This window comes from Enterobacter cloacae complex sp. SHL012 (assembly GCF_049237505.1).
Taxonomy (GTDB): Bacteria; Pseudomonadota; Gammaproteobacteria; order Enterobacterales; family Enterobacteriaceae; genus Enterobacter; species Enterobacter kobei.
In genome coordinates this window covers 113,189-159,041 of record NZ_JBMKIZ010000007.1, presented here as the reverse complement: position 1 = coordinate 159,041, position 45,853 = coordinate 113,189, and the positions used below count along the sequence as shown (strand labels likewise).

Here is a 45,853-nt window from a genome sequence, read left to right as displayed (position 1 = left end):
GGTGGTCCCACCTGACCCCATGCCGAACTCAGAAGTGAAACGCCGTAGCGCCGATGGTAGTGTGGGGTCTCCCCATGTGAGAGTAGGGAACTGCCAGGCATCAAATAAGTGAAAAGGCCATCCGTAAGGATGGCCTTTTTGCGTTTCTGCGCTATACAAACTAATCCCCCAACGCCCTGCTTATACGGTAAACTACCTGCGTTTTTGCATCAGGATAGCGTCTATGAACCACTCCCTTAAGCCCTGGAATACCTTTGGTATTCAACGCAATGCTAATCACATTGTCCGTGCCGATACTGCACAGCAGTTGCTGAATGCATGGCAAAGCGCAACCGAAAAAAACGAACCCGTACTGATTCTGGGCGAAGGAAGTAATGTCCTGTTTCTCGACGATTTTGCGGGAACAGTGATCGTTAACCGCATCATGGGAATTGATGTGGAAGAGCGCGCCGATAGCTGGCACTTGCACGTGGGGGCCGGAGAAAACTGGCATCACCTGGTGCAATTTACCCTTGAAAAAGGGATGCCAGGCCTGGAAAACCTTGCGCTTATTCCGGGCTGCGCGGGATCATCACCGATTCAAAACATCGGTGCCTATGGCATCGAGCTGAAACATGTCTGTGAATACGTCGACTGCATCGAACTGGCGACTGGAACGGCTAAGCGTTTAACCGCAGAACAGTGCCGTTTTGGCTACCGTGACAGTATCTTCAAACATGAATATCAGGATCGCTACGTGATTGTCGCCGTGGGCCTGCGCCTGTCGAAGAACTGGCAGCCCGTACTGACCTACGGTGATTTAACGCGTCTCGATCCGGCTACCGCCACCCCCCGCGATGTGTTTGACTCGGTTTGTCATATGCGAATGACTAAACTTCCCGACCCGAAAGTAAATGGAAATGCCGGAAGTTTCTTCAAAAACCCGGTGATCGACAGCGAAAAGGCAAAGGTCTTCCTGGAAGGATGGCCCGCAGCACCACATTACCCTCAGGCAGATGGCAGCGTGAAGCTGGCTGCGGGATGGCTTATCGATCAATGCCAGCTAAAAGGCACTTCGGTCGGAGGCGCTGCCGTTCATCAGCAGCAGGCTCTGGTACTGATCAATCAACACGATGCGAGCAGTGATGACGTGGTCAAACTGGCTCATTATGTTCGTGAACGTGTGGGTGAAAAGTTTAACGTCTGGCTGGAGCCAGAAGTCCGCTTCATTGGCCGCACAGGTGAAGTGAATGCCGTGGAGACCATCGCGTGAAAGACAATACCATCCCGTTAACCCTGATTAGCATCCTCGCGGATGGGGAGTTTCACTCTGGCGAGCAGCTGGGTGAGCAGCTGGGCATGAGCCGAGCAGGCATTAATAAACATATCCAGACCCTCCGCGACTGGGGTGTCGATGTCTTTACCGTTCCTGGAAAAGGGTACAGCCTGCCGGAACCCATTCAATTGCTGAATGAAGACGTGATTCGTAGCCAGATTGGGCACGGCAATGTTGCGGTGCTGTCGGTGATTGACTCAACGAACCAGTATCTTCTGGAGCGTCTGCCTGAACTGAAATCCGGCGATGCCTGCGTTGCAGAGTATCAGCAGGCCGGGCGTGGTCGCCGAGGGCGAAAATGGTTCTCGCCCTTTGGTGCCAACCTTTACCTGTCCATGTACTGGCGACTCGATCAAGGCCCTGCCGCAGCGATTGGCCTGAGTCTGGTCATCGGGATTGTCATGGCAGAGGTGCTACACGATCTGGGCGCCGATCGGGTGCGTGTTAAATGGCCTAACGATCTTTACCTGAACGATCGTAAACTTGCCGGTATTCTGGTCGAACTGACGGGAAAAACGGGCGATGCGGCGCAAATCGTGATTGGCGCGGGCCTCAATATGGTGATGCGTAACGTACAAAACGATGTGGTCAACCAGGCCTGGACGAATCTCCAGGAGGCGGGGATCGTCATCGATCGTAACATCCTTGCCGTGCGTATGATTAAAGAGTTGCGCAGTTCACTGACGCTTTTTGAACAGGAAGGACTCGCAACGTTCCTGTCTCGTTGGGAAAAACTGGACAACTTTATCAATCGCCCGGTGAAATTACTGATTGGTGATAAAGAGATCTACGGCATTTCCCGCGGGATTGACGCCCAGGGCGCGTTGCTCCTGGAACAGGATGGCGTGATCAAGCCCTGGATGGGCGGTGAGATTTCACTGCGAAGTGCCGAATAACCGAATGGGGTGAATGATGCGAAAACCCGTTTGCGCGACCCTGGCTGTGATGATGAGTTTGCTGTTCTCTCCTCTCTCGCAGGCGGGTCAGGCCTGGGAGAGTTACAAGGCGCGCTTTTTCAAACCGGAAGGCCGCATTGTTGATACCGGCAACGGCGACGTTTCGCATACGGAAGGTCAGGGTTTCGCCATGTTAATGGCGGTGGCTAACGACGATAAAGCCACGTTCGATAAGCTCTGGCAATGGACCAACAGGACGCTAAAGAACAACGAAAATGGTCTGTTTTACTGGCGTTATAACCCCGCGGAGTCCAATCCGGTCGCTGATAAAAACAACGCCACAGATGGCGATGTCCTGATTGCATGGGCGTTGTTAAAAGCCGATGCGCACTGGCATGACAAACGCTACAGCGCCGCATCGGATGCGATTACGAAAGCATTGATTGAACACAACGTAATCCGCTATGCGGGTTACCGCGTGATGCTGCCCGGCGTACAGGGATTTAAGCTTGAGGATGAAGTGGTCCTTAATCCTTCCTATTTTGTGTTTCCGGCCTGGCAGGCCTTTGCCGGACGCAGTCATTTGCCGGTCTGGCGTGAATTGATAAAGGACGGGAAACGTCTGCTGGGAAAAATGGGATCGGGTAAAGCGAATCTACCGACAGACTGGGTTTCGCTGGCATCCGCGGGCAAGCTGACGCCGGCCAAAGACTGGCCACCGCGAATGAGCTACGATGCGATTCGTATTCCGCTGTACATAGCCTGGTCTGATAAACAAAGCCCGCTGCTGACGCCCTGGAAAGCCTGGTTTGGTCAGTTCCCACGGGAACATACACCCGCCTGGGTTAACGTCACGACCAACGAATACGCGCCCTATATGATGGAAGGCGGTCTGCTGGCGGTCAGGGATTTAACGATGGGTCAGCCATCCGGCGAACCGGAAATCACCTCTAAAGACGACTACTATTCGGCAAGTCTGAAAATGCTGGTATGGATTTCAGCGCAATAATAACGCACTGACACTCCCCTCTCCCTACAGGGGAGAGGGGTAAATCCTTTATTGCGGATACGGTACCCAATCTCCGCCGTTCAGACGAACGTACGGTTTGTTCTGGTACTGAATCACCACAGCATTCGCGTTTTCGGAGACCTCTGCCGTTTGCGGCAGGTTGCTGGTGAGCTGATTCCAGTTCACGCTATCTTCCACAAACAGCTTCCCGTCCACGGCACGGGCAACCAGTTCTGAAATTGCCAGATAGCTGGTTGGCTGTGTAATCTCAATCGGCGCGCCCTGGTGCGGAGCCTTCATACCAAAGAATTTAATGCCCGCAGGCACGTTGGTAATAGACGGGCTTGGAATATCACGCAGACCTGACACCTGCATTCTGTCGCCTTTCAGCGCGCCACCGTGTTCAGGCACGACAACCACCATCACTTTACGGCCTGATTTTTCCAGCTCAGTGAAGAACGCATCCAGCTCGTCGAAGAATTTCTGCGCACGCACTTTATAATCTGCCGTTTTGCTCACGCCCGGGAAGTGGTTACCGTCGTGAAGCGGCAGGGTGTTAAAGAACGTCGCACTGCGCGGGTTGCTGTCTTTTTCGATGGTTTGCAGCCAGCGCTGCAGTACGGCTGTATCGTCGTAAACAGGTGAACCGTCGAAGCCGAGCAGAGTAACGGGAAGCCCGGTTTGATCCATCAGCGGCGCCTGCATGCCACCCTGTTCACGCACCTCTTTCAGGAAGTTACCGAACTGGCCGTTATGTCCCAGCATCAGATGCTGCGTAAAGCCCAGCTTCGCGAGGTTATCGAACAGATAACACTGATTCCCTGCCGGCTGGTACAGGTTTTTATGCGATGTCTGACCGCAGCTTGCACGCAGAAGGCGAATCGCTGCCGGGCCGCTGTATGAGGTGGCAGAGTTGAAATCTTTAAACTGGATATCGAAATGAGACCACAGTGGGTGAGACATTAATCCGGCTGCATCCACATCGGCCCAGGAGAGGGAACAGATGTTAATCACCAGCAGCTCAAACGGTTGAGCATCTGCCGGCAGTGCATCCGGGAATTTCGTCTGTCGCTTATCTTCTGCGGTATAGAAGCTGGAAAGCCACGCATTGAGGTTGGTGGAGGTCGGCGGTGCGGTCTGGGTTGGAATATCACCTACCACAGGCGTATCGCCTGCCGTGGTAACAGTAGCCGCTGCGCTTCCACCTGTGGTGGTCACCGTGGTGGTTGGTTGACCGGCAGGCCACAGGGAGAAGTCCGGTCCTGCCAGCGTCAGCACGTTAAGCCAGATCATAATGGCGACAACAAACACCGTGACGCGGATCCACTGCGACAGGAACAGCCAGGCCACCAGCAGGACAAAGATAGCGCCAATCATCTGCCAGTTAATAAAGCGCTCAACCAGATCAAGCATGTAGTCTGCACTGAAGCCCGCGACCTGTGACCCCTGGCTCATTATGCTGTCCGGACCCGGTAGCCAGGTATCGTGCCAGAACAGCGCAAAGCCGACGGGGATGGCTACCCAGTGACGTAAACGATGCAGCCTGATATTCGGCAACGGCATCAGCAGGAAGGCCATAAAGACCAGGTTAAGCAGGGGATGGAAATTCAGATAGCCTGCCCAGAGCAAACCAAACTTCACCAGAAAGTAAAAGTTCCAGCCGGAAAGGCCGCGCCAGTATTGCCAGAGCGGCGAGGGTGACGAAGCGGTATAGGTAGAATTAGTCATGTTTTCGGTCTGCCTTGACGTGTGATGCCCGTGTCAGTGTTCCGGCTGGTTTTACATAGCGAGGTTTTATAAACATCACTCTGGCCGTATCACGGATACGACGTATGGAATGGCGCGCATAGTAGCCAAGCGGGAAAAAGATCAGCGCACAGAATACGACCAGTTGAATAATATCGCTGATATTCATGATGGTACGTTCTCCCCATTCTCGGTTAATAAGCGATGGGGTTCCGGAACCCGACGCCAGACATGACCGTCATGTCTGGCATTGAGAATCGGTTTTGCATCGCTGGTGATCGCCAGCGGTTTAACCCATTGTTCAGGCTGAAGTGCGCGCATCTGCACCAGCTCCGCGCTGATAGCATTATCTTCGAACCAGATCATACGGTTTGAGAAAATATCCCCGGTAGGCAGGGGAAAGATGTGGTTAAGCGCGGTATCAAGATCGTTCACCCGGCAGAAGGACAAAAATAGCACCAGGCGATTGTCGCCAATGGTCATGATGTCCCCTGTACGATTCGGACGACATAAGGTGAGAGCCTGTTCAACGCGGATACCCGGAACAGGGCGCAGGGCAACCATCACCCCTTTCCCGTCCGCAGGAAGTAGCGTGTTGCTCATCATATTGCCGACGGCGTCGCAGAAGTTATCCCATTTCTGGTATCCGCGCAGCTTCATCGGCTGCGTCATGGAGAGCAAGGTGGAAATGTCTTCCGGCACATGGCGGCTGAACTGCTGGCCCTGAACGCTTTCGATTAGCGTCAGGCAGCGTGACAGCGGCGCATTCCATGGAACAACCATATTTGCTCCGCAGCCAAGCAGCAGACGCTCATCGGTGGCGCGCAGGCTGGTATTGTTTTCCCGCACCACAATTTTTAATGCGCTGCCGCGCTGGCGACGTAAGGTATGAATCTGTCTCGCCAGCGTCTCAATCTGGTTATTTTGCATCAACGAGAAAACAAGGGTTGCCGCCTGGGTTGTACGAGCTTCATGAAAAAGCGCTTCGTTAGACTCAAACAGCGACCAGTTTTCCGACAGCGCGGGCGCGCCCTCTAAAACCGCAATATGGCTCAGGATGCGTTTTTCATCACTGCGCGGCTGCACAACCGTTTCTTCCTGCTGTGCCAGGTGCCATTTCCCCTCACTCTGTTTCAGGGTCAGCTGTTGCCTGGCGCTCACGCCTTTTTCATTACACCAGAAAGCAATATCGTAGAGATAGCTGCCCACCTGGTCACGCAGACTGGCCAGACCGAACAGGGAGCGATATTCACCCATTAAAAGTGAAAATAACTTGTCATTATTACTGCCGGGATTGACGACCAATAGCGTGCAATTTTGAAATTTTGCCCATTTATTGATTTTTTCCAGCCACGGCAGCAGTTTTTCAGCAGGGATATTTTGCAGGACGTTATTTGCGCATTTAAGAATCACTAAATAGTGATCCGGATCAATGGAGCACTGAACGTCGCGGGACAAAAAGTATAGACTATCCACTTCTGCTGACATGGAAAATAAGCGCACGGTTTGCGGTCCGCCGTCACTTTCCAGCGTGATAATTTTCTTCGGCTCTTCGCCCATGCTAATGACAGCCACGCGGGAATCCTTATCCTGGGCGGCAATTGTCTGGTTTACCAGACTGATGGCATCTTCATTACGGTCGGTATTAATCCACCAGACTCCACCGACTGGCATGTGGCTCAATTCGTCCCATAATGACTGGATGCCAATAGAAAATATGGAGTCCACGGTGTCCCTCTTTTCGTCTAATTTATCTGTATCTCAGTTTACTAGCGAAAGCGTAGAAATAAACCTAACATTGAAATTAAAGAACATCAGATTTAGCATGTAAATGAAATTTGTCAGGGCAGGACGCCCCGCAACTTCTGAGCGTGCGATTTTCCTCAAAGGGATGGCAGAAAAATGGATAATAACGAACCCGGAACCCCAGTCGACTCGACCCTGGGCTATACATTCCAAAACGATTTTCTGGCGCTGACGCAGGCCTTTTCTTTACCTGAAATAGATTACACCGATATTTCCCAGCGGGAACAGTTGGCCGCGGCTATTAAACGCTGGCCATTATTAGCTGAATTCGCCCATCAACAATAAGGGAGCCATTGATGGCCATACTCGGATTACAGGGTGTCCGTGGCGGTGTGGGTACCACATCCGTTACCGCGGCGCTGGCGTGGTCATTACAGCTTTTAGGTGAATCGGTGTTGGTGATTGACGCCTGCGCCGATAATTTGCTGCGTATGTCGTTCAACGTCGACTTCACTCGTGAAGCGGGTTGGGCACGCGCGTTGCTTGATGATAAAGACTGGCGGGATGCAGGGCTGCGCTATACCTCTCAGCTTGATTTACTGCCTTTTGGTCAGCTCACCACCACCGAACGTGAGAATGAAGCCGCTTATCAGCGGTTGTTTTCGCAGTTCACGCTTGCATTGCAAAGTCTGAAAGAAAAAGGCCACTACCAGTGGATCCTGGTGGATCTGCCGCACGGCGCCGGGACGTTAACCCGGCAGCTTATCGCGCAGTGCGATCATGTTCTCTCCATCGTCAACGTGGATGCAAATTGCCATATTCGTCTGCATCAACAAGGGCTGCCGCAAAATGCGCACCTCCTGATTAATGACTTACGCATCGGGAGCCAGATCCAGGACGATCTCTACCAGGTCTGGCTACAGAGTCAGCGTCGCCTGCTACCCATTGTGATTCACCGGGATGAAGGAATGGCAGAATCCCTGGCCTCCAAGCAGCCGCTCGGCGAGTACCGCAGCGATTCCCTGGCGGCAGAAGAGATCCTCACGCTGGCTAACTGGTGTCTGCTGAACTTCGCCAACGCGGCGGAGCCGGCAGGGAGTTCGATATGAGTCGACTCGCCAGTTGGTTCCTTATCCCGCCGGTTAATGCGCGTCTGAGCGAACGCTACCGACATTTTCGTCGGCATGGTGCGTCGGCATTCAGTGCCGCGCTTGGCTGTTTCTGGATGATTATGGCCTGGATGTTCATTCCGCTTGAACATCCGCGCTGGCAGCGCATACGTGCGCACCATAATGAATTATATCCACACATTAACCCTGACCGGCCGCGGCCTTTGGATCCGGCGCGTTATCTCATTCAGGCCGTCTGGCTGGTCGTCACCTCGTCACAGCGAGAACGCCAGACGCCGCACTGGCGCAGTTTCTCCCGCGTTCAACAGCTGCGCGAGCGCTATCACCAGTGGCTGGATAAATTGCCTGACAGCGTGACCGACAAAACCAGCCATCTGGATAACCAAAAAGAGCTCGGGCACCTCCACCCGGGCCTGCGGCGTTTTATCCTCGGCGTGATTGTCGTGTTCTCACTGATTCTGGCGCTGGTCTGTATTACGCAACCCTTCAATCCCCTGGCGCAGTTCACCTTCCTGATCCTGCTGTGGGGCGTGGCGTTGCTGGTGCGTCGTATTCCGGGCCGCTTCTCGGCGCTGATGCTGATTGTGCTGTCGCTGACCGTTTCCTGCCGCTATATCTGGTGGCGTTATACCTCAACGCTGAACTGGGACGACCCGGTGAGTCTGGTCTGCGGTCTGATTCTGCTGTTTGCCGAAACCTATGCCTGGATTGTGCTGGTGTTGGGGTATTTCCAGGTCATCTGGCCGCTCAATCGCCAGCCCGTGCCGCTGCCGAAGGACACCACGACGTGGCCGACTGTCGATCTCTTCGTCCCAACCTACAATGAAGACCTGAGCGTGGTGAAAAACACCATTTATGCTGCGCTCGGCATCGACTGGCCGAAAGATAAACTCAAGGTCTGGATCCTGGATGACGGCAACCGCCCAGCGTTCCGCCAGTTCGCGGAAGAGGTCGGCGTCGAATACATCGCCCGTCCGACGCACGAACATGCTAAAGCCGGTAACATCAATAACGCGCTGAAGTATGCCACCGGGGAGTTTGTCTCGATCTTTGACTGCGACCACGTACCTACGCGATCGTTCCTGCAGATGACCATGGGCTGGTTCCTGAAAGAGAAAGAGCTGGCAATGATGCAGACGCCGCACCACTTCTTCTCGCCGGACCCGTTTGAACGCAACCTTGGCCGTTTCCGTAAGACCCCGAACGAAGGCACGCTGTTCTATGGTCTGGTGCAGGATGGTAACGACATGTGGGACGCCACGTTCTTCTGCGGCTCCTGTGCGGTTATCCGCCGTAAACCGCTGGATGAAATTGGCGGTATTGCCGTCGAAACGGTGACTGAAGATGCGCACACCTCGTTGCGTCTGCACCGTCGGGGTTATACCTCGGCCTATATGCGTATTCCTCAGGCCGCCGGTCTGGCGACGGAATCGCTCTCGGCGCACATTGGTCAGCGTATTCGCTGGGCGCGCGGCATGGTGCAGATTTTCCGTCTCGATAATCCACTGATAGGGAAAGGGCTCAAGCTGGCGCAGCGTCTCTGCTACGTCAACGCGATGTTCCACTTCTTATCCGGCATCCCGCGGCTGATCTTCCTGACCGCACCGCTGGCGTTTCTGCTCCTTCACGCCTATATCATCTACGCCCCGGCGCTGATGATTGCGCTGTTTGTTCTGCCGCACATGATCCACGCGAGCCTGACGAACTCGAAGATTCAGGGTAAATATCGCCATTCCTTCTGGAGTGAAATCTACGAAACGGTGCTGGCCTGGTACATTGCGCCGCCAACGATGGTGGCGCTGATCAACCCGCATAAAGGGAAATTCAACGTCACCGCGAAGGGGGGGCTGGTGGAAGAGGAGTACGTCGACTGGGTGATCTCCCGTCCGTATATCTTCCTGGTGTTGCTGAACATCGTTGGCGTCATCGCCGGTATCTGGCGTTACTTCTACGGCCCTGAAAATGAAATCCTGACCGTCTTTGTGAGTATGGCCTGGGTCTTCTACAACCTGATTATTCTTGGCGGCGCGGTGGCGGTGTCGGTGGAGAGTAAACAGGTTCGTCGCGCGCATCGCGTTGAAATCTGCATGCCCGCGGCGATTGCCCGTGAAGATGGTCACCTCTTCTCCTGTACCGTGCACGACTTCTCTGACGGTGGTCTGGGGATCAAAATCAACGGCCAGGCGAAAGTGCTGGAAGGGCAAAAAGTTAACTTGCTGCTTAAGCGCGGCCAGCAGGAGTATGTCTTCCCGACGCAGGTAGCGCGTGTGGCGGGCAATGAAGTCGGTCTGCAACTGATGCCGTTGACCAAAAAGCAACACATTGATTTTGTGCAGTGTACGTTTGCCCGTGCGGATACATGGGCTCTCTGGCAGGACAGCTTCCCGGAAGATAAACCTCTGGAAAGCCTGCTGGATATTCTGAAGCTGGGGTTCCGTGGCTATCGTCACCTTGCAGAATTTGCCCCGTCGTCGGTGAAATTAATTTTCCGGTCACTTACTTCGCTGGTTTCCTGGGTCGTGTCGTTCATTCCTCGTCGTCCTGAGCGGGATGAGGCGAAGCAGGCGGACCCGGTTATGGCTCAACAATGATGATAACGCGATGAAAACAAAACTTTCCTGGTTATGTGCAGTGGCAATGGGGATGAGTGCGCTCCCCGCAACAATGGCTAACGCAGAGCCTGATAACGCAGCGGCAACGCCTGCGCCAACAGTGCCTGTGGTCGCGCAGGCAACCGATCCGGTTATTACTGCCGCGCCCGGTCAAACAGAAAATGTCATTCCGAACCAGCCAACGGAGGGGAACACTCTACCCGCCGAGAACCCGGTTATCGGACAGGTGATGCCGGGTGTTCGGGGGGCGAATGCGCCCGTTGTCGCGGAAAATGCTCCGTCGCGCGACGTCAAGCTGACCTTCGCGCAAATCGCGCCGCCGCCGGGCAGCATGGTGTTGCGCGGCATCAATCCTAATGGCGGCATTGAATTTGGCATGCGCAGCGATGAAGTCGTCTCGAATGCCGTACTGAACCTTGAATATACCCCGTCGCCGTCCCTGCTGCCGACCCAGTCTCAGTTGAAGGTTTACCTGAACGATGAGCTGATGGACGTACTGCCGGTTACCAAAGAACAACTGGGTAAGAAAACGCAGGCGCAGGTGCCGATTAACCCGCTGTTCATTACCGACTTTAACCGCATTCGTCTGGAGTTTGTGGGTCACTACCGCGATGTCTGTGAAAACCCGGCCAGCAACACGCTGTGGATGGACATCGGGCGTAACTCCTCGCTGCAGATGACCTATCAGTCCCTGGCGCTGAAGAACGATCTCTCCGCCTTCCCGGTGCCGTTCTTCGATCCTCGTGATAACCGTCCGCTCACGCTGCCGATGGTGTTTGCGTCGTCCCCGGACGTAACCGAGCAGCTGGCGGCCACCATTGTGGCTTCCTGGTTTGGTTCGCGTTCCGGCTGGCGTGGTCAGAACTTCCCGGTGATGTATGACAAAATGCCGGACAGAAACGCGATTGTATTTGCCACTAACGCGAAACGTCCTGCCTTCCTGCGCGATCATCCTGAAGTCAAAGCGCCAACCATTGAGATGGTCAGCCACCCGGATAACCCGTACGTGAAGCTGCTGGTGGTCTTTGGTCGTGACGATAAAGATCTGGTCCAGGCGGCAAAAGCGATTGCCCAGGGCAACGTTCTTTTCCGCGGCAACAGCGTCGTGGTGGACGAGGTCAAGCCGCTGCTGGCGCGTAAACCTTATGATGCGCCAAACTGGGTGCGTACCGACCGTGTCGTGACGTTTGGTGAGCTGAAAACCTATGAAGAGCAGCTGCAGGCGTCCGGGCTTGAACCCTCGCCAATTAGCCTGTCACTGAACCTGCCGCCGGATCTGTACCTGCTGCGTACCAACGGCATTGATATCAATCTTAACTACCGCTATACCGCCCCAGCGACGAAAGACAGCTCGCGCATGGATATCAGCCTGAACAACCAGTTCCTGCAATCGTTCAGCCTGCAAAGTACCCAGGACACTAACCGACTGATGCTTCGCCTGCCGGTGCTGCAGGGGCTGCTGGACGGTAAAACGGATGTCTCCATTCCGGCACTGAAGCTTGGGGCAATCAACCAGCTGCGTTTTGACTTCCAGTACATGAACCCGATGCCTGGCGGTTCGGTGGATAACTGCATCACCTTCCAGCAGGCTCAGAACCACGTTGTCATCGGCGATGAGTCGACCATCGACTTCTCGAAGTACTATCACTTCCTGGCGATGCCGGATCTGCGCGCCTTTGCTAATGCAGGCTTCCCGTTCAGCCGCATGGCCGATCTCTCTGAGTCCATCGTTGTGATGCCAAAAGCGCCAAACGAAGGTCAGGTGACAACCCTGCTTGATACCATAGCAACCGTTGGGGCCCAGACGGGATTGCCGGCAATTAACGTCACGTTGACGGACGATGGCAGCCAGATCCAGAACAAAGACGCTGACATCATGGTCATCGGTACGATTCCGGATAAGCTGAAGGATGATAAGCGTATCGATCTGCTGGTGAAAGCCACGGAGTCCTGGGTTAACACCCCGCTGCGCCAGACCGATTTCCCGAGCATCATGCCGGATGCGAACGATCGCCAGGCCAGCACGCAGACGGCCGTCACCTCTCAGGGGGCGATGGCTGCGGTAGTGGGCTTCCAGTCACCTTATAACGATCAGCGTAGCGTGGTAGCGCTTCTGGCGGACAGCCCGCGTGGCTATGAACTGCTGAATACGGCGATGAACGATAGTGGTAAACGTGCCGCGATGTTTGGCTCTGTGTCGGTGATCCGTGAGTCTGGCGTCAACAGCCTGCGCGTGGGTAATGTGTACTACGTCGGTCATCTGCCGTGGTTCGAACGCCTGTGGTATGCGCTGTCTAACCATCCGGTTCTGCTCGCCATCCTGGCCGCGGTCAGCGTGGTCTTGCTGGCATGGGTGCTGTGGCGTCTGCTGCGTATCATCAGCCGTCGTCGCCTCAACCCGGATGAGTAAGATGTGATGAAAGCCTTTCGCTGGTGTGCAGTAGCAGCGTTGATGCTGGCGGCGCTTCCTCTTCGCGCCGCCTGTACCTGGCCTGCCTGGGAGCAGTTCAAAAAGGATTACATCAGCGAGGGCGGGCGCGTCATTGATCCCAGTGACACGCGCAAAATTACGACGTCGGAAGGGCAAAGCTATGCGTTGTTCTTTGCTCTGGCCGCCAACGATCGCCGCGCGTTTGAGCAAATACTGACATGGACGCGCGATAACCTTGCCGGCGGCAATCTCAACGACCATCTGCCTGCCTGGCTCTGGGGGCAGAAAGACAAAGAAAACTGGGCGGTGATTGACACCAACTCCGCCTCAGATGCCGATGTCTGGATCGCCTGGTCACTGCTTGAAGCGGGCCGGTTATGGAAACATCCGGACTACACCCGCACGGGTAAGGCGCTGTTGAAACGCATTGCCGGTGAGGAAGTGGTGAAAGTACCAGGGCTCGGCGCCATGCTGCTTCCGGGTAAAGTCGGTTTTGCTGATGAAAACGCCTGGCGCTTTAACCCCAGCTATCTTCCTCCGCAGTTAGCAAGCTATTTCACCCGCTTTGGTGCCCCGTGGACCACGCTTCGTGAAACGAATCTGCGACTGCTGCTGGAAAGCGCGCCAAAGGGGTTCTCGCCGGACTGGGTGCAGTATCAGAAAAACAGAGGCTGGCAGTTAAAGCAGGATAAAGCGCTGGTAGGGGGCTACGACGCTATTCGTGTCTATCTTTGGGTGGGCATGATGAGTGATAAAGACCCTCAGAAAGCCCGGTTGCTGACGCGCTTCCAGCCGATGGCGGCAAAAACAATGAAACAGGGCGTGCCGCCGGAAAAAGTGGACGTGGCGACGGGTAAACGCACCGGCAATGGTCCGGTCGGGTTCTCTGCCGCCATGCTGCCGTTTTTACAACAGCGCGATGCTCAGGCGGTTCAGCGCCAGCGCGTTGCAGACCATTTTCCCGATAACAACGCCTATTACAGCTATGTACTGACTCTCTTTGGTCAGGGATGGGATCAGCATCGTTTTCGCTTCACCGCTAAAGGTGACTTAATACCGGATTGGGGCCAGGAATGCGCAAGTTCACAGTAAATTTACTCACTTTATCGCTTGGGCTGGCACTGATGCCGCTGGCGCAGGCCGTTAACTCTCCGCAGCAGAAACAGCTGCTGGAGCAGGTTCGGCTGGGCGAGTCGACACAGCGTGAGGATTTGGTTCGTCAGTCGCTCTATCGTCTTGAACTGATTGATCCGAACAACCCTGATGTTATTGCCGCCCGTTTTCGTTACCTGCTGCGCCAGGGCGATACCGCCGGTGCGCAAAAAGAGCTGGATCGCCTGAAAGGGATCGCTCCGGGCTCCAGCGCGTATCAGTCCTCACGCAATACGATGCTGCTTTCCACCCCGGATGGCCGACAGCAGTTACAGCAGGCGCGCTTGCTCGCCACGACAGGGCACACTCAGGAGGCGATTGCCGCCTATGACAAGCTCTTTGACGGCAACCCGCCGGGTGGCGACGTGGCGACGGAATACTGGAATGTGGTGGCGAAAGATCCTGCCCGCCGCAATGCGGCCATTAACCAGCTGAAAAAAATTAACAGCAGCAGCCCCGGTAATACGCAGCTGCAGACGACGCTTTCCCAGCTCCTGTTCCAGAGCGGGCGCCGCGATGAGGGCTTTGCGGTCCTGCGGGAGATGGCTAAATCGACCGGCGGCCGCAGCCAGGCGTCTGACATGTGGTATGAGCAGATCAAAGACCAGCCTGCCAGCAGCGCCAGCGTCAGCGCGTTGCAAAAATACCTGAGCGTTTTCAGCGACGGCGATAGCGTCGCGGCGGCGCGTGCCCAGCTTGAAGCGCAGCAAAAACAGCTCGCAGACCCGGCCTTCCGGGCGAAAGCGGAAGGTCTGGCGGCAGTGGATGCCGGGCAGGGGAGTAAGGCGGTTGCGGAGCTGCAAAAAGCCGTCAGCGCCAACCATGCTGACAGTGAAGCGGTGGGTGCCCTGGGACAGGCTTATTCCCAGAAAGGCGATCGTGCCCGCGCGGTGGCGCAGTTCGAAAAGGCCATAGCCCTCGACCCGCAGAGCGATAACCGGGGTAAATGGGACAGTTTGCTGAAGGTCAACCGCTACTGGCTGCTGATCCAGCAGGGCGATGCGGCGCTCAAGGCGAATAACCCGTCACAGGCGGAACGTTACTATCAGCAGGCACGTAACATAGACAATACCGACAGTTACGCGGTGCTGGGCCTGGGTGATGCCGCGGCGGCACGTAAAGATAACGATGCGGCGGAGCGTTATTATCGTCAGGCGTTGCGTATGGACAGCGGTAACAGCAATGCGGTTCGCGGTCTGGCCAATATTTACCGCGCACAGTCACCGGAGAAAGCCTCGCAGTTTATCCAGTCGCTTTCTGCCAGCCAGCGCCGGAGCATTGATGATATTGAACGTAGCCTGACTAACGAGCAACTGTCTGCCCAGGCCGAACAGCTGGAGAATCAGGGGAAATACGCCCAGGCAGCAGAAATACAGCGCCGCCGTCTGGCGCTCTCGCCAGGCGACGTCTGGATAACGTATCGTCTCTCGCGCGATCTCTACAGCGCGGGCCAGCGCAGCCAGGCGGACACCCTGATGCGCCAGCTTGCCAGCCAGAAACCGTCTGACCCGGATCAGGTGTATGCCAACGGGCTCTATCTCTCCGGGAACAATCAGGACCGGGCCGCGCTGGCGCATCTGGATACGCTGCCGCGTAGCCAGTGGAATGGCAACATTCAGGAACTGGCCGACCGTCTGCAAAGTAACCAGGTGCTGGAAACCGCCAACCGCCTGCGCGACAGCGGTAAAGAGCAGGAGGCGGAAAACCTTCTGCGTCAGCAGCCGACCTCTACCCGTATCGACTTAACGCTGGCCGACTGGGCGCAGCAGCGTGGCGATCTGGAATCGGCGAAAACGACGTACAACGCCGTCCTGCAGCGTGAGCCGCAGAACGAGGACGCGATCCTCGGTCTGACCGAGATTTATAGCGCGCAAGGTAACAAGGACGCTGCGCGTGCCGAGCTGGCGAAACTGCCTGCCGCGCAGAATGGCGAACCGTTATCCCTCAATATGCAGCGTCGGATCGCGATGGCGCAGGCGGGGCTGGGCGATTCCGCCGCCGCAGAGCAAACCTTCAACAACATCATTCCGCAGGCCAAATCGCAGCCTGCCTCAATGGAAAATGCGCTGGTGTTACGTGATGCCGCGCGCTTCCAGGCGCAGAACGGTCAGCCTCAGCAAGCGCTGGAGACGTATAAAGACGCGATGGTGTCATCAGGCATCACGACGACCCGTCCGGTGGACAACGACAGTTTCACCCGTCTGACGCGTAACGATGAAAAAGATGACTGGCTGAAGCGCGGCGTACGGAGTGACGCCGGTGATTTGTACCGTCAGCAGGATGTTAACGTCACGCTGCAGCACGATTACTGGGGCTCCAGCGGCACGGGGGGCTATTCCGATCTGAAAGCCCATACCACCATGCTCCAGGTCGATGCCCCGCTCTCTGATGGCCGCATGTTCTTCAGAAGCGATTTGGTCAATATGGACGCCGGTTCATTTGATAACAATAACGGTACGTACGGCCCTAAATGGGGGACCTGCTACGAAACACCGTGTAGCGGCAGCACCCATCAGAGTGACAGTGGCGCCAGCGTCGCCGTCGGCTGGCAGAATAAAACCTGGTCGATGGATATTGGTACCACCCCGATGGGCTTTGACGTCGTCGACGTGGTGGGCGGCCTGAGCTACAGCAGCGATCTGGGTCCCATCGGTTATACCGTCAATGCCCATCGTCGGCCAATCTCCAGTTCACTGCTGGCCTTCGCCGGGCAGAAAGATACCAATACCGGCACCACCTGGGGCGGCGTACGTGCGACCGGGGGGGGCGTAAGCATCAGCTATGACAAAGGTGAGGCGAACGGCGTCTGGTCAAGCCTGAACGCAGAAACGCTGACGGGTAAAAATGTGGAAGATAACTGGCGCGTCCGCTGGATGACGGGTTACTACTACAAGCTCATTAATAAAAACAACGAGCGCCTGACGGTCGGCGTCTCCAATATGCTCTGGCATTACGACAAAGACCTGAGCGGATATACCCTGGGTCAGGGCGGCTATTACAGCCCGCAGGAGTATGTCTCCTTCGCACTGCCGGTGACCTGGCGTAAACGCACGGAAAACTGGTCCTGGGAGCTGGGCGGCTCTGTCTCCTGGTCACACTCCAAAACCAAAGATGAACTGCGCTACCCAATTCAGAGTCTGATCCCGACCGATGAACCCGGCCGCTATACTGACCGGGGCGCGATGGAAACCGGCAGCAGCAGCTCCGGCACGGGTTATACCGCACGGGCGATTATCGAACGCCGGGTTACGTCCAACTGGTTTGTGGGCATGGGCGTGGATATTCAGGAAGCGAAAGACTATACCCCAAGCCATGCGCTGATTTATGTGCGTTACTCTGCCGCAGGCTGGCAGGGCGATATGGACTTACCGCCGCAGCCGCTCATTCCTTACGCGGACTGGTAATCGGATTTTCCTTAATCCATTTGTAAGTCTCTCTTAATAGCACAGCAATCGGGTATACTCAGGCGCGCCAGGTTTACACCCTGGCGCGCCCTGCGCTTCGAGTTTTGTGGAGAGTCATTTTGCGTGTCAGCCGTTCCTTAACGATCAAACAGATGGCGATGGTGTCTGCCGTCACGATGCTGTTTGTCCTGCTTTTCTGCGTCATTTTGCTGTTTCATTCCGTGCAGCAGAATCGCTATAACACGGCTTCGCAGTTAGAAAGTATCGCCCGCTCGGTGCGCGGCCCACTCTCCGCCTCGATCCTGAAAGGGGATATTCCCGAAGCGGAAACCATTTTAAAACGCATTCAGCCTGCTGGCATCGTGAGCCGCGCGGATGTCGTCTTGCCCAACCAGTTCCAGGCGCTGCGGATGAGCTTTATCCCGGAACGCCCCGTCCCGATGATGGTCATGCGCCTGTTTGAACTGCCGGTGCAAATTTCTCTGCCTCTCTATTCGCTGGAACGTCCTGCCAATCCTCAGCCGCTGGCCTACCTGGTCCTGCAGGCAGACTCGTATCGCATGTATAAGTTCGTCATGAGTTGGGTGGTTACGTTAGTGACCACTTGCTTACTTATGACCCTGATTCTCAGCGTGGCGTTAACCTGGTGTATTAACCGGTTGATTGTGCATCCGTTGCGCCGTATCGCCCGCGAGCTGAATGCGCTTGCGCCGCAGGATCAGATGGGCCACCAGCTTGAACTGCCGCGCCTTCATCATGACGATGAGATCGGGATGCTGGTACGCAGCTATAACCTCAACCAGCAGCGCATCCAGCGTCAGCAGGATGAGTTAAATAACAGCGCCACGCGATTCCCGGTGTCAGAACTTCCTAATAAGGCGTTTCTGATGGCGATGCTGGAGCAGACGGTTGCGCGCCAGCAAACCACGGCGCTGATGGTGATCGCCTGTGAAACCCTGCAGGATACGGCGGGCGTGCTCAAGGAGAGCCAGCGTGAAATGCTGCTGCTGACGCTGGTGGAAAAGGTGAAATCTGTCCTGGCCCCGCGCATGGTGCTGACGCAGGTCAGCGGTTACGACCTGGTGGTGATAGCCAACGGCGTGAAAGAGCCGTGGCATGCCATCACATTAGGTCAGCAAGTGCTCACTGTTATTAACGAGCGGCTGCCTGTTCAGGGGATCCAGCTGCGTCCAAGCGCCAGTATCGGTATCGCCATGTACTACGGTGATTTAACGGCGGAGCAGCTGTATCGCCGCGCGTTCTCGGCGGCGTTTACCGCCCGGCGCAAAGGCAAAAATCAGATCCAGTTCTTCGACCCGGAACAGATGGAAAAGGCGCAGCAGCGCCTGACGGAAGAGAGCGACATCCTGACCGCGCTGGATAACCGTCAGTTTGCTCTCTGGCTACAGCCGCAGGTGAATTTACAGACGGGTGAAGTAAAAAGCGCCGAGGCGCTGCTTCGTGTACAGCAGCCGGACGGCTCATGGGAGCTGCCGGAGGGGCTGATTGAACGCATTGAATCCTGTGGCCTGATGGTCACCGTCGGTTATTGGGTGCTGGAGGAGTCCTGCCGCCAGCTTGCCGCCTGGCAGGAGCGCGGCGTGACGCTGCCGCTGTCGGTTAATTTGTCTGCGTTGCAGCTCATGCATCCGACGATGGTTTCCGAAATGCTGGAGCTGATCAATCGCTACCGGATCAAGCCTGATACGCTGACGCTGGAAGTGACGGAGAGCCGACGCATTGACGATCCTAACGAAGCCGTTGCCATTTTGAAGCCGCTGCGCAATGCCGGCATTCGCATCGCGCTGGACGATTTTGGTATGGGCTACGCCGGGCTGCGTCAGCTTCAGCATATGAAAACCCTGCCGGTGGATGTGCTGAAAATCGACAAAGCGTTTGTCGAAGGGCTGCCAGAGGACAGCAGCATGGTGCAGGCCATTATTCAGATGGCGCGCAGTCTCAATCTGCATCTGATTGCCGAGGGGATTGAAACCGACGCGCAGCGCATCTGGCTGGCAGAGGCGGGCGTAGAGAGCGGTCAGGGCTTCCTTTTTGCCGCTGCTGTTCCTGCGGATGTCTTTGAACAACGCTACCTTCCCGGTGCTGACAATCACGCAAAAGTGTAATTTTGTTGCTGGCTTGTGCGAGCCAGCTCAAAGTTCTTAACATTTGTGTTTCAAATTTGAACTGAGTTTATTTCTGTCCTGTTATACGGGTGTTATTTTAGAGCCGCAGGTTAACCATAACCTTACAAAACCTGTGGTTTTTCTTCCCAAGGACACCTTATGAAAACCTCACTCTTCAAAAGTCTCTATTTCCAGGTCCTGACAGCCATCGCCATCGGTATTTTGCTGGGGCATTACTACCCTGAGCTGGGCGCGCAAATGAAACCGCTTGGCGACGCGTTCGTGAAGCTCATCAAAATGGTCATCGCCCCGGTAATCTTCTGTACGGTTGTCACGGGCATCGCTGGCATGGAAAGCATGAAAGCGGTAGGCCGTACCGGTGCTGTGGCGCTGCTCTATTTCGAAGTGGTCAGTACCCTTGCGCTGATTATTGGTCTGATTATCGTTAACGTGGTCCAGCCTGGTGCGGGCATGAACGTTGACCCCTCAACGCTCGATGCCAAAGCGGTCGCGGTCTATGCCGAGCAGGCGAAGGATCAGGGCGTGGTGGCCTTCCTGCTGGACGTGATACCCGGCAGCGTCATTGGCGCGTTTGCCAGCGGAAACATTCTGCAGGTACTGCTGTTTGCCGTCATGTTTGGCTTTGCCCTGCACCGTCTGGGCAGCAAAGGCCAACTTATCTTTAACGTGATTGAGAGCTTCTCACAGGTCATCTTTGGCATCATCAATATGATCATGCGCCTGGCGCCAATCGGTGCCTTCGGTGCGATGGCCTTCACCATCGGTAAATATGGCGTCGGTACGCTGGTGCAGCTGGGACAGCTGATTATCTGCTTCTATATCACCTGTATTCTTTTCGTGGTGGTGGTGCTGGGCTCCATTGCCCGTGCGACAGGTTTCAACATCTTCAAATTTATCCGTTACATTCGTGAAGAGCTGCTGATTGTGCTGGGGACCTCTTCTTCAGAATCGGCGTTGCCGCGTATGCTCGACAAGATGGAAAAACTCGGGTGCCGTAAGTCGGTGGTCGGGCTGGTGATCCCGACGGGCTACTCCTTCAACCTTGATGGTACGTCGATATACCTGACGATGGCGGCGGTGTTCATCGCTCAGGCGACCAACAGCCATATGGATATTTTCCATCAGATCACCCTGTTGGTGGTGCTCCTGCTCTCCTCGAAAGGCGCGGCAGGCGTAACGGGCAGTGGCTTTATCGTGCTGGCGGCCACCATTTCTGCGGTGGGGCATCTGCCGGTGGCGGGCCTGGCGCTGATTCTCGGTATTGACCGCTTTATGTCCGAGGCGCGCGCATTAACCAACCTGGTAGGTAACGGTGTGGCGACGGTCGTTGTCGCGAAATGGGTGAAAGAGCTGGATCACAAAAAACTCGAAGATACGCTGAATAATCGCGTGTCTGATAGCAAAACTCCTGGTTTAACCTCCTAATCTTGTTACAAATGCCCGCATTCCCTTGTCGGGATGCGGGCTCCTGCGCATAATAACCCTTCATACCTGTCATAATTCGACAAGATTTTTTTTGGGTATATTTCACTTCGGACCGTGACGTTTTGCCGAACGCGCGGTCTAATCGACGTGTTTTCATCGTCATCTTTTAGAGTGCAGCGCGTCGCGAGACACTCTTTTTAACCAGGAATGTTGATCAGGGGTTCACATGCAGGGCACAAAAATTCGACTCTTAACCGGCGGTTTGCTGATGATGGCAGCAGCCAGTTATGTGCAGGCAGATGCGCTCCAGCCAGACCCGGCCTGGCAACAAGGCACGTTAGCGAACGGTTTCCAGTGGCAGGTTTTATCCACCCCGCAACGTCCGAGCGATCGTGTTGAAATCCGTCTGTCCGTTAATACCGGCTCCCTTACGGAAAGTACTCAGCAAACCGGTTTTAGCCATTTTATTCCCCGTCTGGCGCTCACTCAGAGCGGCAGCCTGCAAGCGGTTCAGGTGCGTTCGCTGTGGCAACAGGCCATCGATCCAAAACGCCCGCTGCCTCCGGCTGTGGTCTCCTATGACTACACCATGTTTAACCTGAGCCTGCCAAATAACCGTAACGATCTGCTCAAAGAAGCGCTGACCTATCTCGCTGATGCCTCAGGCAACCTGGCGATTACGCCGGATACCGTTAACTATGCGCTGAGCAACAGCGACATGGTGGCGACCTGGCCTGCGGATACCAAAGAGGGCTGGTGGCGCTACCGTCTGAAAGGTTCAACGTTGCTGGGTCACGATCCGGCGGAGCCGCTGAAGCAGCCGGTCGATGCCGAACAGGTGAAATCGTTCTACCAGAAATGGTACACCCCGGACGCCATGACGCTGATTGTGGTTGGCAATGTCGATAGCCGCGCGGTGGTTGAACAGATCAACAAAGCGTTTGGCGATTTGAAAGGCAAGCGTGAAACGCCTGCCCCGGTTCCGACACTCTCTCCGCTGCGCGCCGAACCTGTCAGCATTATGACGGACACCGTGCGTCAGGACCGACTCTCCGTGATGTGGGATAACGCCTGGCAGCCTATCCGCGAATCCGCCGCGCTGCTGCGCTACTGGCGTGCCGACCTGGCGCGTGAAGCGTTGTTCTGGCACGTCCAGCAGACGCTCAGTAAGAATAACGTGAAGAATATTGGTCTTGGCTTTGACTGTCGCGTGCTTTTCCAGCGTGCGCAATGTGCCATTAACGTTGAATCGCCGGGCGATAAGCTGAATGCGAATCTGGGTGTGGTCGCCAAAGAGCTGGCAAAAGTGCGTAAAGAGGGCCTCTCTGAAGAGGAGTTCAATGCGCTGGTGGCCCAGAAAAAACTGGAGCTGCAGAAGCTGTTTGCGACCTACGCGCGTGCCGATACCGATATTCTGATCAGCCAGCGCATCCGCTCCCTGCAGAATCAGGTTGTCGACATTGCGCCTGAACAGTACCAGAAGCTTCGTCAGGATTTCCTGAACGGTTTGACCGTGGATATGTTAAATCAGGATTTACGTCAGCAGCTGTCGCAGGATATGGCATTGATCCTTATGCAGCCGAAAGGCGAGCCGGAATATGACATGAAGGAACTTCAGAAGACCTGGGATTCTATTATGGTTACCGCGCCGCAGCCGGCGACCGCAGCGGATGATTTACACCCGGACGCGACGGATATTCCGCAAGGACAGTAATGCGTAGACATGCCCTCTCCCTGTGGGAGAGGGCCAGGGTGAGGGCATCAGCCCGTACTTTGGTTAAACAGGCATCGCCTCACGCGGAATAATCGCCCCGCGATACTGAATCACGGTGCTGGCCGTCAGGTGTCCGCGCTGTGCCGCGGCTTCCGGCGTTCCCCCGGTCAGACGTACCGCCAGGTAACCCGCGCTGAAGGAGTCCCCTGCCGCTGTCGTATCAATCACGTTCTCTTTGGCCAGCTTCACCGCCGGGACTTCAACCACCGCTTCACCCGCCATCGCGACCAGACATGATTCCGCCCCGCGCTTAATGACGACTTCGCTTACGCCCGCCGCCTGCGTGCGTGCAATCACGTCATCTACGGGCTTCTCACCCCACAGGGCGTCTTCATCGTCGAGCGTCAGGAACGCAATGTCCGTGCACTGCAGCATCTGCTGATAAACCTGCTGCGTCTCTTCACGGCTGGCCCACAGGCGTGGACGGTAGTTGTTATCAAAAATCACCTTACCGCCGTTGGCGCGGCATTTATGCAGCAGCGACAGCAGCTTTTCGCGGCTGACTGGACTGAGGATCGCCAGGCTGATCCCACTCAGATAGAGATAGTCAAAGCGTGCCAGTGCTTCACAAATGGCCGGGGCCGCATCGCTCTCCAGCCAGAACTTCGCCGCGGCTTCGTTACGCCAGTAATAAAACGTGCGTTCGCCGGTGCTGTCGGTTTCGATGTAGTAAAGCCCGGGAAGGCGGTTTTCCATACGCTGGATCAGCGCGGTGCCCACATGTTCATTCTGCCAGGCTTCCAGCATCTGCTGGCTGAAGCTGTCCGTGCCGAGGGCGGTAACATAGTCCACGGAGAGTGCTTCTGGCGCAACCTGACGGGCGATATAGACGGAAGTGTTTAACGTGTCGCCACCAAATCCGCGGCTGACTTCCGCGCCTTTTTGGGACAGCTCAATCATGCATTCGCCAATCACGGCAATTTTTTTGGACATAGTCGTGAACCTGAACAGAAGAATTTATCAGCAGTGTGCGCTGAGTGAATTAGATGGTCAACTATATTAAAACGACGTTCCATTATTTAATTTGAGCCAGCACGTGTTCCGGCAAATTTCTGTCATCTTAATTTCATTTTCCCGGTGAATTGAACATAAAGTTCTCAATTGTCGCGCCGATAACCCAGTGACGAGTCCAGAAAGGCCATCCAACAACAGGACATCTGAAATGAAGTCAGAGCAGGTTATCCAGCGGCTGAGCACTACGCCTGAGGCAAGTATTGAGAACTTGCAGGAGCATCGCTACTGGCTGCAATGTGAGCGTGCGTATACCTATCAGCCGATCTACCGAACGGACGGTCGACTGATGGCCATTGAAATTTTGACCGTTGTTACGCACCCGTCAAACCCTATACAGCGTATCGCGCCAGATCGCTATTTTGCCGAAGTTGCCGTTCGCCAGCGCCTTGACGTGCTGGAAGAGCAGCTTCGTATGCTGGCGACCAAACAGGCCTTTTTCGAGCGGCACAATATCCTCGCCTCGGTTAACGTGGATGGCCCGACACTGCTGGCGCTGCGTCAGAATGCAAAATTGCAGGAACTGATCGCCACTCTGCCGTGGATGCGTTTTGAACTGGTGGAGCACGTCCGGCTGCCGCAGGACTCCTCGTTTGCCTCGATGTGTGAATTTGGCCCGCTGTGGCTGGATGACTTTGGTACGGGCATGGCGAACTTCTCTGCGCTGAGCGAAGTGCGTTATGACTACATCAAAGTGGCCCGCGATCTGTTTATTATGCTGCGTCAGACCCCGGAAGGGCGAAACCTGTTTACGCTGTTATTGCAGCTGATGAACCGCTATTGCAAAGGGGTGATTGTCGAAGGTGTGGAAACGCTGGAAGAGTGGCGCGATGTGCAACACTCACCCGCTGCTGCCGCACAAGGTTATTTCCTCTCTCGTCCGGTTCCTATGGATACCCTCGATACCGTCATAACTAACCTCTGATCCGCCCGTTTCCCCTTGTCTGGACTATAGTTTTACAGGACAGGCCATCAGGAAAGGGGACAAAAATGACAAAGACAACCAGGGTTATCTCCTGGACTACAGGGATTTTCTTGTTGTTGATCGTGGTTATCGTCGTCATTATTGCGACGTTTGACTGGAATCGCCTTAAGCCGACCATCAACCAGAAAGTCTCAGCTGAGCTGAACCGTCCCTTCGCCATCCGCGGCGATTTGGGCGTGGTATGGGAACGTCAGAAACAGGAGACCGGCTGGCGAAGCTGGATCCCCTGGCCGCACGTCCACGCCGACGACATTATTCTCGGCAACCCGCCGGATATTCCGGACGTCACCATGGTTCATCTGCCACGCGTTGAAGCCACGCTGGCGCCGTTAGCGCTCCTGACCAAAACCGTCTATCTGCCGTGGATTAAACTCCAGCAGCCCGATGCGCGTCTGATCCGCCTTTCTGAAAAGAACAACAACTGGACGTTTAACCTTGCCAGCGACGGCGAAAAAGATCCCAATGCCCGGCCCTCTTCATGGTCATTCCGTCTGGACAATATTCTTTTCGATCGCGGGCGGATCGCCATCGACGATAAAGTCAGCAAGGCGGATGTGGAGATCCTGGTCGATCCGTTGGGTAAACCGCTACCGTTTAGCGAAGTGACGGGCAACCAGGCGAAAGGCGATAACGCCAAGGCGGGAGATTATGTTTTCGGACTGACGGCCAAAGGGCGCTACAACGGCCAGCCGCTGAGCGGGAAAGGAAAAATGGGCGGCATGCTGGCGCTCAGGAGCGAAGGTACGCCGTTCCCGGTGCAGGCGGATTTCCGTTCAGGGAATACGCGCGTGGCATTCGTGGGCACGGTCAACGACCCGATGAACATGGGGGGCGTGGATCTGCGGCTGAAATTTGCCGGTGATTCGCTGGGTGAACTGTATGAGCTGACCGGTGTGTTGCTGCCCGATACGCCGCCGTTCGAAACGGACGGGCATCTGGTTGCCAAAATCGACACCGAAAAATCGTCTGTCTTTGACTACCGGGATTTTAACGGCCGCATCGGTGACAGTGATATCCACGGCTCGCTAACCTACACCACCGGAAAACCGCGCCCGAAACTGGAAGGGGATGTGGAGTCCCGCCAGCTACGTCTGGCCGATCTGGGACCGTTGATTGGCGTGGATTCGGGCAAAGGCACGAAGTCGAAAGAGGTCAAAAAGGACGTTCAGCCTGCGGGGAAAGTGCTGCCTTACGATCGCTTCGAAACTGACAAATGGGACGTGATGGATGCCGATGTACGCTTCAAAGGGCGTAAAATTGAGCATGGCAGCACGTTGCCGCTGAGCGATCTCTCGACGCATGTCATTCTTAAAAACGCCGATCTGCGCCTGCAGCCGCTGAAGTTTGGTATGGCGGGCGGAACGATTTCCTCGAACATTCACCTCGAGGGCGATAAAAAGCCGATGCAGGGGCGCGCCGAAATTCAGGCCCGCAGGCTGAAGCTGAAAGAGTTGATGCCAAACGTGGAGTTGATGCAGAAAACCCTCGGTGAAATGAACGGTGACGCGGACATTCGCGGGGTAGGGAATTCCGTGGCGGCGCTGCTGGGCAGCGGCAATGGTAACCTGAAACTGCTGATGAACGACGGCCTGGTCAGCCGCAACCTGATGGAGATCCTGGGGCTGAACGTGGGCAACTTTATCATCGGGCAAATTTTCGGGGATGACGAGGTGCGGGTGAACTGCGCCGCGGCCAATCTGGATCTGGTTAACGGCGTGGCGCGTCCGAAGATTTTTGCCTTCGACACGGAAAACGCGGTGATTAACGTGACCGGTACCGCCAGCATGGCCTCAGAGCAGCTGGATTTGACGATCGACCCGGAAAGTAAAGGGATCCGTATTATTACCCTGCGCTCACCGCTTTATGTCCGCGGCACCTTTAAAAATCCGCAGGCAGGCGTGAAGCCCGGGCCGCTGATCGCGCGTGGTGCGGTGGCCGCAGCCCTCGCGACGCTGGTCACTCCAGCCGCCGCGCTGCTGGCATTGATCTCGCCGTCAGAAGGTGAGGCGAACCAGTGTCGGACAATTTTGTCGCAGATGAAGAAGTAAGATGCGGGATGTTTTTGCCGGGTGGCGCTGCGCTTACCCGGCCTACATGTTGAATCGTAGGCCGGGTAAGGCGTAGCCGCCACCCGGCATGAGCTTACAGTGCCTGATGCTTAGTCTCATGCGTCAGCAGCAGCGCAATCAGCGTCAGCGCCGCCATGGCCGCCAGGTAAACGCCCACGTAGAACAGACCATAATTTGCCTGCAGCCAGGTGGCGATGTATGGCGCAACGGACGCCCCCAGAATGGAAGAGACGTTGTAGGAGAACGACGCACCGGTATAACGCACCTCCGTCGGGAACAGCTCTGGCAGCAGCGCGCCCATTGGGCCGAAGGTGAGCCCCATCAGGCTAAGGCCAATCAGCAGGTAGGCCATCACCAGTGCCGGGCTACCCGAACCCAGCAGCGGCGGGAAGACGAACAGGGCAAACAGAATGATCAGCGTGGTGATCGTAATCATGCTCGCACGACGACCGAATTTATCCGCCAGCAGGCCGGCAATCGGCACCATCACACCAAACCCGATGACCGCCATCATCAACATCCACAGTACTTCGTTACGCGGCAGACCCAGCCCAACCGGCGCGGCGGCGGTACTGTAGGTCATGGAGTAAACCGTCATGATGTAGAACAGCGTATAGGTTGCCAGCATGATGAACGTGCCCAGCACGGTGACGCGGACGTGTTTGGTCAGCAGCGTGCCCAGCGGGACTTTCACCTGTTTTTTCGCCGCGGCCACTTTCGCGAACACCGGCGTCTCATGCAGGGACACGCGGACATACAGGCCAATCAATACCAGCACGGCAGAGAAGACAAACGGAATACGCCAGCCCCAGCTCATGAACTGTTCATCCGTCAGCAGCCAGGAAAGCAGCAGGAAGGTCCCGTTGGCAAAGAAGAAGCCAATCGGCGCGCCAAGCTGCGGGAATGAACCGTACAGCGCGCGTTTACGCGGCGGGGCATTTTCGGTCGCCAGCAGCGCCGCGCCACCCCATTCACCGCCCAACCCCAGACCCTGACCAAAACGCGCCAGCGCCAGCAGGACCGGCGCCAGAATGCCAATGGTTTCGTAGGTCGGCAGCAGGCCGATCGCCACGGTGGAGATCCCCATCGTCAGCAGCGAGGCCACCAGGGTGACCTTACGACCAATACGGTCGCCAAAGTGTCCAAACAGCGCAGAGCCAATCGGACGTGCAACAAACGCGATAGCAAAGGTTGCCAGAGACTGCAGCGTCGCCGCCGTCGGGTCTCCCTGCGGGAAGAAAATATGCGGGAAGACGATGACCGCAGCGGTGGCGTAAATGTAAAAGTCGAAGAACTCAATGGCGGTGCCAATCAGCGATGCGACGACAACTTTATTGCGCGAGTTGACCGGGACGTTTTCCGCGCCAGAGTCGAGTGTTGTGGCTGTTGCTTGCATAATATTTTCTTATTTTTTATCGAACGAAAGGCCATATTACGCACAGCAAAAGCGACATTTCAATCTGTAACAAAGTCGCGTCCTGGTGATAAAAGCAACAAAAAGCGGATAATTTTCAGGCCAGCGAAAATGCTTCCATGAAATGCTTCACAGTTTTTAAATATTGGTGGATAAAACTGGTTTTTGGTTAAATAAAAGTTACGGGCTGGATTTATATGCTGAAATGATGAGTCGGGCTGAAATTTCAGCCCGAGAGAGGGGTTAGCGGTGTGTTTTTCCCGGCATGCGTGTGTCGCCTTTGTACTCGGCGGTGGCAATCCACGCGGCGCAGAACAGGGTCAGGCGGGCGAAGAAGTAGAAAAAGGCCATCAACCCCAGCACGGAGCCGAACGCCGCGCCCGACGGGGATTTCACCAGCGACGGCAGGGTGTAGGTCATCACGATTTTAATCACTTCAAAGCCTATCGCCGCAATCAGCGTTCCGCGGAGCAGGGCCTTCTTGCGCGGACGATGACGGGGCAAACGCCAGAAAATCCAGAAGAACAGCAGGTAGTTGGCGAAAATGGAAATCGCCAGCCCAATGCCGCGCCAGGCCGGTTTCAGCCATTCGATGTAATCCAGATAGAGTGCAGAGATAATCATCTGCTGTGCGGAGCCCGCCACGGAGGTAATTGAAAGCGTAACGATGAGCGCAATGAGCAGGCCAATCAGCGAAACAAAGTCGCGGAGATACTTAACCCATATTTTCTCCTGATCCTGCGGCTTACGCTCCCACACCTCACGCGACTGGGCGCGAATGGCCTCGCGGAGGTTGCCCATCCAGTTTACCCCGGAGTAAAGGGCGATAAGCAAACCAACGATCCCAACGGTCGTACGTTGCTGAACAGCGGTATTAATCGTGCTTTTTAGCGTGGTGGCGAGGGTCGGGTCACTGACGTTATTCAGGATTTTATTGAAAATATCCTGCAGCAGCGTCGGGTGCGACGCGAGCACAAAACCGGCCGCTGCAAACGACACCATCAGAATGGGGATCATCGACAGGAAGGAGAAATAGGTGATGGCAGCACCAAACTGGTTCCCCATGCGGTCATTAAAGCGCTCGGTCGCACGTATCAAATGCGCAACCATGGGAAACTGCTGAATTCTTTCTGCCAGGCTGGTGACGGTGCCCAGCGTCTTGCTGGCCGCCCCTGGGGTTTTAGCCTTTTCTGGCCCGGTTTCCATCTTCTTGATGGGATCATAATCTAAATGTTGGGTGGGTCGTTGCGGGTTATTTTCCGGCGTCACGCGTCTTTTCCTTTTCGTTAGGCTGGATGTTACTGAATTATAGCTTGCGACTAATCCACGTAAGCTTTTGTGAGTTCGGTCAGCCACTCCATGAACAGATGTACCCGACGGGAGAGGTTGCGGCGATGGGGATAAATCAGGGACACGGGCATCGGTTCCGCGCGATATTGCGGGAGGATCTCAATCAGTTTTTTCGTCCGCAGTAAATCACGTACCCCAACACGTGGAACCTGAATGATGCCCAGCCCGGCAAGGCAGGCCGCCTGATAGGTTTCCGTGCTGTTGACGGTTAATACGCCGCCCGTCTTTATCCACTGCGTTGCACTGCCGTTATAAAATTCAAAGCCCTGCGGACGGGTACCCAGCATGGCGGCGTAGTGAATCACCGCGTGTGAGCCCAAATCATCCAGCGTTTCAGGGTAGCCAAAACGCGCCAGATAATCCGGACTGGCACAGTTAATTACCGTCAGTTTCCCCAGCGGCCGGGCAATTAACCCTGAATCTTTCAGGGAGCCCACGCGGACCACGCAATCAAACCCTTCGCGAATCACATCCACCAGACGATCGCTGCTGCTGAGTTCCAGTTCAATACCCGGGTACTGCTGCAAAAAAGTCGGCAGTCTGGGGATGACTAAATTTCGAGCAACGCCGACGGGCATATCCACGCGCAGCCTTCCGCTTATGGTGGAGGGATCGTGCTGAAACAGTCCGTCCAGTTCATCAAGGTTTGCCAGCAGATCTTTTGCCCGTTCGTAATAGACCATGCCGTCCTGCGTCAGGCTGACGCGACGCGTGGTCCGGTGCAACAGCTGGGTGCCAAGGCGGTTTTCAAGAGCCTGAATTTGCCGCGAAACGCTGCCTTTCGGCAGCGTTAAGGTTTCTGCAGCACGGGAAAAACTTTCCAGTTCCGCGACGCGCACAAACAGTTGCATTGCGTGAATTTTATCCATAGATGAAGCTCATTGTTGTTGCTGTTGAAACAGTGAAGCGTTTTAAACCCTCTTTATTGATCTTCTATCACCTAATAAGCTCTTTCTCAATCTCCATAACAGCCAAAACGAGGTTTATAATGACTGAACGTATCGCATTAGTGACGGGTGGTAGCCGTGGTTTGGGTAAAAACGCGGCGTTGAAGCTGGCGGCAGACGGAACGGGAATTGTTCTGACGTACCACAGCAATCAGCAGGACGCGCTGGAGGTTGTTCGCGAAATTCAGGAAAAAGGCGTGAATGCTGCAGCATTACAGCTCAACGTCGGTGATATTGCCAGCTTCGATAAGTTTGCTCAGCGGCTTCAGGAAATCCTTAAGACCGTCTGGCAACGCGACACCTTTGATTATTTATTGAACAATGCCGGGACGGGTTTATATGCACCCTATACCGACACAACGGAAGCCCAGTTTGATGAGGCGATGAATATTCATTTCAAAGGGCCTTTCTTCCTGACACAGCGCCTGCTGCCTCTGCTGAATGACGGAGGCCGGATCCTCAACGTCTCCAGCGGGCTGGCCCGATTTACCCAGCCAGGCTCCGGAACCTATGCAGCGATGAAAGGGGCGATGGAAGTGTTGACCCGCTATCAGGCGAAGGAGCTGGGTGCGCGTGGTATCTCCGTCAATATTATCGCGCCGGGCGCGATAGAAACCGACTTTGGCGGTGGACGCGTTCGCGACAACGCGCAGCTTAATCAGATGCTGGCATCACAGACGGCGCTGGGGCGGGTGGGGTTGCCGGACGATATCGGCGATGCCATCGCGGCACTGCTCAGCGATAAGCTGGGCTGGATGAATGCGCAACGTATTGAGGTGTCAGGCGGTATGTTCCTGTGAGGCCTGCTGTTAAGGGGAGGGAACCCCTTAAGGAAATCCTTAAAACTGATGTGTCAAAGTACGGGCAAATATAAAAACCACTCGCGGATTTGTAACCTCTCCATTCATTGAGTTTTTTCTTAAATACTGCCTCTGTAGAATTCCCCTTCGCTATTCTCAGAGGGAGAAAAACGATGCGAGTAATCATGTTTGACAGGCAGTCGATATTTATTCATGGAGCGATACACGGTCTGCAGGAGTTAATTCCTGAAATAAATATAACGGGCGCTTGTCAGGCGGACGATTTATGGGGGCAAATATCTGCTTCACCGTCTGCTATCGTGATGATTGACGGCAATTTGATCCAGGAAGAGGAGAGTGCTTTCCTGGAAGAGCTTATGGATTCCTTCCCGGCGATACGGGTGATTATGGTTCTGGCAAGAAAAGAGGCCAGATGGGTTGAGCAGCTCATGCAGCGAAACGTGATGGCCATTATCCCCCGTAACGCTAACCCCGAACGGTTTGCCGCCGTGCTGGATTCCGTGTCCAGAGGGATGGTCTGCTTTCCCGGGGAGTGGGTTAGCCAGCAATCATCAGCACAGCCGTTACTCTGTTTAAGCGAGCGTCAGCGCGAGGTACTCAAACTGCTGGCAGCGGGAGAGTCAAATAAAGAGATTGGCCGCAATCTCAACATCAGCGCGGCCACGGTAAAAGCGCATCTGGAAGCACTTTTTCGGCGGCTGGAGGTGAAAAACCGGACCCAGGCGGCCATGTACTATACCCGGGCGATAGCCTGATACAGCGCGTTCAGACGTGAAGGCGTCTCGGCGAAACTGAATATCAATACTACCAATGCATCATGCTGCTGTTGGGTTAATGGGCGTGTTATATTTTCCCGCAGCAGCCTCTCACATAACTGAATATCTTCGTGAAGCAAACATTCTGCCTGGAGCGGAGTAATGCCTCCGTGAAAATTGTCCTCCTCATGGATCGCATGTCCATAGCCGATCACCCATAAACCATTTTCATCACGATATTTCTCCAGTGAAAGCCCCTGATGCTTCTTTATTAAATCAATGGCGGCATAAGAGATATTCAGCGCATGACCTTTCATATTCATTTCCTCGTAATGGCGATACTGTAGAGGAATTGAACAATGAAGAATATCCGCCAAATGGCTGTTGATCAGGCGTTATGGTTCAGATATTCATGCCGCAATAAACCCAATAACCAGTCATTTTGCCAGCGTCCGGAAAGGTAATAGCTCTCGCGAAGCTCCCCCTCCAGACGAAAGTGGGCTTTTTCCAGCAGTCGTCTGGAGGCGATATTTCCCGCCGTGACGGTGGCGGTGAGCCGACGTAGTCCGCCCTCACGAAAGGCGTAATCGCAAAGCGCCTGCAGGGATTCGAAACCGTAACCTTTCCCCTGCGCCTCGGGTGCAAAAAGAAAGCCCACTTCAGCGCAATCGTCCTCACGATGAATATACCCGGTCACGCCCAGCGGTGCCTGAGAGGTGGCATCACGGACGACGAGACACAGCCAGTGCGTGCTGCCCGGCGTCCAGAGGGGCAGACGAGAATCAAACGCCTCACGAATCGCGGCAACGGGACGGTCTTCCGCCACAAAGCGCATCACGTCAGGATGTTGCTGCAACGCCAGAAAAAAGGGCCAGTCATGCTCCTGCAGAGGCGAGCAGTTCAGGCGTGAAGTCATTAAAACCGGCATTAAGATTCTCCTGAAACATTTTTAATGATTTTAGGGTTGTCACTTTATTTCAACAGAAAGTCAGGTATGGTTAAGCATGTATAAATAAAAGAAAAATGGCCATAAGTGCCCATTCCTGATGTCTTCGTTGTCGCTTAAGGAAAACAATGACTCTCAGCACATCACATCATATTCGCGAACAGTTTGAACACTGTCTGGCGGTCATTCGCCAGGCGTCGGTTGAAATTTTGCTTCTCCTGAATGTACATGTTTCTGAGGGAAAAGATCCACGCTGGCTCCTGGAACAACTGGATAGCGCACGTTTAGCGCTCGGGGGATGGGCAGCCGTTGCGAAGACGCTCAATCTGAATGATGCCGAGATGTCGGAATTTACGCTGCAGCTGCGCCTGCTGCAGCAGCGCGTTCCACAGTATGAAAGCGGGCAGGATGTCAGCGAAAACCAGCTGATTGCGGCGATGCGCTTTGTGACCACGCTGGAACATCTTCGTTTGCAGCAGCCGTTGCTGACTTACAGCACGGAGCTGGCAACGGGTAGCGAACTGCAGCAACAGCAGGCGCACAAGCAGGTTCGCGCCATTGAGCTGATGATTAAAGGACTTATTCAGCAGGCCTGGCCCGATCAGGTGCGGCTCAATAATCATCTTAAGACCTTATTTAATGCCGACCGGGTAAGACGCTGGCTGAAGCTCGGGGAGATCAACGATATCCTGAGCGGGATGATGTTCAGTGAACTGGCGCAGATGCTGGTGGATAAAAAAGAGTTCAGCCGGTATTACGCCTCGCTGTTTAACGATCCTGCCATGCTGACGCTCCTGGTAGAACCGCGTAAAACGCTGCAAACCTTCCTTGATGATATTCGGCAAATTCGCAACAACATCACGGTTCAGAAAACGTTAAGTTCGGCGCAAATTCAGCTGCTGGATAACTACTACATGCAGATTTCCCGACCGGTTCAACGTGCATTCGAAGAGGGGAGAACGCGCGTCAACCCGGCCGGATTGATGGCGGTGGACGCCAGTGAACTGCACACTTTCTGGGAAAAGGCGCAGAAAATGGATCGGGTTACCGGTGGCGATCTGTTTGAGGTCCGTGACACGATTGAAAAGCCGACCCAGCGCGCGCCGCGCACGCCCGAACAGCGTGAGCAGCTTATCTCCGGTGCGTTATGGGGCGCGGTTGGCGTGATGGTAATCGCCATCCTGGTGGGCGGCTTCTGGCTGGTGACCAGCAGCAAACCGCAGCCATCGGCCGAACACACTGCGCAAGCGGCTCCGCCGAAAGATATGCGCGAAACCCCTTCTGCGCGCGAGACGCTGACCCGCATGGGGGTGACCTGGGACGACAATAATTTCCGTTCAGCGATTAACCGCAACGATACCCGTGTCGCGCAGCTCTTTTTGCAGGGCGGGATGGACTGGAAGCTGTCATGGACCGAAGAGGCGATGTCGGCAGGCCATGACGACGTGCTGGAGCTCATGCTGCGCTACCGACGGAACATGACGGAAGAGAAGCCATGCCGTCGCTTTATCAACACGCTCAGCCACGCGATGTCGAACGGTGAGTCCCTGACCTCAGTGCGTAAAGCGTATCTCAAAGCGTTCTGCACCGTGCCCGCCGTGGTGAAGCGCCAGCAGCACGATCTGGATATGGCTACGCGGCGTGCGCAGTCGCAACCGGATGCCACCACGAAAAAATGGCAGTCTATTCAGACTGCCATTTATGAGGTTATCCGCTGATCCCTTTACCCTCTCCCTGTTGTGGGAGAGGGCACCAGACCGCACCCCACTCAAGGCTCCCCATACAACCCTATCAGCCGTCGCACTACGCCGTTGGTCCAGCCGAAGCCGTCCTGAAGGGGATACTCACCCCCGCCCCCCTCGCGTGGCGTACTGCTGGCGATATGATACTTCTCAATCAGCTTGTGGTGGGTCTTATAAAAATGATTCACCGTCTGCAGCCAGCTCCAGGCGATCTCATCGCCCAGTGAGTCATTGCCATACTGCTTGAACCCCTGAATGGCCATCCACTGCAGCGGGGCCCAGCCGTTGGGTTTATCCCACTGCTCGCCGGTTTCATACTCGGTTGCCAGAATCCCGCCCGGCGTCAGCAGTCGCGTTTTCACCGCATCCGACAGTCGATCGGCCTGTTCATGCGTGGCCATACCGACGTACAGCGGCACAATGCTCGCCGCAGAGAACAGCGCCATCACTTCGCGGCGCCAGTCATAATCGCGATAGCAGCCGCTTTCTTCATCCCAGAGGTAGCGGTTAATCGCGGCGCGGCGATCGCTGGCCTTCTGATGGAACAGTTCAGCGGTCTCTTTATCCCCTTTCGACGCCGAGATATTGGCGATAGTACTCTCCAGCTTGAACAGGAAGGCATTCAAATCGATCGGGATAAACTGCGTGGTGCGAATGCTGGCCAGTCGGCCAGGCTCACGCAGCCAGCGGGAGGAGTAATCCCAGCCTGAGGCTGCACCCGCGCGCAAGTCACGATACACTTCGTTTGGCGGACGTCCGGAGTGACGGGCCGTTTCTACGTCCTCAATCCACGATTCGTCCCGGGGCGTATCGCGGTCGTCCCAGTAGCGGTTGAGCAATGATCCATCCGGCATACGTACCGCGCTGCGATAGGCCTGATTAAGCAGCAGCGACTCGGCACCGTCCATCCAGAAGGCGTGCTCCATCTTGAGGTGCTCAAGGTAACGCTTCGCGCCGCGTACCCCGTCCTCTTCAAACAACTCGACCATCAGGGCAAAGACCGGCGGCTGAGAGCGGCTGAGGTAATAGGTACGGTTACCGTTTGGGATATGCCCGTAGCGCTCGATCAGCCAGGCGAAGTTATCCGCCATACACTTCAGCAGGTCGTTACGTCCGCTCTCCGCCAGCCCCAGCATGGAGAAATAGGAGTCCCAGTAATAGGTCTCACTGAATCGCCCGCCGGGCACAATATAGGCCTGCGGTAACACCAGCAGAGAGGACCAGGGGATATGGTCCTGCGGTTCGCGCGTCAGCACCGGCCACAGGCTGTCAATGTGCTCTTTTAGCGACAGACCGGGGTCAGAAACATATTCCGTGCCGTAGGTGGCCGGTAGCCAGAAGTGGTTCTCTACAAACTGGCGCAGGTCGAAATCCCGGTGACGTTTCACTTTACGATAGCGGATCAGGATATCCAGCGGGTCCATCTTCGGCGCGCAGTCAGGGAAGGTTTTGCTGTCCGCGAACAGGCGTGTTGACTGAACATGCTCGAACAGTTCCAGATAGCGATCGGCGGGCGTCAGGGCATCGGAGGCGGGTAGCCCCTCGATCATTTCGGGTTCCGGCTCCGCCTCAATCATTTCATCCAGTTTCAACTCGCAGGGATCGGTCTCGTAGCGCAGCTCTTCTGCGATCTCGAATTCGATATTCTCGGTAGCCTGTAGTTTCTGGTTGAACATGGTGATAGGGACCTCCGGTTGTGTGTACTTAAAGACAGTTTTTTTCCGGGCGTCTTATAAGCGTAGACATTCGCTTCGGTAGATGGGGAGGGAAATGTGCGGTAGATCACTATTTTCGGAGCATTCGTTTTGCAACGATTTATGAATGTGAATAAAAAAAGCCCCTCCGGGGAGGGGCTTCTGCCTTAACGCATGGTAACAAATTCTTCCGCGGCGGTCGGATGGATTGCCACGGTGTTGTCGAAGTCTTTCTTGGTCGCGCCCATTTTCAGCGCCACGGCGAAGCCCTGCAGGATCTCATCCATGCCGAAGCCAATGCCGTGGATACCCACAATCTTCTCGTCCGGGCCCACGCAGACCAGCTTCATGCGGCATGGCTGACGGTGAGAGGTGACGGCGGTATACATCGCGGTGAACGCGGATTTATACACTTTCACCTGGTCGTCGCCATACTGCTCGCGCGCCTGCGGCTCGGTTAAGCCAACGGTGCCGATGGGCGGATGGCTGAAGACCACGGTCGGGATGTTGGTGTAATCGAGATGCTCGTCAGGCTTGTTGTTAAACAGACGTTCGGAGAGACGACGTCCCGCCGCAACGGCCACCGGGGTCAGCTCTACGGCACCGGTGTTATCGCCAACTGCGTAAATGCCCGGTACGCTGGTGTTCTGGAACTTATCGACGACGATATAACCTTTTTCGTCGGTTTTCACGCCGGTCACGGCCAGGTTAAAGTTGTCATTCGCCGGTTCACGACCAATCGCCCAGATCAGGCAGTCGACGGTCTGGCTGCGGCCATCTTCCAGCTCCAGCGTCAGGCTGCCGTCCGCATTTTTCACCACCGCTTTCGGCACCGCGTGGGTGTGGAGTGTTGGGCCTTCAGCGTTCATGACTTCAACCAGCGTCTCGACAATCAGCGGGTCAAAGCTGCGCAGCGGCGCGTGTTTACGCACAAACAGGTGCGCTTCCGCGCCCAGGCCGTTGATCACGCCCGCCAGCTCTACCGCAATGTAACCCGCGCCAACCACGGCAACGCGCTTAGGCAGCGCAGGCAGTTCAAAGAAACCGTCTGAGTCGATGCCGTATTCCACGCCCGGAATGTCCGGGTGGCTCGGACGACCGCCGGTGGCGATCAGGATATGATCGGCGGTGATCGTCTCACCGTTCACTTCGATCGTTTTCGCATCCACAAAGCGGGCAAAGCCGTGGATCACATCGACGTTGTTCTTACCCAGCACGTTGTCGTAGGAGGTGTGAATACGGTCGATGTAGGCGGTACGGCTGGCGATTAACTTGCCCCAGTCAAAGTGATTGAGGGTGGTATCAAAGCCGTAATCCGGGCCGTACATATGGATCGCTTCGCGGATTTGCGCCGCGTGCCACATCACCTTCTTCGGTACACAACCCACGTTCACGCAGGTGCCGCCCAGCGCTTTAGCTTCGATCAGCGCACATTTCTGGCCATACATGGCCGCGCGGTTGATGGAGGCGATGCCGCCGCTGCCGCCGCCGATTGCGATGTAGTCATAATGCTTAGTCATAGCTTTTATCCTTAATCGTGAATTGCCGCGATTGTATACCTGAAATCAATAGTTTCCACCGATGGCTGCGATTACTCCGGCACGATCCAACTGACGGTGGCGTGGCCTGTACCCGCAGGCACCAGCGTTTTGTGCAGCCACGGCAGTACGTTGTGCATCTGCGCTTCGAGCTTCCACGGCGGGTTAATCACAATCATGCCGGAGGCGGTCATGCCGCGCTGGTCGCTGTCCGGGCGCACGGCCAGCTCAATCTGGAGGATTTTGCGGATCCCGGTCGCTTCCAGATCTTTGATCATGCGTTTGATTTGCGCGCGCAGCACCACCGGGTACCACAGGGCGTAAGTGCCGGTGGCAAAACGTTTGTAGCCTTCGTGGATGCCGGTCACCACCGCCTGATAGTCGGTTTTGATTTCGTACGGCGGATCGATCAGCACCAGGCCGCGGCGGGAAACGGGCGGCAGTTTGGCTTTCAGCTGCTGGTAGCCGTCGGCTTTCTCCACGCGGGCGCGGTTATCTTTCTGAAACTCAGAGCGCAACAGCGGGAAATCGCTCGGATGCAGTTCGGTCAGCTGAATGCTGTCCTGCTCGCGCAGCAGCTGGCGGGCAATCAGCGGTGAGCCTGGGTAGTAGCGCAGCTGGCCGTTGCGGTTGAAGTGGTTCACCACGCCGATGTACGGTTCCAGTTCGGCTGGCAGGTCGTCCTGCTGCCAGATGCGGGCGATCCCTTCCAGATATTCACCGGTACGCTCGGCATGCTCGCCGCTCAGCTGATAACGGCCCGCGCCCGCGTGGGTGTCCAGATAGAGAAACGGCTTCTCTTTCTCTTTGAGCGATTCAAGGATCAGGCTCTGAACGGTGTGTTTGAGGACGTCGGCATGGTTGCCAGCGTGGAAGCTGTGGCGATAACTGAGCATGGGTAATGATTTTCCGCTGAATTGACGATTTGCCACAGTTTACAGCAGAACGGCACAGATTACCCGCAGGCCCGGTAAGCGCAGCGCCACCGGGCGCTTTTCCACGACGTCCGGCATTGAAATCCTCTACACTTAACCCCATTAATTAATGATATGCACAGCGCCGGATGCGCGCTTCATTCACCTATTTCAACAGGACAGCGCTTATGACCAATCCATTACTGACGCCTTTTTCGTTGCCGCCGTTTTCTAAAATCCTCCCTGAGCATGTGGTTCCAGCCGTTACGCAATCGCTGGACAACTGCCGCGCGGCGGTAGAAAGCGTGGTGGCGCAGGGCGCACCGTACACCTGGGAAAATCTGTGTCAGCCGCTGGCCGAAGTGGACGACGTGCTGGGGCGTATCTTCTCCCCGGTAAGCCACCTGAACTCGGTGAAAAACAGCCCGGAACTGCGCGAGGCCTATGAACAGACCCTGCCGCTGCTCTCGGAGTACAGCACCTGGGTCGGCCAACACGAAGGGCTGTACAAAGCGTATCGCGATCTGCGTGACGGCGACCATTACGCCGAGCTGAACACGGCGCAGAAAAAATCGGTCGATAACGCCCTGCGTGATTTCGAGCTGTCCGGGATTGGTCTGCCAAAAGAGAAGCAGGTTCGCTACGGTGAAATCGCCGCGCGCCTGTCCGAGCTGGGCAACCAGTACAGCAACAACGTCCTCGACGCCACCATGGGCTGGACGAAGCTGATTACCGATGAATCCGAGCTGGCCGGGATGCCGGAAAGCGCGCTGGCAGCAGCGAAAGCGCAGGCCGAAGCGAAAGAGCAGGAAGGCTATCTGTTAACGCTGGATATCCCAAGCTACCTGCCGGTAATGACCTACTGCGACAACCAGGCCCTGCGTGAAGAGATGTACCGCGCCTACAGCACGCGCGCCTCCGATCAGGGGCCGAATGCCGGTAAGTGGGACAACAGCCCGGTGATGGCGGAAATCCTCGCCCTGCGTCACGAGCTGGCACAGCTGCTGGGCTTCGAAAACTACGCCGACAAATCCCTCGCCACCAAAATGGCGGAGAACCCACAGCAGGTGCTCGACTTCCTGACCGATCTGGCAAAACGCGCCCGTCCTCAGGGTGAGAAAGAGCTGGCTCAGCTGCGTGCTTTTGCGAAAGCGGAGTTCGGCGTGGACGAGCTGCAGCCGTGGGATATTGCGTACTACAGCGAAAAACAGAAGCAGCATCTTTACAGCATCAGCGACGAGCAGCTGCGCCCGTACTTCCCGGAAAACAAAGCCGTTAACGGCCTGTTCGAAGTGGTGAAGCGCATCTACGGCATCACAGCCAAAGAGCGAACCGATATCGACGTCTGGCATCCGGACGTGCGCTTCTTCGAATTGTATGACGACAAGAATGAGCTGCGCGGCAGCTTCTACCTTGATCTCTACGCGCGTGAGAATAAGCGTGGCGGAGCGTGGATGGATGACTGCGTCGGCCAGATGCGTAAAGCCGACGGTTCTCTGCAAAAGCCGGTCGCTTACCTGACCTGTAACTTTAACCGTCCGGTGAATGGCAAACCTGCGCTGTTCACTCACGACGAAGTGATCACCCTGTTCCACGAGTTCGGTCACGGTCTGCATCACATGCTGACCCGCATCGAAACCGCAGGCGTGGCTGGCATCAGCGGGGTACCGTGGGATGCGGTCGAGCTGCCAAGCCAGTTTATGGAAAACTGGTGCTGGGAGCCGGACGCGCTAGCGTTTATCTCTGGTCACTATGAGACCGGCGAACCGTTGCCGAAAGAGCTGCTGGATAAAATGCTGGCGGCCAAGAACTACCAGGCAGCGATGTTCATCCTGCGTCAACTGGAGTTCGGCCTGTTTGATTTCCGTCTGCACGCCGAGTTTAGCCCGGAACAAGGGGCGAAAATCCTCGAAACGCTGGCCGAGATTAAAAAGCAGGTTGCTGTGATCCCTGGGCCAACCTGGGGCCGCTTCCCGCATGCGTTCAGTCACATCTTCGCAGGCGGCTATGCGGCAGGTTACTACAGCTACCTGTGGGCCGACGTGCTGGCAGCGGATGCTTTCTCCCGCTTCGAAGAAGAGGGGATCTTCAACCGTGAAACCGGCCAGTCGTTCCTCGATAACATCCTGACCCGCGGCGGTTCTGAGGAGCCAATGGTACTGTTCAAACGCTTCCGTGGCCGCGAGCCGCAGCTGGATGCGATGCTTGAGCATTACGGGATCAAAGGCTGATAGTTCGTGAAAATCTGCTTAGTGGATGAAACAGGCGCCGGAGACGGCGCCTTATCTGTTCTGGCGACCCGCTGGGGGCTGGAGCACGATGAAGATAACCTGATGGCGCTGGTGATGACACCGGAGCATCTTGAATTACGTAAGCGCGACGAAGCGAAACTCGGCGGGATTTTTGTCGATTTTGTCGGCGGTGCGATGGCGCACCGGCGCAAGTTCGGCGGCGGTCGCGGCGAGGCGGTGGCCAAAGCGGTGGGGGTTAAAGGGAACTATCTTCCGGACGTGGTCGATGCCACGGCGGGGCTGGGTCGCGATGCGTTTGTGCTGGCGTCTGTTGGCTGTCGTGTGCGAATGCTGGAGCGTAACCCGGTGGTCGCCGCATTGCTCGACGACGGGCTGACGCGTGGCTACGCGGACCCGGAAATCGGCCCGTGGCTGCAGGAGCGGTTGCAGTTGATCCACGCCTCCAGCCTGACGGCGCTCACTGATATCACCCCGCGCCCGCAGGTGGTCTATCTCGACCCGATGTTCCCGCATAAGCAGAAAAGCGCGCTGGTGAAGAAAGAGATGCGGGTGTTTCAGTCGCTGGTGGGGCCGGATTTAGATGCAGATGGTCTGCTGGAGCCTGCCCGACAGCTCGCAACGAAGCGGGTGGTGGTGAAGCGCCCTGACTACGCGCCGCCCCTGGCGGACGTGGCCACGACTAACGCGGTGACCACGAAAGGGCACCGGTTTGATATCTATTCAGGTACACCGGAATAAAAAAAGCCGGGTGGCGGCTTCGCCTTACCCGGCCTACATCCTCGATCTATTCCTTCTCCCTTTGGGAGTGGGTTAGGGTGAGGGGAATTTAACGCACTTACTCGTCTTCTTCGTCACGCAGTGGAACAATAAGCATATCCACGTGAACGGTGTTGATCAGCTGGCGCGCGGACGACATCAGCTTGCTCCAGAAGTCCTGGTGGTGACCGCATACGACCAGGTCCATGTCATATTTCTTAATCGCATCAACCAATACCTGACCCAGGTCGCCGCTGCCGCTCAGGGTCTCGGTAATCGGGTAGCCCGCGTTGGTGGACAGTTCGCTCAGGGCGTGATGCGTCTCTTCGGAGATGCGCTTCTGCATATCGCCGAGATTCACGTCGATCAGACCGGTATAGAGGTCGGAGTAATTCACATCAACGTGAATCAGGGAAACTTTCGCGTTGTAGGGGCGTGCCATGGATACCGCTTTATCAACCAGCACTTTGCTCTCCGGAGAGAGGTCTACCGCGATGAGAATGTGTTTGTAAGCCATAGTGTTACTCCTTCCTTAAGTTATCGATGACTAAATGAGAATGCCGTCGTCTGATACTTTCATTACGGCCCAGTTAAACATATTTTTCAAGCTTTGGTGTTGATAACGATTAACCTTGTGGCAAAAAAATTAACGGATCTCCTACACTATTTAATGAGCCGTTCGGATATTAAAACGCGAACCGGATCGACTTTTGGTCATTCTTTCACTGAACTGTCTGTCAGGGCATTGGGGTGCGGGAGCTCAGGAGCCTTGCTCCGTGGGCGGACGCCGGGGAGGATGTATGATTAGCACCGTCGCATTGTTTTGGGCGTTATGCGTAGTTTGCATAGTGAATATGGCGCGCTACTTCTCATCGTTACGTGCGCTGTTAGTGGTACTTCGTGGTTGCGATCCGTTGCTTTATCAGTATGTGGACGGTGGAGGGTTCTTCACATCGCATGGACAGCCCAGCAAACAGATGCGACTGGTGGGATACATCTACTACCAGCGTTACCGCGATCATCACGATGAAGAGTTTATCCGTCGCTGCGAGCGTCTGCGTCGGCAGTTCATTCTGACCAGCGCCCTGTGCGGGCTGGTTGTGGTCAGTATGATTGCATTGATGATTTGGCACTGAGCATAAAAAAAGCGGGTCAGTTTCCTGACCCGCTTTTTGTCGCCTTCAGCTGATTAGATCAGCTTCAGCGAAATCCAGTACAGACCACCAGACAGCAGGATGGACGCCGGAAGGGTGAACACCCAGGCCATCAGGATGTTGGTCACGGTTTTGCGCTGCAGACCGCCACCGTCAACAATCATGGTACCTGCCACGGACGAGGAGAGTACGTGGGTGGTGGATACCGGCATTCCGGTGTAGCTCGCCAGGCCGATAGAAACCGCCGCCGTCATCTGCGCGGACATCCCCTGCGCATAGGTCATGCCTTTCTTACCGATCTTCTCGCCGATGGTGGTTGCCACACGACGCCAGCCAATCATTGTACCGATACCCAGTGCCAGCGCGACGGCCATGATGATCCAGATTGGCGCGTACTCAATGGTGTTGAGCATATCGCTTTTCAGTTTCTTCAGAAGACGTTTGTCGTCGGCATTCACCTCTGGCAGTTTCGCGACTTTATCGGTCACGTCAGAGATGCAGAGCATGATACGACGCAGCTGACCACGCTGTTCAACGGCCAGTTTGTCGTAGCTTTCAATATCGCCCAGCATGCCTTTGGCGCGTTCCAGCGCATTAATCGCGTTTGCCGGATGGCAGTGGAATTCGCCCGGCGCGGTAGTTGCACCGGCTTCCGGAGATGGGATCAGCTGATCAACGCCGGTCGCTTTTTTCAGCAGATCGGGATGCTGCTGGAAATAGGTCTCAACGTTGTTGACGGCATCACGGGTACGGGTGATTTCGTAACCAGAGGCGTTCATGTTAACCACGAAACCTGCCGGTGCGACACCGATCAGTACCAGCATCACCAGACCAATGCCTTTCTGCCCATCGTTCGCGCCATGAGAGAAGGCTACGCCGATAGCGGAAATGATCAGCGCGATACGCGTCCAGAATGGCGGTTTTTTCTTACCGTCTTTCTTCTCACGCTCTGCTGGCGTCAGGTGGATGCGCGCACGTTTCTTGGTGTTGCTCCAGTAGCGACGCAGGATGAAAATCAGTCCACCCGCAACCACCAGACCCACAATTGGAGAGATGATCAAAGAACCGAAAATGCCCAGTACTTTAGGCAGGTTCAGCGCATCAACGACGGATGTCCCGGTCATCAGGGCGTTCGTTAACCCGATACCGATAATCGCGCCGATGAGAGTGTGAGAGCTGGATGCAGGCAGGCCAAAATACCAGGTACCGAGGTTCCAGATAATGGCAGCAAGCAGCATTGAGAACACCATGGCAAGGCCATGACCGGAACTCACGTTAAGCAGCAGATCCGTTGGCAACATATGCACGATCGCATACGCCACGCTCAGTCCGCCCAGAAGGACACCAAAAAAGTTAAATACCGCCGCCATAACAACCGCAAGTTGCGATCGCATTGCGCGAGTGTAGATAACCGTTGCTACTGCGTTTGCAGTGTCGTGGAAGCCGTTGATCGCTTCGTAAAACAGTACAAAAACCAGAGCAAGCAATAATAAAAGCCCGGTATGTAAATCCAGGCCGGCAAACAAATGTAGCATAGGACGTTACGCCATTTTGAGGACATGAACGCGGCGCATTATCCAGGACAAATGCGCAACGGGCAAAGTGAAATATAGACTTTTTTTGACATACCACCTGATTTGAGAAAAGTGCTTGAAGGGATAATCGTTAAATTTCAATGGAATGGCTTTGTAAGAACTTTTTACGCTGGTGTGACCACAGAGGAAACTTTACAATCCGCGGCAGTTAACGAAGAGGATTTTGACGTGGAAAGGTTTGATGCCGTGGTAATTGGCGCCGGTGCGGCGGGTATGTTTTGTGCGGCGATGGCCGGACAGGCGGGTCGTCGTGTGCTGTTACTGGACAACGGAAAAAAGCCTGGCCGCAAGATCCTGATGTCGGGCGGCGGGCGTTGTAACTTCACCAATCTTTATGTCGAACCCGCGGCGTATTTGAGCCAAAACCGTCATTTTTGCAAATCTGCACTGGCGCGTTACACCCAGTGGGACTTTATCGACCTGGTGGGGAAGCACGGCATCGCGTGGCATGAAAAGACGCTGGGACAGCTGTTCTGCGACGACTCCGCGCAGCAAATTGTCGATATGCTGGTCGCCGAGTGCGAGAAGGGCGGCGTGGTGATGCGTCTGCGCACGGAAGTGCTGGAGGTCGCCCGCGACGAACAGGGGTACACGCTGCAGCTGAACGGTGAAACCGTCAGTGCTGATAATCTGGTCATCGCCAGCGGTGGCCTCTCTATGCCGGGTCTGGGCGCGTCCCCGTTCGGCTATAAGATTGCCGAGCAGTTTGGTCTTAAGGTACTGCCCACGCGCGCGGGTCTGGTGCCCTTCACGCTGCACAAACCCCTTCTTGAACAGCTTCAGACGCTTTCTGGCGTCTCCGTTCCTTCCGTCATGACTGCCGAAGACGGGACGATATTCCGTGAAAACCTGCTCTTTACCCATCGGGGGCTCTCTGGCCCGGCGGTACTGCAAATCTCCAGCTACTGGCAGCCGGGTGAATTTGTCACGGTGAATCTGGTGCCGGACTGCGACCTGGACGCGTTCCTCAACGAGCAGCGTGAGGCGCACCCGAATCAGAGCCTGAAAAACACGCTGGCGATGCAGCTGCCAAAACGTCTGGTGGAGTGCCTTCAGGTGCTGGGGCAGATCCCGGACGTATCGCTTAAGCAATTGAACAGCCGCGAGCAAGAGACGCTGGTGG

The 45,853-nt window shown here is 55.6% G+C and carries 35 protein-coding genes and 1 rRNA gene (1 of these 36 only partly in view); 22 read left to right on the top strand and 14 right to left on the bottom strand.

Annotated features, from left to right (window positions below):
- The 4 genes from rrf to ACOTY9_RS19725 form a co-directional block, all read left to right on the top strand.
- Positions 1–99 (top strand): 5S ribosomal RNA (rrf, locus tag ACOTY9_RS19740); the annotation flags it as partial.
- Between the two features lie 124 nt (positions 100–223).
- Positions 224–1,252, top strand: coding sequence for a UDP-N-acetylmuramate dehydrogenase (murB, locus tag ACOTY9_RS19735; RefSeq protein ID WP_023331542.1), 1,029 nt, complete (start codon positions 224–226; stop codon positions 1,250–1,252).
- Complete coding sequence (birA, locus tag ACOTY9_RS19730; protein WP_348566064.1) at positions 1,249–2,211, top strand: bifunctional biotin--[acetyl-CoA-carboxylase] ligase/biotin operon repressor BirA; 963 nt, start codon at positions 1,249–1,251, stop codon at positions 2,209–2,211. The genes murB and birA overlap by 4 nt, the downstream gene beginning before the upstream one ends.
- 16 nt (positions 2,212–2,227) lie before the next feature.
- Positions 2,228–3,220, top strand: a complete 993-nt coding sequence (locus ACOTY9_RS19725) for a glycosyl hydrolase family 8 (protein ID WP_348566065.1) — start codon at positions 2,228–2,230, stop codon at positions 3,218–3,220.
- A 48-nt stretch (positions 3,221–3,268) separates the two neighbouring features.
- On the opposite strand, the gene bcsG is transcribed toward ACOTY9_RS19725, so the two are convergent.
- From bcsG to bcsE, 3 genes are read right to left on the bottom strand one after another with little or no spacing between them, the layout of a single operon-like run.
- Positions 3,269–4,948, bottom strand: coding sequence for a cellulose biosynthesis protein BcsG (gene bcsG, locus ACOTY9_RS19720; protein ID WP_014885606.1), 1,680 nt, complete (start codon positions 4,946–4,948; stop codon positions 3,269–3,271).
- Positions 4,941–5,135, bottom strand: a complete 195-nt coding sequence (gene bcsF / locus ACOTY9_RS19715) for a cellulose biosynthesis protein BcsF (RefSeq protein WP_014885605.1) — start codon at positions 5,133–5,135, stop codon at positions 4,941–4,943. The genes bcsG and bcsF overlap by 8 nt, the downstream gene beginning before the upstream one ends.
- A complete protein-coding gene (gene bcsE / locus ACOTY9_RS19710) occupies positions 5,132–6,694 on the bottom strand; it encodes a cellulose biosynthesis c-di-GMP-binding protein BcsE (RefSeq protein ID WP_014885604.1) in 1,563 nt (520 codons plus the stop codon). Before bcsE ends, bcsF begins: the two co-directional genes overlap by 4 nt.
- Before the next feature lie 174 nt (positions 6,695–6,868).
- On the opposite strand from bcsE, the gene bcsR reads away from it, so the two are divergent.
- The 9 genes from bcsR (at position 6,869) to ACOTY9_RS19665 (ending at position 22,727) form a co-directional block, all read left to right on the top strand.
- Complete coding sequence (bcsR, locus tag ACOTY9_RS19705; protein ID WP_008503237.1) at positions 6,869–7,057, top strand: cellulose biosynthesis protein BcsR; 189 nt, start codon at positions 6,869–6,871, stop codon at positions 7,055–7,057.
- A gap of 11 nt (positions 7,058–7,068) precedes the next feature.
- A complete protein-coding gene (gene bcsQ / locus ACOTY9_RS19700; protein WP_023337934.1) occupies positions 7,069–7,821 on the top strand; it encodes a cellulose biosynthesis protein BcsQ in 753 nt (250 codons plus the stop codon).
- A complete protein-coding gene (bcsA, locus tag ACOTY9_RS19695; RefSeq protein WP_014885602.1) occupies positions 7,818–10,433 on the top strand; it encodes a UDP-forming cellulose synthase catalytic subunit in 2,616 nt (871 codons plus the stop codon). The genes bcsQ and bcsA overlap by 4 nt, the downstream gene beginning before the upstream one ends.
- Positions 10,434–10,443: 10 nt before the next feature.
- Positions 10,444–12,864 carry a cellulose biosynthesis cyclic di-GMP-binding regulatory protein BcsB gene (bcsB, locus tag ACOTY9_RS19690; protein WP_348566063.1) on the top strand — a complete coding sequence of 807 codons (2,421 nt, stop codon included), beginning with the start codon at positions 10,444–10,446 and terminating at the stop codon, positions 12,862–12,864.
- A gap of 6 nt (positions 12,865–12,870) precedes the next feature.
- Complete coding sequence (bcsZ, locus tag ACOTY9_RS19685; RefSeq protein ID WP_045135438.1) at positions 12,871–13,977, top strand: cellulose synthase complex periplasmic endoglucanase BcsZ; 1,107 nt, start codon at positions 12,871–12,873, stop codon at positions 13,975–13,977.
- Positions 13,959–17,441, top strand: coding sequence for a cellulose synthase complex outer membrane protein BcsC (bcsC, locus tag ACOTY9_RS19680; RefSeq protein ID WP_421637393.1), 3,483 nt, complete (start codon positions 13,959–13,961; stop codon positions 17,439–17,441). Before bcsZ ends, bcsC begins: the two co-directional genes overlap by 19 nt.
- A gap of 119 nt (positions 17,442–17,560) precedes the next feature.
- Entirely contained in the window at positions 17,561–19,567 is a 2,007-nt protein-coding gene (gene hmsP, locus ACOTY9_RS19675) for a biofilm formation regulator HmsP (RefSeq protein ID WP_014885599.1), read from the top strand.
- Between the two features lie 159 nt (positions 19,568–19,726).
- Positions 19,727–21,013: a dicarboxylate/amino acid:cation symporter gene (locus ACOTY9_RS19670; RefSeq protein ID WP_421637392.1), complete on the top strand. Its 1,287-nt coding sequence runs from the start codon at positions 19,727–19,729 to the stop codon at positions 21,011–21,013.
- 226 nt (positions 21,014–21,239) lie between these two features.
- Positions 21,240–22,727: a M16 family metallopeptidase gene (locus ACOTY9_RS19665; RefSeq protein ID WP_014885597.1), complete on the top strand. Its 1,488-nt coding sequence runs from the start codon at positions 21,240–21,242 to the stop codon at positions 22,725–22,727.
- Positions 22,728–22,790: 63 nt separating this feature from the next.
- On the opposite strand, the gene ACOTY9_RS19660 is transcribed toward ACOTY9_RS19665, so the two are convergent.
- Positions 22,791–23,720: a sugar kinase gene (locus ACOTY9_RS19660; protein ID WP_088127382.1), complete on the bottom strand. Its 930-nt coding sequence runs from the start codon at positions 23,718–23,720 to the stop codon at positions 22,791–22,793.
- A gap of 229 nt (positions 23,721–23,949) precedes the next feature.
- On the opposite strand from ACOTY9_RS19660, the gene pdeH reads away from it, so the two are divergent.
- Together pdeH and ACOTY9_RS19650 are read left to right on the top strand one after the other, a co-directional pair.
- Positions 23,950–24,723 (top strand): cyclic-guanylate-specific phosphodiesterase, encoded by a 774-nt coding sequence (gene pdeH / locus ACOTY9_RS19655; RefSeq protein ID WP_348566062.1) that lies wholly within the window; start codon positions 23,950–23,952, stop codon positions 24,721–24,723.
- 65 nt (positions 24,724–24,788) lie between these two features.
- Positions 24,789–26,831, top strand: coding sequence for an AsmA family protein (locus tag ACOTY9_RS19650; protein ID WP_348566061.1), 2,043 nt, complete (start codon positions 24,789–24,791; stop codon positions 26,829–26,831).
- A gap of 94 nt (positions 26,832–26,925) precedes the next feature.
- Here ACOTY9_RS19650 and ACOTY9_RS19645 read toward each other — a convergent pair whose 3' ends face one another.
- The 3 genes from ACOTY9_RS19645 to ACOTY9_RS19635 form a co-directional block, all read right to left on the bottom strand.
- Positions 26,926–28,248 carry an MFS transporter gene (locus tag ACOTY9_RS19645; RefSeq protein WP_050861820.1) on the bottom strand — a complete coding sequence of 441 codons (1,323 nt, stop codon included), beginning with the start codon at positions 28,246–28,248 and terminating at the stop codon, positions 26,926–26,928.
- 261 nt (positions 28,249–28,509) lie between these two features.
- Positions 28,510–29,535, bottom strand: coding sequence for an inner membrane protein YhjD (gene yhjD / locus ACOTY9_RS19640; protein WP_014885592.1), 1,026 nt, complete (start codon positions 29,533–29,535; stop codon positions 28,510–28,512).
- A 50-nt stretch (positions 29,536–29,585) separates the two neighbouring features.
- Positions 29,586–30,485, bottom strand: coding sequence for a LysR family transcriptional regulator (locus ACOTY9_RS19635; RefSeq protein ID WP_023337927.1), 900 nt, complete (start codon positions 30,483–30,485; stop codon positions 29,586–29,588).
- A gap of 119 nt (positions 30,486–30,604) precedes the next feature.
- Here ACOTY9_RS19635 and ACOTY9_RS19630 point away from each other — a divergent pair, with 119 nt between their 5' ends.
- Together ACOTY9_RS19630 and ACOTY9_RS19625 are read left to right on the top strand one after the other, a co-directional pair.
- Positions 30,605–31,363 (top strand): SDR family NAD(P)-dependent oxidoreductase, encoded by a 759-nt coding sequence (locus ACOTY9_RS19630; protein ID WP_057057852.1) that lies wholly within the window; start codon positions 30,605–30,607, stop codon positions 31,361–31,363.
- A 173-nt stretch (positions 31,364–31,536) separates the two neighbouring features.
- The gene (locus ACOTY9_RS19625) at positions 31,537–32,139 is read left to right on the top strand and encodes a response regulator transcription factor (RefSeq protein ID WP_014885589.1); all 603 of its coding nucleotides are present in this window, start codon (positions 31,537–31,539) and stop codon (positions 32,137–32,139) included.
- On the opposite strand, the gene ACOTY9_RS19620 is transcribed toward ACOTY9_RS19625, so the two are convergent.
- Together ACOTY9_RS19620 and ACOTY9_RS19615 are read right to left on the bottom strand one after the other, a co-directional pair.
- Positions 32,118–32,456, bottom strand: coding sequence for a lysozyme (locus tag ACOTY9_RS19620; RefSeq protein WP_348566060.1), 339 nt, complete (start codon positions 32,454–32,456; stop codon positions 32,118–32,120). The two genes, ACOTY9_RS19625 and ACOTY9_RS19620, sit on opposite strands and share 22 nt — an antisense overlap.
- A gap of 71 nt (positions 32,457–32,527) precedes the next feature.
- Entirely contained in the window at positions 32,528–33,067 is a 540-nt protein-coding gene (locus ACOTY9_RS19615; protein WP_063614515.1) for a GNAT family N-acetyltransferase, read from the bottom strand.
- Between the two features lie 146 nt (positions 33,068–33,213).
- Between ACOTY9_RS19615 and ACOTY9_RS19610 the strand changes: the two genes are divergently transcribed.
- Positions 33,214–34,803, top strand: coding sequence for an STY4199 family HEPN domain-containing protein (locus ACOTY9_RS19610; protein WP_096218275.1), 1,590 nt, complete (start codon positions 33,214–33,216; stop codon positions 34,801–34,803).
- Between the two features lie 50 nt (positions 34,804–34,853).
- Here the strand turns inward: ACOTY9_RS19610 and ACOTY9_RS19605 are convergent, their stop codons facing one another.
- The 3 genes from ACOTY9_RS19605 to ACOTY9_RS19595 form a co-directional block, all read right to left on the bottom strand.
- The gene (locus ACOTY9_RS19605; protein WP_014885585.1) at positions 34,854–36,503 is read right to left on the bottom strand and encodes an alpha,alpha-trehalase; all 1,650 of its coding nucleotides are present in this window, start codon (positions 36,501–36,503) and stop codon (positions 34,854–34,856) included.
- A gap of 185 nt (positions 36,504–36,688) precedes the next feature.
- Positions 36,689–38,041: a glutathione-disulfide reductase gene (gene gorA, locus ACOTY9_RS19600; protein ID WP_045269646.1), complete on the bottom strand. Its 1,353-nt coding sequence runs from the start codon at positions 38,039–38,041 to the stop codon at positions 36,689–36,691.
- A 71-nt stretch (positions 38,042–38,112) separates the two neighbouring features.
- A complete protein-coding gene (locus tag ACOTY9_RS19595; protein ID WP_348566059.1) occupies positions 38,113–38,955 on the bottom strand; it encodes a 23S rRNA (adenine(2030)-N(6))-methyltransferase RlmJ in 843 nt (280 codons plus the stop codon).
- Positions 38,956–39,161: 206 nt separating this feature from the next.
- Here ACOTY9_RS19595 and prlC point away from each other — a divergent pair, with 206 nt between their 5' ends.
- Complete coding sequence (gene prlC / locus ACOTY9_RS19590; protein ID WP_023331525.1) at positions 39,162–41,204, top strand: oligopeptidase A; 2,043 nt, start codon at positions 39,162–39,164, stop codon at positions 41,202–41,204.
- Between the two features lie 6 nt (positions 41,205–41,210).
- Complete coding sequence (gene rsmJ, locus ACOTY9_RS19585; protein ID WP_332957800.1) at positions 41,211–41,963, top strand: 16S rRNA (guanine(1516)-N(2))-methyltransferase RsmJ; 753 nt, start codon at positions 41,211–41,213, stop codon at positions 41,961–41,963.
- Between the two features lie 97 nt (positions 41,964–42,060).
- Here rsmJ and uspA read toward each other — a convergent pair whose 3' ends face one another.
- Entirely contained in the window at positions 42,061–42,498 is a 438-nt protein-coding gene (gene uspA / locus ACOTY9_RS19580; protein ID WP_003861223.1) for a universal stress protein UspA, read from the bottom strand.
- Between the two features lie 283 nt (positions 42,499–42,781).
- Here uspA and uspB point away from each other — a divergent pair, with 283 nt between their 5' ends.
- On the top strand, positions 42,782–43,117 hold the full coding sequence (gene uspB / locus ACOTY9_RS19575) for a universal stress protein UspB (RefSeq protein ID WP_003861224.1): 336 nt from the start codon (positions 42,782–42,784) through the stop codon (positions 43,115–43,117).
- Positions 43,118–43,170: 53 nt separating this feature from the next.
- Here the strand turns inward: uspB and pitA are convergent, their stop codons facing one another.
- Positions 43,171–44,670 carry an inorganic phosphate transporter PitA gene (gene pitA, locus ACOTY9_RS19570; RefSeq protein WP_023337922.1) on the bottom strand — a complete coding sequence of 500 codons (1,500 nt, stop codon included), beginning with the start codon at positions 44,668–44,670 and terminating at the stop codon, positions 43,171–43,173.
- 228 nt (positions 44,671–44,898) lie between these two features.
- On the opposite strand from pitA, the gene ACOTY9_RS19565 reads away from it, so the two are divergent.
- A protein-coding gene (locus ACOTY9_RS19565) for an NAD(P)/FAD-dependent oxidoreductase (protein ID WP_214600440.1) crosses the window boundary here: on the top strand, positions 44,899–45,853 show its 5' portion. 245 nt of this gene lie beyond the right edge of the window; 955 of the gene's 1,200 nt are visible here — the first part of the coding sequence; it begins with the start codon at positions 44,899–44,901; its stop codon lies off the right edge, out of view.

Excerpts from the sequence above, each read along its gene's own strand:
- ACOTY9_RS19615 (WP_063614515.1), bottom strand. The coding sequence starts at position 33,067 with ATGCCGGTTTTAATGACTTCACGCCTGAACTGCTCGCCTCTGCAGGAG.
- bcsR (WP_008503237.1), top strand. The coding sequence starts at position 6,869 with ATGGATAATAACGAACCCGGAACCCCAGTCGACTCGACCCTGGGCTAT.
- ACOTY9_RS19620 (WP_348566060.1), bottom strand. The coding sequence starts at position 32,456 with ATGAAAGGTCATGCGCTGAATATCTCTTATGCCGCCATTGATTTAATA.
- ACOTY9_RS19595 (WP_348566059.1), bottom strand. The coding sequence starts at position 38,955 with ATGCTCAGTTATCGCCACAGCTTCCACGCTGGCAACCATGCCGACGTC.
- bcsA (WP_014885602.1), top strand. The coding sequence starts at position 7,818 with ATGAGTCGACTCGCCAGTTGGTTCCTTATCCCGCCGGTTAATGCGCGT.
- uspB (WP_003861224.1), top strand. The coding sequence starts at position 42,782 with ATGATTAGCACCGTCGCATTGTTTTGGGCGTTATGCGTAGTTTGCATA.
- ACOTY9_RS19625 (WP_014885589.1), top strand. The coding sequence starts at position 31,537 with ATGCGAGTAATCATGTTTGACAGGCAGTCGATATTTATTCATGGAGCG.
- ACOTY9_RS19630 (WP_057057852.1), top strand. The coding sequence starts at position 30,605 with ATGACTGAACGTATCGCATTAGTGACGGGTGGTAGCCGTGGTTTGGGT.
- bcsF (WP_014885605.1), bottom strand. The coding sequence starts at position 5,135 with ATGAATATCAGCGATATTATTCAACTGGTCGTATTCTGTGCGCTGATC.
- ACOTY9_RS19650 (WP_348566061.1), top strand. The coding sequence starts at position 24,789 with ATGACAAAGACAACCAGGGTTATCTCCTGGACTACAGGGATTTTCTTG.
- bcsB (WP_348566063.1), top strand. The coding sequence starts at position 10,444 with ATGAAAACAAAACTTTCCTGGTTATGTGCAGTGGCAATGGGGATGAGT.
- uspA (WP_003861223.1), bottom strand. The coding sequence starts at position 42,498 with ATGGCTTACAAACACATTCTCATCGCGGTAGACCTCTCTCCGGAGAGC.
- bcsZ (WP_045135438.1), top strand. The coding sequence starts at position 12,871 with ATGAAAGCCTTTCGCTGGTGTGCAGTAGCAGCGTTGATGCTGGCGGCG.
- ACOTY9_RS19665 (WP_014885597.1), top strand. The coding sequence starts at position 21,240 with ATGCAGGGCACAAAAATTCGACTCTTAACCGGCGGTTTGCTGATGATG.
- ACOTY9_RS19605 (WP_014885585.1), bottom strand. The coding sequence starts at position 36,503 with ATGTTCAACCAGAAACTACAGGCTACCGAGAATATCGAATTCGAGATC.
- ACOTY9_RS19670 (WP_421637392.1), top strand. The coding sequence starts at position 19,727 with ATGAAAACCTCACTCTTCAAAAGTCTCTATTTCCAGGTCCTGACAGCC.
- pdeH (WP_348566062.1), top strand. The coding sequence starts at position 23,950 with ATGAAGTCAGAGCAGGTTATCCAGCGGCTGAGCACTACGCCTGAGGCA.
- prlC (WP_023331525.1), top strand. The coding sequence starts at position 39,162 with ATGACCAATCCATTACTGACGCCTTTTTCGTTGCCGCCGTTTTCTAAA.
- ACOTY9_RS19645 (WP_050861820.1), bottom strand. The coding sequence starts at position 28,248 with ATGCAAGCAACAGCCACAACACTCGACTCTGGCGCGGAAAACGTCCCG.
- murB (WP_023331542.1), top strand. The coding sequence starts at position 224 with ATGAACCACTCCCTTAAGCCCTGGAATACCTTTGGTATTCAACGCAAT.
- bcsQ (WP_023337934.1), top strand. The coding sequence starts at position 7,069 with ATGGCCATACTCGGATTACAGGGTGTCCGTGGCGGTGTGGGTACCACA.
- bcsC (WP_421637393.1), top strand. The coding sequence starts at position 13,959 with ATGCGCAAGTTCACAGTAAATTTACTCACTTTATCGCTTGGGCTGGCA.
- ACOTY9_RS19635 (WP_023337927.1), bottom strand. The coding sequence starts at position 30,485 with ATGGATAAAATTCACGCAATGCAACTGTTTGTGCGCGTCGCGGAACTG.
- ACOTY9_RS19660 (WP_088127382.1), bottom strand. The coding sequence starts at position 23,720 with ATGTCCAAAAAAATTGCCGTGATTGGCGAATGCATGATTGAGCTGTCC.
- bcsG (WP_014885606.1), bottom strand. The coding sequence starts at position 4,948 with ATGACTAATTCTACCTATACCGCTTCGTCACCCTCGCCGCTCTGGCAA.
- pitA (WP_023337922.1), bottom strand. The coding sequence starts at position 44,670 with ATGCTACATTTGTTTGCCGGCCTGGATTTACATACCGGGCTTTTATTA.
- ACOTY9_RS19725 (WP_348566065.1), top strand. The coding sequence starts at position 2,228 with ATGCGAAAACCCGTTTGCGCGACCCTGGCTGTGATGATGAGTTTGCTG.
- ACOTY9_RS19610 (WP_096218275.1), top strand. The coding sequence starts at position 33,214 with ATGACTCTCAGCACATCACATCATATTCGCGAACAGTTTGAACACTGT.
- gorA (WP_045269646.1), bottom strand. The coding sequence starts at position 38,041 with ATGACTAAGCATTATGACTACATCGCAATCGGCGGCGGCAGCGGCGGC.